General features: G+C 61.7%; 53 protein-coding genes (2 of these 53 running past the window's edge). 27 read left to right on the forward strand and 26 right to left on the reverse strand.

Annotation, left to right across the window (positions count from 1 at the left end; translation table 11 throughout):
* Positions 1–143 carry the final stretch of an oxidoreductase gene (locus tag HXW87_RS28940; protein ID WP_007968134.1) on the forward strand. The gene continues 499 nt to the left of window position 1, outside the view, so only the last 143 of its 642 coding nucleotides appear in the window; its start codon lies beyond the left edge, outside the window; its stop codon occupies positions 141–143.
* 135 nt (positions 144–278) lie between these two features.
* Here the strand turns inward: HXW87_RS28940 and HXW87_RS28945 are convergent, their stop codons facing one another.
* The 4 genes from HXW87_RS28945 to HXW87_RS28960 all read right to left on the reverse strand — a co-directional run bounded on the left by HXW87_RS28945 (position 279) and on the right by HXW87_RS28960 (position 4,640).
* On the reverse strand, positions 279–563 hold the full coding sequence (locus tag HXW87_RS28945; protein ID WP_115986843.1) for a YceK/YidQ family lipoprotein: 285 nt from the start codon (positions 561–563) through the stop codon (positions 279–281).
* On the reverse strand, positions 556–1,203 hold the full coding sequence (ubiX, locus tag HXW87_RS28950; RefSeq protein WP_047296825.1) for a flavin prenyltransferase UbiX: 648 nt from the start codon (positions 1,201–1,203) through the stop codon (positions 556–558). Before ubiX ends, HXW87_RS28945 begins: the two co-directional genes overlap by 8 nt.
* Entirely contained in the window at positions 1,200–2,549 is a 1,350-nt protein-coding gene (gene mpl / locus HXW87_RS28955) for a UDP-N-acetylmuramate:L-alanyl-gamma-D-glutamyl-meso-diaminopimelate ligase (RefSeq protein ID WP_239778244.1), read from the reverse strand. Before mpl ends, ubiX begins: the two co-directional genes overlap by 4 nt.
* Positions 2,550–2,726: 177 nt before the next feature.
* A complete protein-coding gene (locus HXW87_RS28960; protein ID WP_239778245.1) occupies positions 2,727–4,640 on the reverse strand; it encodes a sigma-54-dependent Fis family transcriptional regulator in 1,914 nt (637 codons plus the stop codon).
* A 384-nt stretch (positions 4,641–5,024) separates the two neighbouring features.
* Between HXW87_RS28960 and HXW87_RS28965 the strand changes: the two genes are divergently transcribed.
* The 12 genes from HXW87_RS28965 (at position 5,025) to HXW87_RS29020 (ending at position 16,410) form a co-directional block, all read left to right on the forward strand.
* On the forward strand, positions 5,025–6,545 hold the full coding sequence (locus HXW87_RS28965) for an aldehyde dehydrogenase family protein (protein WP_047296830.1): 1,521 nt from the start codon (positions 5,025–5,027) through the stop codon (positions 6,543–6,545).
* Between the two features lie 305 nt (positions 6,546–6,850).
* Positions 6,851–8,221 carry an ethanolamine permease gene (gene eat / locus HXW87_RS28970; protein ID WP_095668215.1) on the forward strand — a complete coding sequence of 457 codons (1,371 nt, stop codon included), beginning with the start codon at positions 6,851–6,853 and terminating at the stop codon, positions 8,219–8,221.
* A gap of 178 nt (positions 8,222–8,399) precedes the next feature.
* The gene (locus HXW87_RS28975; protein ID WP_239778246.1) at positions 8,400–9,794 is read left to right on the forward strand and encodes an ethanolamine ammonia-lyase subunit EutB; all 1,395 of its coding nucleotides are present in this window, start codon (positions 8,400–8,402) and stop codon (positions 9,792–9,794) included.
* 5 nt (positions 9,795–9,799) lie between these two features.
* Entirely contained in the window at positions 9,800–10,624 is an 825-nt protein-coding gene (gene eutC, locus HXW87_RS28980; RefSeq protein WP_047296920.1) for an ethanolamine ammonia-lyase subunit EutC, read from the forward strand.
* A gap of 114 nt (positions 10,625–10,738) precedes the next feature.
* Positions 10,739–11,200, forward strand: coding sequence for a GNAT family N-acetyltransferase (locus tag HXW87_RS28985; protein WP_007958617.1), 462 nt, complete (start codon positions 10,739–10,741; stop codon positions 11,198–11,200).
* Between the two features lie 283 nt (positions 11,201–11,483).
* Positions 11,484–12,134, forward strand: coding sequence for a DedA family protein (locus HXW87_RS28990; protein ID WP_041064947.1), 651 nt, complete (start codon positions 11,484–11,486; stop codon positions 12,132–12,134).
* Between the two features lie 4 nt (positions 12,135–12,138).
* Entirely contained in the window at positions 12,139–12,951 is an 813-nt protein-coding gene (locus HXW87_RS28995; protein WP_047296836.1) for a zinc-dependent peptidase, read from the forward strand.
* A gap of 112 nt (positions 12,952–13,063) precedes the next feature.
* Positions 13,064–13,591 (forward strand): inorganic diphosphatase, encoded by a 528-nt coding sequence (gene ppa / locus HXW87_RS29000; RefSeq protein ID WP_239778247.1) that lies wholly within the window; start codon positions 13,064–13,066, stop codon positions 13,589–13,591.
* A 223-nt stretch (positions 13,592–13,814) separates the two neighbouring features.
* Positions 13,815–14,561 (forward strand): helix-turn-helix transcriptional regulator, encoded by a 747-nt coding sequence (locus HXW87_RS29005; RefSeq protein WP_047296837.1) that lies wholly within the window; start codon positions 13,815–13,817, stop codon positions 14,559–14,561.
* Between the two features lie 441 nt (positions 14,562–15,002).
* Positions 15,003–15,242 (forward strand): type II toxin-antitoxin system RelB/DinJ family antitoxin, encoded by a 240-nt coding sequence (locus HXW87_RS29010; protein WP_239778248.1) that lies wholly within the window; start codon positions 15,003–15,005, stop codon positions 15,240–15,242.
* 157 nt (positions 15,243–15,399) lie between these two features.
* Positions 15,400–15,960, forward strand: coding sequence for a hypothetical protein (locus tag HXW87_RS29015; protein ID WP_239778249.1), 561 nt, complete (start codon positions 15,400–15,402; stop codon positions 15,958–15,960).
* Between the two features lie 15 nt (positions 15,961–15,975).
* Positions 15,976–16,410 (forward strand): hypothetical protein, encoded by a 435-nt coding sequence (locus tag HXW87_RS29020; protein ID WP_345773056.1) that lies wholly within the window; start codon positions 15,976–15,978, stop codon positions 16,408–16,410.
* 23 nt (positions 16,411–16,433) lie between these two features.
* Here the strand turns inward: HXW87_RS29020 and HXW87_RS29025 are convergent, their stop codons facing one another.
* The 6 genes from HXW87_RS29025 to HXW87_RS29050 are packed head-to-tail and all read right to left on the reverse strand — an operon-like array spanning position 16,434 to position 26,619.
* Positions 16,434–17,246, reverse strand: coding sequence for a DUF2135 domain-containing protein (locus tag HXW87_RS29025; RefSeq protein ID WP_239778251.1), 813 nt, complete (start codon positions 17,244–17,246; stop codon positions 16,434–16,436).
* Positions 17,247–17,249: 3 nt separating this feature from the next.
* Positions 17,250–18,869 carry a DUF2300 domain-containing protein gene (locus HXW87_RS29030; protein WP_239778252.1) on the reverse strand — a complete coding sequence of 540 codons (1,620 nt, stop codon included), beginning with the start codon at positions 18,867–18,869 and terminating at the stop codon, positions 17,250–17,252.
* Between the two features lies 1 nt (position 18,870).
* Complete coding sequence (locus HXW87_RS29035; protein ID WP_239778253.1) at positions 18,871–23,445, reverse strand: alpha-2-macroglobulin; 4,575 nt, start codon at positions 23,443–23,445, stop codon at positions 18,871–18,873.
* Positions 23,442–24,092 carry a DUF1175 family protein gene (locus HXW87_RS29040; RefSeq protein WP_239779195.1) on the reverse strand — a complete coding sequence of 217 codons (651 nt, stop codon included), beginning with the start codon at positions 24,090–24,092 and terminating at the stop codon, positions 23,442–23,444. Before HXW87_RS29040 ends, HXW87_RS29035 begins: the two co-directional genes overlap by 4 nt.
* Entirely contained in the window at positions 24,077–25,789 is a 1,713-nt protein-coding gene (locus HXW87_RS29045) for a DUF2138 domain-containing protein (RefSeq protein ID WP_182402632.1), read from the reverse strand. Before HXW87_RS29045 ends, HXW87_RS29040 begins: the two co-directional genes overlap by 16 nt.
* Positions 25,790–25,827: 38 nt before the next feature.
* Positions 25,828–26,619 carry a DUF2135 domain-containing protein gene (locus HXW87_RS29050; protein WP_047296857.1) on the reverse strand — a complete coding sequence of 264 codons (792 nt, stop codon included), beginning with the start codon at positions 26,617–26,619 and terminating at the stop codon, positions 25,828–25,830.
* Between the two features lie 281 nt (positions 26,620–26,900).
* On the opposite strand from HXW87_RS29050, the gene HXW87_RS29055 reads away from it, so the two are divergent.
* The 5 genes from HXW87_RS29055 to HXW87_RS29075 all read left to right on the forward strand — a co-directional run bounded on the left by HXW87_RS29055 (position 26,901) and on the right by HXW87_RS29075 (position 33,294).
* Complete coding sequence (locus tag HXW87_RS29055; protein ID WP_095668207.1) at positions 26,901–28,046, forward strand: Fic family protein; 1,146 nt, start codon at positions 26,901–26,903, stop codon at positions 28,044–28,046.
* Positions 28,047–28,151: 105 nt separating this feature from the next.
* Positions 28,152–28,394, forward strand: coding sequence for an exodeoxyribonuclease VII small subunit (locus HXW87_RS29060; RefSeq protein ID WP_007894317.1), 243 nt, complete (start codon positions 28,152–28,154; stop codon positions 28,392–28,394).
* Entirely contained in the window at positions 28,391–29,278 is an 888-nt protein-coding gene (gene ispA / locus HXW87_RS29065; protein WP_239778254.1) for a (2E,6E)-farnesyl diphosphate synthase, read from the forward strand. The genes HXW87_RS29060 and ispA overlap by 4 nt, the downstream gene beginning before the upstream one ends.
* Before the next feature lie 91 nt (positions 29,279–29,369).
* On the forward strand, positions 29,370–31,268 hold the full coding sequence (gene dxs, locus HXW87_RS29070) for a 1-deoxy-D-xylulose-5-phosphate synthase (protein ID WP_239778255.1): 1,899 nt from the start codon (positions 29,370–29,372) through the stop codon (positions 31,266–31,268).
* 139 nt (positions 31,269–31,407) lie between these two features.
* Positions 31,408–33,294 (forward strand): TonB-dependent receptor, encoded by a 1,887-nt coding sequence (locus tag HXW87_RS29075; protein WP_239778256.1) that lies wholly within the window; start codon positions 31,408–31,410, stop codon positions 33,292–33,294.
* Between the two features lie 113 nt (positions 33,295–33,407).
* Here HXW87_RS29075 and HXW87_RS29080 read toward each other — a convergent pair whose 3' ends face one another.
* From HXW87_RS29080 to nrdR, 12 genes are all read right to left on the reverse strand, one after another.
* A complete protein-coding gene (locus HXW87_RS29080) occupies positions 33,408–34,208 on the reverse strand; it encodes a cobalamin-binding protein (protein ID WP_239778257.1) in 801 nt (266 codons plus the stop codon).
* Positions 34,208–34,627, reverse strand: coding sequence for a hypothetical protein (locus HXW87_RS29085; RefSeq protein WP_047296863.1), 420 nt, complete (start codon positions 34,625–34,627; stop codon positions 34,208–34,210). The genes HXW87_RS29080 and HXW87_RS29085 overlap by 1 nt, the downstream gene beginning before the upstream one ends.
* Positions 34,624–35,241 (reverse strand): GTP cyclohydrolase II, encoded by a 618-nt coding sequence (gene ribA / locus HXW87_RS29090; protein ID WP_027612931.1) that lies wholly within the window; start codon positions 35,239–35,241, stop codon positions 34,624–34,626. The genes HXW87_RS29085 and ribA overlap by 4 nt, the downstream gene beginning before the upstream one ends.
* A gap of 237 nt (positions 35,242–35,478) precedes the next feature.
* The gene (locus HXW87_RS29095) at positions 35,479–36,216 is read right to left on the reverse strand and encodes a transporter substrate-binding domain-containing protein (protein ID WP_239778258.1); all 738 of its coding nucleotides are present in this window, start codon (positions 36,214–36,216) and stop codon (positions 35,479–35,481) included.
* A gap of 34 nt (positions 36,217–36,250) precedes the next feature.
* Entirely contained in the window at positions 36,251–36,754 is a 504-nt protein-coding gene (locus tag HXW87_RS29100; RefSeq protein WP_003228639.1) for a phosphatidylglycerophosphatase A, read from the reverse strand.
* Positions 36,751–37,716: a thiamine-phosphate kinase gene (gene thiL / locus HXW87_RS29105; RefSeq protein WP_095668201.1), complete on the reverse strand. Its 966-nt coding sequence runs from the start codon at positions 37,714–37,716 to the stop codon at positions 36,751–36,753. Before thiL ends, HXW87_RS29100 begins: the two co-directional genes overlap by 4 nt.
* A 17-nt stretch (positions 37,717–37,733) precedes the next feature.
* Positions 37,734–38,234 (reverse strand): transcription antitermination factor NusB, encoded by a 501-nt coding sequence (gene nusB / locus HXW87_RS29110; RefSeq protein WP_041074513.1) that lies wholly within the window; start codon positions 38,232–38,234, stop codon positions 37,734–37,736.
* Positions 38,231–38,707, reverse strand: a complete 477-nt coding sequence (gene ribE / locus HXW87_RS29115) for a 6,7-dimethyl-8-ribityllumazine synthase (RefSeq protein WP_003228649.1) — start codon at positions 38,705–38,707, stop codon at positions 38,231–38,233. Before ribE ends, nusB begins: the two co-directional genes overlap by 4 nt.
* A gap of 235 nt (positions 38,708–38,942) precedes the next feature.
* Positions 38,943–40,034 carry a bifunctional 3,4-dihydroxy-2-butanone-4-phosphate synthase/GTP cyclohydrolase II gene (gene ribBA / locus HXW87_RS29120; protein ID WP_007966103.1) on the reverse strand — a complete coding sequence of 364 codons (1,092 nt, stop codon included), beginning with the start codon at positions 40,032–40,034 and terminating at the stop codon, positions 38,943–38,945.
* Positions 40,035–40,050: 16 nt separating this feature from the next.
* Positions 40,051–40,713 (reverse strand): riboflavin synthase, encoded by a 663-nt coding sequence (locus HXW87_RS29125; protein WP_007955571.1) that lies wholly within the window; start codon positions 40,711–40,713, stop codon positions 40,051–40,053.
* A 47-nt stretch (positions 40,714–40,760) separates the two neighbouring features.
* Positions 40,761–41,894, reverse strand: coding sequence for a bifunctional diaminohydroxyphosphoribosylaminopyrimidine deaminase/5-amino-6-(5-phosphoribosylamino)uracil reductase RibD (gene ribD, locus HXW87_RS29130; protein WP_182402638.1), 1,134 nt, complete (start codon positions 41,892–41,894; stop codon positions 40,761–40,763).
* A complete protein-coding gene (gene nrdR, locus HXW87_RS29135) occupies positions 41,891–42,355 on the reverse strand; it encodes a transcriptional regulator NrdR (RefSeq protein ID WP_003228656.1) in 465 nt (154 codons plus the stop codon). The genes ribD and nrdR overlap by 4 nt, the downstream gene beginning before the upstream one ends.
* Before the next feature lie 127 nt (positions 42,356–42,482).
* Here nrdR and HXW87_RS29140 point away from each other — a divergent pair, with 127 nt between their 5' ends.
* The 3 genes from HXW87_RS29140 to trxA all read left to right on the forward strand — a co-directional run bounded on the left by HXW87_RS29140 (position 42,483) and on the right by trxA (position 44,643).
* A complete protein-coding gene (locus HXW87_RS29140; RefSeq protein ID WP_041074498.1) occupies positions 42,483–42,947 on the forward strand; it encodes a YbaY family lipoprotein in 465 nt (154 codons plus the stop codon).
* Positions 42,944–43,600 (forward strand): 50S ribosomal protein L11 methyltransferase, encoded by a 657-nt coding sequence (locus HXW87_RS29145; protein WP_239778259.1) that lies wholly within the window; start codon positions 42,944–42,946, stop codon positions 43,598–43,600. The genes HXW87_RS29140 and HXW87_RS29145 overlap by 4 nt, the downstream gene beginning before the upstream one ends.
* A gap of 170 nt (positions 43,601–43,770) precedes the next feature.
* Complete coding sequence (gene trxA, locus HXW87_RS29150; RefSeq protein ID WP_047602506.1) at positions 43,771–44,643, forward strand: thioredoxin; 873 nt, start codon at positions 43,771–43,773, stop codon at positions 44,641–44,643.
* A gap of 96 nt (positions 44,644–44,739) precedes the next feature.
* Here the strand turns inward: trxA and HXW87_RS29155 are convergent, their stop codons facing one another.
* On the reverse strand, positions 44,740–45,099 hold the full coding sequence (locus HXW87_RS29155) for a hypothetical protein (protein WP_239778260.1): 360 nt from the start codon (positions 45,097–45,099) through the stop codon (positions 44,740–44,742).
* Between the two features lie 135 nt (positions 45,100–45,234).
* Here HXW87_RS29155 and HXW87_RS29160 point away from each other — a divergent pair, with 135 nt between their 5' ends.
* From HXW87_RS29160 to HXW87_RS29180, 5 genes are all read left to right on the forward strand, one after another.
* Complete coding sequence (locus tag HXW87_RS29160) at positions 45,235–45,837, forward strand: DUF2796 domain-containing protein (RefSeq protein ID WP_239778261.1); 603 nt, start codon at positions 45,235–45,237, stop codon at positions 45,835–45,837.
* A gap of 132 nt (positions 45,838–45,969) precedes the next feature.
* On the forward strand, positions 45,970–46,680 hold the full coding sequence (locus HXW87_RS29165; RefSeq protein ID WP_003228669.1) for an ABC transporter ATP-binding protein: 711 nt from the start codon (positions 45,970–45,972) through the stop codon (positions 46,678–46,680).
* 1 nt (position 46,681) lies between these two features.
* Entirely contained in the window at positions 46,682–47,947 is a 1,266-nt protein-coding gene (locus tag HXW87_RS29170; protein ID WP_108183943.1) for an ABC transporter permease, read from the forward strand.
* 11 nt (positions 47,948–47,958) lie between these two features.
* Entirely contained in the window at positions 47,959–48,477 is a 519-nt protein-coding gene (locus HXW87_RS29175; RefSeq protein ID WP_047296927.1) for a DUF3299 domain-containing protein, read from the forward strand.
* A gap of 248 nt (positions 48,478–48,725) precedes the next feature.
* Positions 48,726–49,424, forward strand: a complete 699-nt coding sequence (locus tag HXW87_RS29180; protein WP_041074487.1) for an OmpW family outer membrane protein — start codon at positions 48,726–48,728, stop codon at positions 49,422–49,424.
* Between the two features lie 265 nt (positions 49,425–49,689).
* Here the strand turns inward: HXW87_RS29180 and HXW87_RS29185 are convergent, their stop codons facing one another.
* Both HXW87_RS29185 and HXW87_RS29190 read right to left on the reverse strand, forming a co-directional pair.
* Positions 49,690–50,619 carry an NAD-dependent epimerase/dehydratase family protein gene (locus HXW87_RS29185; RefSeq protein ID WP_047296876.1) on the reverse strand — a complete coding sequence of 310 codons (930 nt, stop codon included), beginning with the start codon at positions 50,617–50,619 and terminating at the stop codon, positions 49,690–49,692.
* The gene (locus tag HXW87_RS29190; protein ID WP_041074483.1) at positions 50,612–51,496 is read right to left on the reverse strand and encodes a sugar nucleotide-binding protein; all 885 of its coding nucleotides are present in this window, start codon (positions 51,494–51,496) and stop codon (positions 50,612–50,614) included. The genes HXW87_RS29185 and HXW87_RS29190 overlap by 8 nt, the downstream gene beginning before the upstream one ends.
* Positions 51,497–51,748: 252 nt before the next feature.
* Between HXW87_RS29190 and HXW87_RS29195 the strand changes: the two genes are divergently transcribed.
* Positions 51,749–56,182, forward strand: coding sequence for a DEAD/DEAH box helicase (locus HXW87_RS29195; protein ID WP_239778262.1), 4,434 nt, complete (start codon positions 51,749–51,751; stop codon positions 56,180–56,182).
* 142 nt (positions 56,183–56,324) lie between these two features.
* Here the strand turns inward: HXW87_RS29195 and HXW87_RS29200 are convergent, their stop codons facing one another.
* Positions 56,325–57,367, reverse strand: partial view of a mechanosensitive ion channel family protein gene (locus HXW87_RS29200; protein WP_239778263.1) — the 3' portion only. The gene runs 1,051 nt beyond the window's last position; 1,043 of the gene's 2,094 nt are visible here — the last part of the coding sequence; its start codon lies off the right edge, out of view; it ends in the stop codon at positions 56,325–56,327.

Below are 57,367 nucleotides of genomic sequence, written 5' to 3' on the forward strand. Positions count from 1 at the left end.
CGCCGTTTTCCAAATTGATTCCCGGCAAATACCGCGGCATCGAAGCCTGCCAACTGGCCAGGGCGATGTGGCGTCTGGCGCTGGAAGAACAGGATGGGGTGCGGATCGTCGAGTCGGATGAGCTGCGCAAGCTCGGCAAGTAGTTTTGTGGTGCCTGGGCTGGCCTCTTCGCGGGCAAGCCCGCTCCCACAGTAGTCTCCAGCGAACACAAACCTGTCGCACGACATCAATCACTGTGGGAGCGTGGCTTGCCCGCGAATGGAGTGCGCAGCACTCCCCTACAATCCACCCGTCGCCTGAAACCCAACGCCGATCACGGTCAGCAACGACAGCGGCAACAGCAGCGTATCGAGCAACGCACTCGCCGGCAGGTCCACCCCCGGATAACTCGGCGCCTCAGCGCCGAAGCGATCCATCGCACAACATCCGCCATTCATCGCATACAAATCCAGACGCGTTCCGGAATACACCACCGGCGCCCCCGGTTTGGCCGCATCCAGCGTGCGCGCGGTGGCGCAGCCGGCCAGTTGCAGCGCCAGCACAATCGTCAGCAGCTTATTCATCGCTGCTCAGATGATGCTCGCCCCAACGCGGCAGCATGTCCTGAGGAATACCCAGCAGATTGAGAATCCGCGCGACAACGAAATCAATCAGGTCGTCGATGGTCTGCGGCTGATGATAGAAGCCCGGCGACGCTGGCAGGATGGTCACGCCCATGTTCGACAGCTTGAGCATGTGTTCCAGATGAATGCTCGAATACGGCGCCTCGCGCGGCACCAGAATCAACTGGCGACGCTCCTTCAAGGTGACGTCCGCTGCGCGTTCGATCAGATTGTTGCAGGCACCGGTGGCAATCGCCGACAAGGTACCGGTGGAACACGGCACCACAACCATCGCCGCTGGCGCGCCGGAGCCCGAGGCCACCGGCGACATCCAGTCTTCCTTGCCGTACACACGGATCTGCCCGGCAGCCGCTCCGGTGTACTCGGTGAGAAAAGCCTGCATCATCTGCGGTTTTGGCGGCAGCGTGACATCGGTCTCGGTGGCCATCACCAGCTGCGCAGCCTTGGAGATCAGGAAGTGCACTTCACGATCTTCGCGCACCAGGCAATCGAGCAGACGCAACCCGTACTGCGCGCCGGACGCGCCGGTCATCGCCAGCGTGATGCGTTCCGGACCGCCGCTCTGGGCAAACGAGTTCATTGCAGGGCCTCGGCGAGCTTGCCGTGCAGGCCGCCGAAGCCGCCGTTGCTCATGATCACCACATGGGTGCCGGGCTGAGCCTGGCTCTTCACCCGTTCGATGATGCCTTCAAGCGAATCGCTGACAATCGACGGCACGCTGCACAGTGCCGCGGTGGCTGCCAGATCCCAACCGAGGTTGGCCGGGGCATACCAGATCACCTGATCGGCATCGACCACGCTGTCCGGCAGACCGTCACGGTGCGCGCCGAGCTTCATCGAGTTGGAGCGCGGTTCGATAATCGCGATCAGCGGTGCGTCGCCGATGCGTTTGCGCAAGCCATCGAGGGTGGTGGCGATGGCCGTCGGGTGGTGGGCGAAGTCGTCATAGATGGTGATGCCGCGCACTTCGGCGACCTTCTCCATCCGGCGCTTGACGTTCTTGAACGCGCTCAGCCCGGCAATGCCCATCGCAGGCACCACACCGACATGCCGCGCCGCGGCCAGAGCAGCCAAGGCGTTGGCGACGTTGTGCTGACCGGTCAATTCCCATTCAACGGTGCCTTGGGACTCACCTTCGAACAGCACTTCGAACGCCGAGCCATCGTCCTTGAGCAACTTGACCTGCCACTGACCGCCGGCACCGGTGGTTTGCACTGGAGTCCAGCAGCCCATCTCGATCACGCGCTGCAAGGCCGGTTCGGTGGTCGGGTGAATCACCAGACCTTCACTCGGAATGGTGCGCACCAAGTGGTGGAACTGCCGCTCGATGGCCGGCAGATCGGGAAAGATGTCGGCGTGATCGAACTCAAGGTTGTTGAGGATCGCAGTGCGCGGACGGTAGTGGACAAACTTCGAACGCTTGTCGAAGAACGCACTGTCGTATTCGTCAGCCTCGATGACGAAAAACGGTGTGCCGCCCAGACGTGCAGACACCGAAAAATTCTGCGGCACGCCGCCAATCAGGAACCCCGGGCTCATGCCGGCGTGTTCCAGCACCCAGGCGAGCATGCTGCTGGTGGTGGTCTTGCCGTGCGTACCGGCAACCGCCAATACCCAGCGTCCCTGCAGCACGTGATCGGCCAGCCATTGCGGGCCGGAGACGTACGGCAGGCCTTTGTTCAGCACATATTCCACCGCCGGGTTGCCGCGCGACATGGCATTGCCGATCACCACCAGATCCGGTGCCGAATCAAGTTGGGCCGGGTCGTAGCCCTGGGTCAGTTGAATGCCCTGGGCCTCAAGCTGCGTGCTCATCGGCGGATAGACGTTGGCGTCGGAGCCGGTCACGTGGTGGCCCAGCTCTTTGGCCAGAACCGCCATCGAGCCCATGAAAGTCCCGCAGATACCCAGAATATGAATGTGCATAGTCGACCTCGTAAAACATCGCCGCAGGTTAGCGCAGGGAGGGGGAAATCGCACTCTTTAGCTGATCACCATCACCCCACCTGTAGGAGCTGACGAGTGCAACGAGGCTGCGATCTTTTGATCCTGTAAAGAACAAGATCAAAAGATCGCAGCCTCCGGCAGCTCCTACAGAGGGATTTATGCGGTTCGGGCGATTCCGTGTTTTCGCAGCTTTCTGTAGAGGGTGTTGCGGCTGACCCCGAGCTGCTGCGCGGTCTGGGTCATGTGCCAGCGCGCTTGCTCCAGCGCATTGAGCAATGCCAGGCGTTCGGCGTCCTCCAGCGGATGCTCGGACTCAGCCGTCTTCAGCGCAAGCGGCGGCTGCGCCTGGCGAATCATCGCCGGCAAATCCTCCACCCCGATCCGCCCTTCATCGCACAACGCCGCCAGCGTGCGCAGGACATTGCGCAACTGCCGCACGTTGCCCGGCCAGTTGAACGCCAGCAACGCCTGACGGGCCGCCTCGTCAATCACGATTGTCTCGCCGCCGGCCTCCTCGGCCAGCAGGAAATCCAGCAACTGCGATTTATCACTGCGTTCGCGCAGCGCCGGTAGCGCAACTTCGAGGCCATTGAGCCGGTAATACAGGTCTTCACGGAAGCTGCCGTCTTCGACCCGCTCCAGCAGATGGCGATGCGTGGCGCTGATGATCCGTACGTTGACCGCCTCCGGCTCGCCGCCGATCGGCACCACCTGCCGGTCTTCCAGCACACGCAGCAAACGGGTTTGCAGCGCCAGCGGCATGTCACCGATTTCATCGAGAAACAAGGTGCCGCCATCGGCCTGCTGCAGCTTGCCGCGCATGCCGTCCTTGCGCGCGCCAGTGAAACTGCCACCGCGATAACCGAACAGCTCGCTCTCGATCAGGCTCTCGGGGATCGCCGCACAGTTGAGGGCGACGAAGGCTTTGTTGGCACGCTGGCTGGCATGATGCACAGCTTTGGCGAAGGCTTCCTTGCCGGAGCCGGTTTCGCCATTGATCAGCAGCGGCACGTCGCGCTCGAACACGCGCAGCGCCTTGCGAAAATCCGCTTGCAGCGCGGCGTCACCGAGGCAGATGCCCGCCAGTGGCTGAGCTTTGGCCACGACCGGGGCCGGCATGATCTTCGCCGGTTTGCGCGACTCGCCACGCAGCAAGGCAAACAGATGCCGCCCATCGCGGGTGCGCAGCGGCCAACTGGCGCTGGCATTGGCGCTGGCACGGCCGAGCAACTCGTCCAGCGAGCAATCGAAAAACGCTTCCACCGGCTTGCCGAGCAAACCACCGCGAATATGCCCCAACAGGTTCAGCGCACTTTGGTTGACCGCGCTGATCCGCCCTTCGCCGTCAAACGCCAGCAGCCCTTCGCTGAACAAGCCGACGGATTCGGCCTGCAGATGAAAACGCAGCAACCACTGGTTATCGAAGCAACGCAGGAAATAGCAGCTCTCGATCATCTTCGCCGACAGATTGACCAGCGCCATGGTGTGGAACTGGCTCTGGCGCGAAACGTCGTGGCGCGCCGAGGATACGTCGAGCACTGCGAGCAATTCGCCGTGCGGGTCGAACACCGGGCTCGCCGAGCAGGTCAGACCGGTGTGGCGACCGCGAAAGTGTTCGTCCTGATGGATGGTCAGCGCCTGGCGCTCGACCAGGCAGGTGCCGATACCGTTGGTGCCTTCGCAGGCTTCGCTCCAGTCGGCGCCGAGCCAGAGCCCGGCACGTTCGAATATCTTGCGCTCGGCGGGTGCGGTGACGCAGTTGAGGATCACTCCTCGCGCATCGGTCAACAGCACCGCATGACCGGCGCCGGACAGTTGTTGATGCAGGCTGCTCATTTCATTGCCGGCAATCTGTAACACCTGTTGCAGGCGCTCGCGGCTTTCGAGGACGCGCCCATGTTCGAGCACCGTAGGCGCCATGGTCAGGGCCGGATCGAGGTGGTAGTCCTCAAGACAGCGCAGCCACGAACGGGCAATCGACGGATCGGCACCCGGCCCGTGCAGGTGCGGCTTGCCCTGACTGACGGTGAGAACCTGCTGGGCATGGCGACTCAAATGGTTGTCGTGCATTTCTTATTATTCTCCCCGAAAGGTCGACGCAAACCTGGTGTAGGAGCTGCCGAAGGCTGCGATCTTTTGATCTTCAAAAACAAGGTCAAAAGATCGCAGCCTTCGGCAGCTCCTACAGGGTTTCTGTTGGCTGAGGATCCTCCAGGCAGGCCGGCATTGCAATGCTGGCAAGACCAGCCGGTCACAGGCTGTGCCAAAAGCGGTACAAACTGTCACGCGCTGTGTACCGAAATCATCACAGGCTGCGCCCGCCCGTCCGACACAAACTACGCAAGGCCTTGATTTGCCTGCCTTGCGCGGCAATGGCCCGACCTTTGCTCTACGCTTATAGCAAGCGCACTTGCGCGTTTCTCTAATAAGTACAAAGCCAAGGAGAACAACATCATGCGTTACGCTCACCCCGGTACTGAAGGCGCCAAAGTCTCGTTCAAGAGCAAGTACGGTAACTACATCGGCGGCGAGTTCGTCGCGCCTGTCAAAGGTCAGTACTTCACCAATACCTCGCCAGTGAATGGCCAGCCGATTGCCGAATTCCCCCGCTCCACTGCCGAAGACATCGACAAGGCACTGGACGCCGCCCATGCCGCTGCCGACGCGTGGGGTGCGACCTCGGTGCAGGCGCGCTCGCTGATCCTGCTGAAAATCGCCGACCGCATCGAACAGAACCTCGAAACCCTGGCGATCACCGAAACCTGGGACAACGGCAAAGCCATCCGCGAAACCCTCAACGCCGACATCCCGCTGGCGGCCGACCACTTCCGCTACTTCGCCGGGTGCCTGCGCGCCCAGGAAGGCAGCGCGGCCGAAATCGACGGCAACACCGTGGCCTATCACATCCATGAACCGCTGGGCGTGGTCGGCCAGATCATCCCGTGGAACTTCCCGCTGCTGATGGCCGCATGGAAACTCGCCCCGGCCCTGGCCGCCGGCAACTGCGTGGTGCTCAAACCTGCCGAGCAGACGCCGTTGGGCATCTGCGTGCTGATGGAGCTGATCGGTGATCTGCTGCCACCGGGCGTGCTCAACGTGGTGCAAGGCTTCGGAAAAGAAGCGGGCGAAGCACTGGCCACCAGCAAACGCATCGCCAAGATCGCCTTCACCGGCTCGACCCCGGTCGGCTCGCACATCATGAAATGCGCTGCCGAGAACATCATTCCTTCCACCGTGGAACTGGGCGGCAAATCGCCGAACATCTTCTTCGAAGACATCATGCAGGCCGAGCCGAGCTTCATCGAGAAGGCTGCCGAAGGTCTGGTGCTGGCGTTCTTCAATCAGGGCGAAGTCTGCACCTGCCCGTCCCGTGCCCTGGTGCAGGAATCGATCTATGACGAATTCATGCAAGCGGTGATGAAGAAAGTCAGCCAGATCAAACGCGGCGACCCGCTGGACACCGACACCATGGTCGGCGCTCAGGCGTCCGAGCAGCAATTCGACAAGATCCTCTCGTACCTGGAAATCGCCAAGGGCGAAGGCGCCGAGCTGCTGACCGGCGGCCAGGTGGAAAAACTCGAGGGCAATCTGGCGACCGGCTATTACATCCAGCCAACCTTGCTCAAGGGCACCAACAAAATGCGCGTGTTCCAGGAAGAAATCTTCGGCCCGGTGGTGAGCATCACCACGTTCAAGGACGAAGCCGAAGCCCTTGCGATCGCCAACGACACCGAGTTCGGCCTCGGCGCAGGTCTCTGGACCCGCGACATCAACCGCGCCTATCGCATGGGCCGCGCGATCAAGGCCGGTCGCGTATGGACCAACTGCTACCACCTGTACCCGGCGCACGCCGCGTTCGGCGGGTACAAGAAGTCCGGCGTCGGCCGTGAAACCCACAAGATGATGCTCGATCACTATCAGCAGACAAAAAACCTGCTGGTGAGCTACGACATCAATCCGTTGGGCTTCTTCTAAAACCCGGGGGCGATACAGATATTTCTGTGTCGCCTGTTCAACCGCCTTCGCGAGCAAGCTCGCTCCCACAGGGATCTGAATTCGATCTCAATAATGGGTTCACCACATAAACCTGTGGGAGCGAGCTTGCTCGCGAAGGCGTCCTCAATGACACAACCCCAAGGCCTGGCCGCTCTGGCACGGCACTTGCGTACCCGTCATTCAGGTTTTGCAAAAAAACTGCCGCTGCGTGAACAGCTTCCATCCACCTCAACCGCTGCACCCGAAAGTCCAACAGATCGAACAATAAAAAACAGAGAGGACTTATGACTTCCACCACACAGCTCAAACCCACACTCGGCACCCTGCACCTCTGGGGCATTGCTGTCGGCCTGGTGATTTCCGGCGAATACTTCGGCTGGAGTTACGGCTGGGGCACGGCCGGCACCCTCGGATTTCTGGTCACGGCGCTGATGGTCGCGACCATGTACACCTGCTTCATCTTCAGTTTCACCGAACTGACCACCGCAATTCCCCACGCAGGTGGGCCGTTTGCCTACAGTCGCCGAGCGTTCGGCGAAAAAGGCGGGTTGATCGCCGGCATCGCCACGCTGATCGAATTCGTCTTTGCCCCACCGGCGATTGCCATGGCCATCGGCGCCTACCTCAACGTGCAATATCCGGGACTCGACCCGAAAATCGCGGCGGTCGGCGCGTATTTCGTGTTCATGACCCTGAACATCCTCGGTGTCAGCATCGCCGCCACCTTTGAACTGGTGGTCACGGTGCTGGCGGTCGCTGAATTGCTGGTGTTCATGGGCGTGGTTGCGCCGGGCTTCAGCTTCAGTAACTTCGTACTCAACGGCTGGTCCGGCGCCAACGAGTTCACACTGGGTTCGATCCCGGGGATTTTCGCAGCGATTCCGTTCGCCATCTGGTTCTTCCTCGCCATCGAAGGCGCGGCCATGGCCGCCGAAGAAGCCAAGGATCCGAAACGCACGATTCCCAGGGCCTATGTCAGCGGCATTCTGACCCTGGTATTCCTCGCCATCGGCGTAATGGTGATGGCCGGCGGTGTCGGCGACTGGCGCCAGCTGTCGAACATCAACGATCCACTGCCGCAGGCGATGAAAGCGGTGGTCGGCAACAACTCCTCGTGGATGCACATGCTGGTGTGGATCGGCCTGTTTGGCCTGGTGGCGAGTTTCCACGGGATCATTCTTGGTTACTCGCGACAGTTCTTCGCCCTCGCCCGCGCCGGTTACCTGCCGAAAAGCCTGGCCAAGCTGTCGCGCTTTCAGACCCCGCACCGGGCGATTCTGGCCGGCGGCGTGATCGGCATCGCGGCGATCTACAGCGACGGCCTGGTCAACCTGCAAGGCATGACCCTGACAGCCGCGATGATCACCATGTCGGTGTTCGGCGCAATCGTGATGTACATCATCAGCATGCTCAGCCTGTTCAAACTGCGCAAAACCGAACCGCATCTGGAACGCACCTTCCGCGCCCCGGGCTATCCGGTTGTGCCGGCCATTGCGCTGTTTCTGGCGGTGGTGTGCCTGGTGGCGATGGCGTGGTTCAACACGCTGATCGGCTGCGTGTTCCTCGGCTTCATGGCCGCTGGTTACCTGTACTTCCAGCTGACCGCCAAACAACGCGCCGACGCCCCGGCAGACGCTATGCTCGAAGGTATCTGAACTGCCATATAAAAGTGCACAGCGCCCATCCAGGCACTGTGCTGGAACTCTGTAGGAGCTGCCGAAGGCTCGGGCCGCGTTCGGACGATCTTTTGATCTTGTTTTTAGAAAATCAATGTCAAAAGATCGCAGCCTGCGGCAGCTCCTACAGCGGGTTTATCGTTTACAGGAGGATATTGTGGCCGCATTTGCCCATTCCGTCGGCGCCCAGACCTATTGCTTCGACAGCCTCAAGGACGTCATGGCCAAAGCCAGCCCGGCGCGCTCGGGGGACTTCCTGGCTGGCGTTGCCGCGCTCAACGACGGCGAACGCGTGGCCGCGCAAATGGCGCTGGCCGACATCCCGCTCACGCATTTTCTGCAGGAAGCGCTGATTCCCTACGAAGCCGATGAAGTCACCCGACTGATCATCGACACCCACGACAAACAAGCCTTCGCCGTAGTCAGCCACCTCACCGTCGGTGGTTTCCGTGACTGGCTGCTCAGCGATGCGGCGGACGAGACCAGCCTGCGCAAGCTCGCCCCCGGCCTGACCCCGGAAATGGTCGCCGCCGTGTCGAAAATCATGCGCGTGCAGGATCTGGTGCTGGTGGCGCAGAAGATCCGCGTGGTCACAAAATTTCGCGGCACACTCGGCCTGCGCGGACGCCTGTCGACCCGCCTGCAACCGAACCATCCGACCGACGAACCTTCCGGCATCGCCGCCAGCATTCTCGACGGCCTGCTGTACGGCAACGGCGACGCGATGATCGGGATCAACCCGGCCACCGACAGCATCGCCTCGATCTGCGCGATGCTGGAGATGCTCGACGCGATCATCCAGCGTTACGACATTCCGACTCAGGCCTGTGTGCTGACCCACGTCACCACCTCGATCGAAGCGATCAATCGTGGTGTGCCGCTGGATCTGGTGTTCCAGTCGATCGCCGGCACCGAAGCGGCCAACGCCAGTTTCGGCATCAACCTCAATGTACTGCAGGAAGGCTATGACGCAGGGCTGAGCCTGAAGCGCGGCACCCTCGGGCAGAACCTGATGTATTTCGAGACTGGCCAGGGCAGCGCGCTGTCGGCCAACGCCCACCACGGTGTCGACCAGCAGACCTGCGAAACCCGGGCCTACGCCGTCGCGCGGCACTTCAAGCCGTTTCTGGTGAACACCGTGGTCGGCTTTATCGGCCCGGAATATCTGTACAACGGCAAGCAGATCATCCGCGCCGGCCTCGAAGATCATTTTTGCGGCAAGTTGCTCGGCGTGCCGATGGGTTGCGACATCTGCTACACCAACCACGCCGAAGCCGATCAGGACGACATGGACACCTTGCTGACGTTACTCGGCGTAGCCGGGATCAACTTCATCATGGGCATCCCCGGTTCCGACGACATCATGCTCAACTACCAGACCACCTCGTTCCACGACGCGCTCTACGCCCGTCAGACTTTGGGACTGAAACCGGCGCCGGAGTTCGAGCAATGGCTGGCGAATATGGGTATTTTCACCCAGGCGGACGGCAAGGTCCGCTTTGGCAACAACCTGCCGCCGGCCTTCCGCCAGGCGTTGGCGCAACTGGGATGAGTGTGATGGAAAAACCGCCTGTGGACCCGCAAAACCCTTGGCTGGAGTTGCGCCGCCTGACCCCGGCGCGCATCGCCCTGGGCCGTACCGGCACCAGCCTGCCAACCCGCGCCCAGCTGGATTTCCAGTTCGCCCACGCTCAGGCGCGGGATGCGGTGCATCTGCCGTTCGATCATGCCGGGCTCAGTGCGCAGCTGAGCGAACGCGGGCGCGACAGTTTATTGCTGCACAGCGCGGCGACTGATCGCAACAGCTACCTGCAACGTCCGGATCTGGGGCGCAAGCTCAGCGACACCTCGGCGCAGGCCCTGCATGAGCACGCGCAGGCCAATCCCGGCGGGGTCGACGTGGCGATTGTGGTGGCGGACGGTTTGTCGGCGCTGGCGGTGCATCGCCATACCTTGCCGTTTCTGAGCCGTCTGGAGGAGCAGATGAGCACCGACGGCTGGTCACTTGCCCCCGTGGTGCTGGTGGAACAGGGTCGAGTGGCCATCGGTGACGAGATCGGTCAGTTGCTGGGCGCAAAAATGGTCGTGATGCTGATCGGCGAGCGTCCGGGGCTCAGCTCGCCCGACAGCCTCGGTGTGTATTTCACCTACAATCCAAAAGTCGGGCTGACCGATGCCTACCGCAATTGCATCTCCAATGTGCGGCTTGAGGGCTTGAGCTATGGCATGGCGGCGCATCGCTTGTTGTATCTGATGCGCGAAGCCTGTCGGCGGCAGCTGTCGGGGGTCAATCTGAAGGACGAAGCGCAAGTGCAGACGCTGGAGTCGGATACCGGTGCGGACATGAAGGGAAACTTCCTGCTTGATCCACCCACAACCTGAACCGTTTCCGCATTGCGTTTCTGCGCTGCTTTAAGGCAGGATCGAAGCACGGCCGCAGGGTTTCCCATCGCCGTCAGAGCAGTTGAAGACAGCCACTTGAAGACGAGACCTATCATGCGGATTATTCAAGCGACCCTCGAACACCTGGATTTGCTGACCCCGTTGTTCGTCAAGTATCGCGAGTTCTACGGTTCCCTGCCTTACCCGGATTCCTCCCGCGCGTTTCTCGAAAAGCGCCTGCGACGCAAGGAATCGGTGATTTATCTGGCCCTGGCCGATGATGACGACAAGAAACTGATGGGGTTCTGCCAGCTGTATCCAAGTTTCTCCTCGCTGTCGCTCAAGCGCGTGTGGATCCTCAACGACATCTATGTCGCCGAAGATGCCCGCCGCCAGCTGGTGGCCGACAACCTGATCCGCACCGCGAAGAAAATGGCCAAGGAAACCCAGGCCGTGCGCATGCGCGTGTCCACCAGTGCTGACAATGAGGTGGCGCAGAAGACCTACGAATCCATTGGCTTCAAGGAAGACACCGAGTTCAAGAACTACGTGTTGCCGATCAGCGACGAGCTCTGAAATCAAAAGATCGCAGCCTGCGGCAGCTCCTACAGGGATAACGCATTCCAAAGGTAGGAGCTGCCGCAGGCTGCGATCTTTTGATCTTTTATCAAACCCGAAGTCTGCCTGACATTTATTCACCCCCCGACATCCCTCGCTACAAAACCAACGCGCTTTTCACCTCTCAGACCGTATAATCCCGAGCTTTCCGGCTTGTAAGAAAAACTACACCCCGCTGTAGGCTTACACCCGAATCATCCGCACAGGCCTGCCGAGTCGGGCCGTTACCACAGGTGCCCCCATGGATTTCAACCCGCTCGACCTTATCCTGCATCTCGATGTGTACCTCGATTTGCTGGTCACCAACTACGGGCCGTGGATCTACGCGATTCTGTTCGCGGTCATCTTCTGCGAAACCGGTCTGGTGGTGATGCCGTTCCTGCCGGGTGATTCGCTGCTGTTCATCGCCGGTGCCGTGGCGGCGGGCGGTGGCATGGATCCGGTGCTATTGGGCGGTCTGTTGATGCTCGCGGCGATCCTCGGCGACAGCACCAACTACGTGATTGGCCGAACGGCGGGCGAAAAACTGTTCAGCAACCCGAATTCGAAAATCTTCCGTCGCGATTACCTGCAAAAAACCCACGATTTCTACGACAGGCACGGCGGCAAAACCGTGACCCTGGCGCGCTTCCTGCCGATCATCCGCACGTTTGCACCGTTCGTCGCCGGCGTCGGGAAAATGCCTTATCCGCGTTTCTTCGCGTTCAGCGTGTTCGGCACCGTGCTGTGGGTCGGCGGTCTGGTGACCCTGGGTTATTTCTTCGGCAACGTGCCGTTCATCAAAAAGAACCTGTCGCTGCTGGTGGTCGCCATCATCCTGCTGTCGCTGGTACCGATGATCATCGGTGTGGTGCGCAGCCGTTTCGGCGGCGCCAAAGTCGAAACCCACTGATCCGATGTGGTCACTGAGCGCCTGGCGTCGCCGGCGCATTCTGGCCAGGCACCCGATTGCCGACGAGATGTGGCAACGGGTGCGTCATCACCTGAGTTTTCTCGACGGCATCAGCGCCGCCGAAGACCAGTGGTTGCGTGAAGCCTGCGTCCTGTTCCTCGAAGAAAAACACCTGACCGCCCTGCCCGGTGTCGAATTGCATCAGGAACAACGCCTGCTGCTCGCCGCCCAGGCCCAGTTGCCGCTGCTCAATCTCGGCGACTTGAACTGGTATCAGGGTTTCCACGAAATCGTCCTTTATCCCGATGACTTTCTCAGCCCGCAACGGCATCGCGATGCCAGCGGTGTCGAGCACGAGTGGGACGGTGAACACAGCGGCGAAGCCTGGCAACAGGGCCCGATCATCCTCGCCTGGCCGGGGGTGATGGCCAGTGGTGGCTGGGAAGGCTACAACCTGGTGATCCACGAACTGGCGCACAAACTCGACATGCTCAACGGCGACGCCAACGGCCTGCCGCCGCTGCACGCCGACATGCGCGTCAGCGACTGGGCCGAGGTCATGCAACACGCCTACGATGACCTCAACCGCCAGCTCGACCGCAACCCCGACGCCGAAACCGCCATCGACCCGTACGCCGCCGAAAACCCGGCGGAGTTCTTCGCGGTCACCAGCGAATACTTTTTCAGCGCCCCGGATCTGCTGCACGCGGCTTATCCACAGGTCTACTTGCAACTGCAGCTTTTCTACCGGCAGGATCCGTTGGGCAGACTGCGGCAACTTCAGGCCACAGACCCGGTCTATCAGGCGCACGCGTAAGCGCTGCACGACTTCTGGTACGTGGCGTCGACGTAGGAATATGCCTATAATCGCCGCCACTTTTTGGTCAATCCGGCCAAGTGTTTTTGGTCAACTACGGGGGCAACGCCCAATGAGCTACAGCAAGATTCCGGCTGGCAAAGACCTGCCGAACGACATCTACGTCGCGATCGAGATCCCGGCCAACCACGCGCCGATCAAATACGAAATCGACAAAGACAGCGATTGCCTGTTCGTTGACCGTTTCATGGCCACCCCAATGTTCTACCCGGCCAACTACGGTTACATCCCGAACACCCTGGCTGACGACGGTGATCCCCTCGACGTGCTGGTTGTGACCCCTTACCCGGTTGCTCCAGGCTCGGTGATCCGCGCGCGTCCAGTCGGCATCCTGAACATGACCGACGACGGCGGCGGCGATGCCAAAGTCATCGCAGTGCCACACGACAAGCTGTCCCAGCTGTACGTCGACGTGAAGGAATACACCGACCTGCCACCGCTGCTGATCCAGCAGATCGAGCACTTCTTCGCGAACTACAAAGATCTCGAAAAAGGCAAGTGGGTCAAGATCGAAGGCTGGGCTGGCGCTGACGCCGCTCGCGAAGCGATCAACAAGTCGGTTGCTGCCTACAAGGGCTAAGCACCTGCTGACTGCAAGATGCCTGAAGAAAACCCCGGTTGATCCGGGGTTTTTTGTGCCTGAGCAATGGCGTTTTAAACAGTGTGTTTATCACGGACTACAGAAAAGTTTCGATGTGAGTGATTTCCCACAAGTACGTCTTACATCCAGTCGCAAAATACAGCCTTTTTTTGAACACCCGGTTTATTCAAACCGCTCTGGCACGGCCGTAGACTCGGTGTTTATGAGAAAGAACACTAGCGGTCCAAGATTCAAGGCACTCCTGGAAGCAGCGAACATCACCACCACGGGATTCGCAAAGTTCTGGGGCACGGAAGCCCAAAACATTCATAACTGGTACACCCGGGGTGTCCCGGCGTATCGCATGGAGGAAGTCTCGCGCCTGCTCTCGGTCAACAGCGAGTGGCTGAAGACCGGCGAAGGCAGCAAGGAGTTACCGCGCCTGCAGACGCCTGCCAGCAACGGCGACACCTTTGATGCCGAGGCCATCTGCGGCGTCTACACCGTCATCGACCCCAGGGACATCGAACTGCCGTTTTTCAAGGAAACGCCGATCACCAACGGCGCCGGCAAAACCCACGTCATCCTCGACCCCGAACAAACCATCCGCCTGCCCCGCGCCCACCTCGATCAACTGGAAATCCGCCACACCGACGCCATCTGCGCACACATGATCGGCAACAGCATGGCCGAGCGCATCGAAGACGGCTCTATCGTCGGCATCGACCGCGGCCTGACCCAAGTCGTCGATGGCGAAATCTACGCCATCGAACACGACGGCATGCTGCGCATCAAATACCTGCACCGCATGCCCGGCAATGCCCTGCGCCTGCGCAGCCATAACAGCGCCGAACACCCGGACGAAATCTTTCGCGCCGCGCAGATCGAAGAGCAACGAATCCATATCCTGGGCTGGGTATTCTGGTGGTCGACCCTGGGCAAACGCCGGCCGGTGGTGCCGTTTCTCTGATCGGATACGGACCTTCGACCCTGCACCTACACCTGTGGGAGCGAGCCTGCTCGCGAAGAGGCCCCGAAAATCAGTACAAATGACGAATTTTGCCCCCCGCAGTGGCTCTATTCCGCACTTGAGACTGGGAATCCCCGACAAAACTCAGTATCCTGCGCCCCACATTTGCGCATCGCCCCGCTCCCGCGGCCCAGATGACGCCTGACGCGGCAGACCAACGTCTGACCAAGTCCCACAGCCGGACGCAGATCCGGGTGTACGTTTTGAAGGCTGACGCGGTTTACCAAAAATAAACCAAGCCAGTCCCCGAGAAGCCGGCCACAAGCCGGCTTTTTAATGCCTGAAAGAAAGCCAGGCCTACCGTCTGAAACCTGAATTCCCATTTGCCTGGTTCGGTGCCCCTGCTACCGTAACGACAAACGTCATTACAGGTATTGCATCATGGCCTCCATCAAGATCCGCATTGATGATGAGCTGAAACAACGCTCCTTCGCCGAGTTGGAAAAGCTCGACGTCACACCTTCAGAGCTTCTGCGCCAAACACTTCAATACGTTGCTGAGCGGGGAAAACTGCCGTTCAAGACCGCACTTATCAGCGAAGAAGATGAAGCGCTCATTGCCGTTGTTAGCGAACGTCTCGCTTCCCCTCAACGAGTCAAGGTAAGTCTGGATGACGTATAGTCTTGAATTCGATCGTCGTGCTTTAAAGGAGTGGAACAAACAGGCATCGCAATAAGCCATTAGCACATCCGCCCTAATTGCCCCGCGCCCAACCTCACCACTAAATTTCCATTCTGTTTTTGTGCATTACAAAAGCGCCAAGGAATGGAGCAACACCATGTCGTCGTTTTTCAAACTCAATCAATCCGTTGTTCTGCTGACCGCACTCCTGACCGCTACCACTTCAGCCTTGGCGGACAAGCCGAAGCTTGTTGGTGACTGGTGGATCATTTACGGCAACGGTATTCCCCACAAGAACATCATGTATGTCGCCGACAGCACTTCAGTCGTGCCGTCGAAGCACACCAAGGGGGCCAAGTTGGTCGCCGTGACACTGGTGTATGAAGAACCCGGCAAACCGATGATCGATGCCTACAACCTTGAAGTTCAGTGTTCGACGAATAAGGTCCGAATGCTCAATGGCCAGTCGGTTGATCGCATCGCCTACATGATGCGCAACCTGAAAGTTAATGACCAATGGCAGCAGCCGAAGGAGTTCTGGGTGCAGCGCACCAGCGAGTTTGTTTGCTCACCCAATAAAAAGGACATGATTGCGCTGGGCAAGATGGAGTACCTGCAGATGATTCAGGGTATGCAGCAGATGTTCTTCAAACTGGCGCCGATTCAGGAGAAAGGCCAGATGATGGATAACCTCGACTCGATCCTGGGCAACAAATAAGCGGCGGGAATCACGATGAACCCATGGACTAAAACATTATTGGCGCTGCTGATAGCGCCCGCGGTTTTACTGATCAATGGCTGCCACCTGATTGCGCAGTCGCGCTGGGAAGGACGCGATGTTCAGGAAGCGCTCGATCTGTTTGGCAAACCCGACTCGATGAAAAAACAGACCGGGGCCAACGGCGAGAATCTGGCTGTGCTCACCTGGTATAAATCGTCCAGTTGGACCACCACGGAAGCGGCCGGTACATCAATGAATCACACCGGTAACGGCATGGTTTACACCGAGTATTACCAGACGGTCGGCCACAGTTCCGACTGCAAACTCGAAGCCACCGTCAATAAGGCGAAAAAGATCGTGCTGTTCAGGATCGAGGATGGAAAGATCATTCACGGCAAGTGCATCAACGTGCCGTTCGTGCCCGGTTATATTCCGCCCGGTTTCTAGTGCAACCCTGAGCAGGTACCTGCTCAGGGATAACTGAACGACTTCACCAACGTCAACTCCCCCACCGCCCGCATCGGCACCACAAACGTCTCCATCTTCTCGCTCGGCGTGCCTTCCTCGGTAATCACCGACACCTGCGCCGTGGTCAGCGGCTGCACCGCCTCTTCCCCGCCTTCATCATCCCCGCGATAACCACCGCCGAAGTAGTTCACATACACCAGATACTGGCCCTTGATCGGTGCCGGCATGGCGAATATTTCCGGGCCGTAGCCGGTAGTGACGTCGACGTCGAGCGCCGCGCCATTGGGCGCGACTCGATCGCCGTACCAGATGTGCGCGCCGTCGGGGGTGATCAGGTGCAGGTCGAGGTCGGTACCGTCGCTGTCCCACGACAGCAACACGCGCAGTTTGGCCGGAGTCGCGCCGCCGCTGGCGTTGAGGAACTGCGTGCGATGGCGTTGCTGGCCGTCGGGGCTGCGCACTTCGACGCTGTTGCTGCCGTTGGGGAAGGAGAACGGACGGTCGAAGCGGCCGCTGTCGTCGATTTTCAGCGGCATGCTGACACCATTGACGATCAACCGGCCGGGCTCCTTGTTCTTGGGGGTGGCTTTGATTTCGCCGCTGATGCGCGCGGTGTTGGCCTGGCCGACCGGGGTGTTGACCGACGAGGCCGGGTAGTTGACGGTCTGGCGGAAGTTTTCGCCTTCGCCCTCGGGCGCGCCGGTGCGCCAGCCGCCGACCGGGGTGTCGAGTTTGACGCTGTCGGCGGCCATCGCCATCGGCCATGCATTGAACGCGCAGAGCAACAGCAAGACCTGTGGATAACGGAGTGTCATGGTCTATTCCAGCAAGAGGTGACGGGCGAGCCCTTCGATGTAGGTTTCATCCTGGCCGTTGGGATGTGCTTCAAAGGCCAGGTGCAGGTATTCGTGAGTCAGATCGAGGCGATCCTGCAGCGTGAGCACGCCGCGCACATAAATGCGCTGGCGTTCGCGATCGACAAACGGGCGGCCGAACGCCAGTTTGCACACCGCGAAGGTGCTGACTTCGTTGTAGCCGGTTTCGCTTTCCAGTGTGGGACGCCAGCCGCGACGCTGCTTTTGCAGCCAGTCCTGGGCGGCAGGCAGTGCTTCACAGGAGGCCACCGGATTGTCCCAACGGCTGAGGCTGGCGCGCGGATAGGCGTGTAGCAGAATCGCGTCGTAGCGCTGGCCGGCGTCGGCCTGCTCGACGGCCTGTTGCCAGGCGAGTTTGTCCGGGCCGGGTTGATCGGAGTGATAGGTGACGGTGCTGCCGGCCAGCACCAGATCCGCGGTCCACGCCGCGATGTTGCGCGACTCGGCGGAGGCCGGGCGCGGAGCGACGCGCTGACGGTTGCTGCTGTCGTCGATGTTCAGGCAATCGCCGTTGCGCGTGGCGTTTTGCAGCAGATAGGTGCGGATCGCCACGGCCAAGGCTTTAGCCGCTTCGGCGGGTTCAGGTTTGGCTTCGCGCTCAAGGACTCGGGCGACGTACTCTTCGCGATCAAGTCTGGCGACCAGTTTGTCGTTGAGCAGAAACAGTTCGCCGGAACTGTGGATATCCAGCGCATTGCCGTTGGCGAATTCGACGCGGTAGTCGCCCTGCAAAGGCCCGGAACCAGCAACGCGCTCACCCGACATGACTCGCGAAAGCGGATAGCGCGAGAACAGTCCGACCTCAACACAACGCCCCGCTTCCGCCGGCCAGGAAGCAGGCAACACCGTCGCCAACGCCTGCCCGTAATGGCGCAAAACCATCTGACTGGTGCCACGCCCACCGGCCCAGATCGGCGAGCCGTCCGCCGTCCAACCGGCGAAACCACCCTGGCGCGACTGCGGATCCTGATCGCCGAGCCAGCTCCAGGTCTTTACCCGCAGGCGACCACCCAACTCACCAACGACATTGCCGTCCGCCGCGTTCAGCACGACGTCGAGCAACACGCGGCGCATCTGCTCCTGTGCCGGCAGCAACGACAACACTTTCAGCAAATCAGCCACGGAAACCCGGGTAGCCGGTTGCACGGTTGGCAAATCCAGCAACCACGCCGGCGCCTGACGCGCCTGCCAATACGTACGCCAATCGGCAGCAGCAATGCCCAGCCGCGCCGGCTCGAAGTACAAGCCGCAGGATTTCACCAACGCCTGATCACGCTCGATCCTGCCGCCCGCCGAACAGCAATAAACCTCGTCCTTCGACTGTCCGCGACACTCATACGCCGGCTCGCGGGCACCGGTATCCACCAGCCACGCGTAGACGAACAATTTCCACAGGCTGCCCAGCGGCGTCTCCAGCGTCGGCGGCAACGGCTCGCGAGCGATCAGTTGCGTGTGATTCAACGACAGCAACTCACCCTTGTACGCCAGCCGCAGCGGCTCATCCTGCGCCGTCGCCAGCGCAGGCATCACACACATCAGCAGCCACAGCAGCGGCCGGTTCATGTCAGTTGACCGTGACCTGACCGAGGGCGGCTTTCGCTTCCCGGGCCTGATGCTGCGGCGCGTAGACCTGAGTGAAACGCACCGGCGGCAAGTTGAACTGGCCCTTCTGCGAGAAGCGCACCAGATGGCGCAAACGCAATTCGCCGCTCAGCGCATCCACCGGCACCGCGTAGGCCAGTTGCCCCGGCTCGAAGCGCGCCTTCTCCAGCGCGGTCGGCTCGGTGCCGTCCTTGCCCTGCAACTTGATGCCCCAGGTGGTGCGTTCGACATCGGCGCCCGGTGGCAGCGGCACTTCAAGCATGCCGTAGCGCAGCGGTTTCGGCGCCTTGCTGGTGAGGATCACTTCGTCCAGGTACAGGCTGTCGCTGGACAGCGGTTTAGCGCCGACCGGCTCCAGTTTGAAGGTGAACGCTTCGTCGCCCGGCACCAGTCGCGACAGACGCCGGGTGATCGTCACGGCCATTGGATCGACCGCCGGTTGCTGGGTCTGGAAGCTCAACGCCGCGCGCAGCGGACGCTCCTGAGTGCCGGACACCGACAACACGCTCGGCACCGGCGTCGCACCCTGCCAGGTCCAGTACATCTCGCCGGTGGTGCCGTAGTTTTTCTTCCAGCCTTCACCCGGCATCAGCGCGATGGTCGGCGACGCCTGAGCGATGCTGCGTTGCAACCAGCTCAGCGCCAGGGCGCGTTCGAGGGTCGATTGCTGTGGCAACAGACGTTGCAGCAACGCCGTCGCGCGGGCCTGATCGAACGCTTGCAGCGACAAATTCAGCGCTTCGGCAAACGGCTGCGAACTCACCGCCAGACGCTGTTGCGCCGCACCGACCTGTCGATTGAACGCCTCCGGCAACGCGACTTTCGACTGGGTCGCCAGCGCCGCAGTCAATACCCGCGCCGCCGCCAGCCCTAGCGCCGAATCCGGATCGCTCATCACCAGGCTGTCTTCACCGTCGTCCATCAGGGTTTCGGCGTTGCCCTCACCGGCCTTGGCCAGATCGTCCATCAAACCGCTGAGCAAGGTGTTCACTGGCAGATGCATCTGCCTGGCGAACGACAGAATCAGCGCCCGCTGCAGCAATGGCGTGTTCGGCGCTTGCTTGGCGTAGACCTCCAGCACCCGCTGCCAATGCTCCGGCGGCAAAGTCAGTTCCAGCACCTGACTGGCGTTCCAGTCGGCGTAGTAAGCGTAAGCAGTGAGGAAGGCGTCCGGCTCACCGTCAAAGCCCCACCATGTAAAGCTCGCCGACGGTCCGGCCATCTGCACCAGACGCAGGCGGCTGTTCTGCATGATCAGGCGCAGTCGATCGCGGATCTGCGGGTTCGACGCCAGCGACGGATAAGCAATGCTCAGCGGCAGCAAGCGGCTGGCGGTCTGCTCGACGCCACCGTACGGGTAGCTCAGCAGATCATCGAGCGCGGAACGGAACAGCGCTTGCGGACTGTCATCCAGACGCAGGCGAATATCGGTGGCATCTGCTGGCAAACTCAACGGTGTGTCGCCGCTGGCCACGTCGAGGCTCTGGGTTTGCGTGACTTGCCAGCCGTCACCCGTCGCACTCAGGCGCACGGCGAGGGCGTCAGCGGTTTTGCCGTCCTGTACCAGTTCGGCAGTCCACTCACCCGAGGCCAGGGCGAACGCTGGCAGCGGCACATAGTTGATGCCGTTGTTCAGCGTCACCGGCAGGCGTTGTTCGGCGCCGGCGTAATGGCTGACCAGCTCAGCCTTGACCGGTTTCTCGGCCTGGCTGAAAGCGAATACACCGAGTTGTGGCTGATCGCCCTTGCGGAATTTGCTCGGCCCGCTCCACTTCAGGTACAGCGGTTTTTCCGAACGAACAAACTGCTTCTTCTGTCCGACCTGACCGTCATCGGCGATGGCCCGCGCGGTGATGCGCCAGCGGGTCAGCGAGTCCGGCATCTTGAAGGTGAAGCGGGTTTTGCCGTCAGCACCGGTCAACAACTCTGGCTGCCATGCGGCGGTGTCGACGTCTTCACGACGCGGACGCTCCAGCACTTTCACCCCGCGTTCGCTGCGGTTGGCCTTGCCCGGCGCGCCGGGGCTGCCCGGCAACGCCACGTCGTAACTGATGAACGACAGGCTGGCGCTGGTGCGCACGTTGTTGCGCCGTGGGTGGTAGAAGAACTGGTCGATGGTCGGCGCGACTTCCGGTTGCAGCGCGTAGACCATTTCATCGACCACGCTGACGGTCAGGTGCGCCGGTACCGCTTTGCCGGCGAACTGCGTGGTCAGGTCGACGGTGACGGTGTCGCCCGGCTGATACACCGCTTTGTCGGTGCTGATCGCCACGTCGATTTGCGGTGCGACCACCTTGATCCCGGCGTTCTGGAAGCTGTACTGCCCGCCCTTGGTGTACAGCACCGAGAAGGTCAGGTTCGGCGCGAAATTGTCTTTCACCGGAATCCGCGCGCGGTATTGGGTGTCGCTGAGTTTTTCCAGCTTCAGCCAGTCGCCGCCCTTGGCCAGCAGCGCGGTGGCTTCGACTTTGTCGCGTTCCAGCGACAGCAGGGCATCGTTGACCGGCTCCGGGAAGGTGATCAGCGCCAGCGCTTCATCGCCAGCCTTGTACTCAGGCTTGTCGAGGACGATTTCCACAGTGCCCGGCACCGCTTTGACACCCTCCCCCGTAACCGAATGACCGGTGGCGCCGATGACCCGACCGTGTTGATCTTTCAGCGTCAGGTTGTAAGTACCCGGACGCTCGAAGGCAATGTTGAAGCCCTTGTCGGTCGCCGCCAGTTTGCCTTCGCCGGTACTCTGGTCTTCCAGACGCACCCAGCTGTAGCTGCTCGGGGTCATGGCTCTGCTCTGCTCGCTGCCGCCCTCGTTGACGTAGCGGAACGCAACTTTGTCGTTGACCGCGCTGAAGCGTTGCGGCGCGCTCAGGCGGAAGCTCGCGGCGCCACGGTCGATGAGGATTTCCTTGGTGGTCTTGACCCGATACGCCGCGCCATCACTGGCAAACACGGTGAGCATGTAGCGGCTCGGTTTGTCTGCGGCCGGCAGGTCGAGGGTCGCGTTGCCCTTGCTGTCGGTGGTCAGTTCGGTGCTGGTCAGCTCCACCGGGAATTGCCCGAGGTATTGCAACTCGTTGTCGACCATCGACAGTTGTTGGGCACGCAGGCTCAGGCTCAGTTTGGCGTTGGCCACTGGTTTGCCGTCCGGGTACAGCAGCACCAGACTGCCCTTCACCGGCTCACCAGTGCGGTAATCCTGCTTGGCCAGATTCAGCGAAATTTCGAAGTGCGGCTTGATGTATTCGGCCACACGGAAAGCGCTGCTGTAGGCCTGATCCTTGTAGTTGAAGCGGATCTCGTAACCACCGGCCACGGCGTTGTCCGGCAACTGGAACCGGCCTTGTGTACCGGCCTTGGAATCGAGTTTCAGGTCGAGGTGCTGCAGCTCGGTGCCGGTGGCATCCAGTACGCTGACCGTTACGTCAGCCGCACCCGGCAATACCGAATCCCGCGCATTCTTGAATTCGCGACCGACGATTTTCAGCGACACCCAATCACCCGGGCGATACAGCGGTCGGTCGGTGAACGCATAGAGTTTGGTGTCGTAGATTTCGCTGTCGTAATAGAAGTTTTCCGAGACGAACACCCCGCCCTCTTCGTCCTCGCCAATGACGAACGAACGCTCGGGGCTGACGTGTTTCAGGCGCAGCAAACCATCGGCATCAGTGGCACCGCTGCTCATCACGCCGAGGCCGTCAGTCCACAGCACATTGACCTTCGGCACCGAACTGCCTTCGTGTTTGCGCGCGGCCCAGACCAGCAATTCATCGCCGGCAATCTTGCTCACCGCCACGGTGTTGGAAACGAAGACCATGGTGGTCGCGCGGTACTTGCCGATCAGCGCTTCGACCAGGTACAGACCCGGCTTCAGGTTGCCCAACGGGATGTACACGTTACCCGGCGCAACGCTGACGAACTCGCTGGACGACCCGGCCAGATTGACCCCGGCCGGCGGCTGGATCGGCTTGGCCTGCCACAGCGGATAACGGAACTGGCTGACCACCGGCAGGCCCGGAATCAAGGCGAATTGCGGCTGCGCGTCGTACGGCGTCGGCGCAGCGATGGCGGTGCCCATCTTCAGCTCCGGCACTTCCTCGGTGACCTGCTTGCGCGACTCGTAGGAGAACGCGCGCTGCATCACCCGCCGCGATTTGCGGTACCAGTTGTCCCACAGGTACGCGAGGGTGTTGGACAGGCCTTCGCCCTTGAATTGGCCGTCGCTGACCACCCGGTGCAGGTTCTTCTGGCGCTTGAGGAAATCCAGCGGTTTGTCGATGCGGTACACGCGAATGTCGGCGCCGCCATACGGCTCCATGCGGAAACGGCGGTAGTCGCGACCGGGGGCTTCGAGACGCACCATCGCCTGCTCGTCGGCGGCGAAACTGCTGTCGGCCAGCAGGAAGAAGCTTTCACCGGCGACTGGCGTGTAGCCACTCGGCTCCACCGAATCTTCAGCGTTGACGGTCGCCAATGGCAGCAACAGCGCCAGCAGCAGAGGAATTCGAGCGCAGAGTCGCAGCATGCGGGCACCGGTCATTGGGAGAGAAAGTTCAGTCGATAGACGCCGATGAAGTTGGGGTTGGCTGCGTCGGGTATCCATCGGGTGTCCTTCCATGTCATGAGTTGCTGCAGGCTTGCCGAACGCATGCCGTTGTCAGTGGGGGTGGTCGTGCCGGTGTGATAGGCGATGTAGCGGCCCATCCAGATCATCAGGTGCTGGTCGTCGCCCTGATCGAAAAACATCAGGTCGCCGGGGCGTGCCTGGGACACGTCGCGGCTGACCAGATGGCTATTGAACTGAATCAGTTTGATCGCGTTGACGTACGGCCCGACCTTGCCGCCGCCCTGCTGCCATTGCTGGGCGAGCTTGCGCTGCTCATCGCTGAGCGACAGTTCCGGCGGCAGGTAGCGATTGGACAGGCCATTGCTGCGCAGCCATTTGTCGTCGTGGACCTTCAGCGCTTCGTTGGCGGCAAAACGCACGAGGCCTGCGCAGTCCTGCTGATACCAGCGCGGGCTCGGGCCCTGGCTCAGTTGCTCCTGAGCGATGCGCACGAACCAGGCGCGGAATACCTGGGACTGCGCCGGATCCAGCGCAGGCGTTTCGATGGCTCGGGCACTGGCGCAGAGCAACAGCGCGAGCAGGCCGAGGCTGCGGATCAATGCCGTCACAGCGCTTTCCATTCCAGCGGCAGCCATTGCCAGTGGCCGTCTGGCTCGCTGCCTTCGGGCAAGGTCAGGGCGTATTTGCCCATACCGCCGAGGGTGCGCAGTTTCGGGATCAGGTAGGTTTGCGCGGCGTTGTAGAACACCGGCTCCATGTCCTGCGGCAGGCTGTCGAGGGTTTCCTGCTGCATCAGTTGCGCCATCGAATCCGGGCCGAAGTAGATCGGCATCAACACATCTTTCGGCAGCACGTCAGCCATCGGCGGGAAGCGCTTGTCGAGGGTGCCAAGGGCCTTGTCGACCAGTTTGTCGTCGAGGGAGAACAGCAGCGTCGAACCGTGACGCGCGAGGCTGACTTTCATGAAAGCGCGGCCGCTGATCGCGTCCGGGTTCTCGGCAGTCTTGGCGGCGTACGGACCGAAGTTGGAGCTGACCTGACGCTGCCAGACATGGTTCTGGCCTTCCTGCTTTTCGACCACCGGGAACGCGTGTTCATCGACATTCGACTCGTAGGCGCCCACCATCGAACCGAACAACGTGCCCAGGTCGCCATCGAGCTTGCTGCTGTCCTCATCCTTCAGACTGGCGACCAGCAACGGCGTGTACAACCGCGAATCGGCGTACCAGCACAGGCCTGCCGCACCGGCGACGTGCTCGGTGAGTTTCTGCGCCACGGCTTCGTCGGCGCCGAGTTTCACCAGCAGCGGTTTCTGCGGTTCCGCCGCCACCGGCAAGGTCACGCAGGCACTGGCGCCCAGCGGCATGGCTTGCCACACCGGTTTGAAATCGAAGTCCGGCTGGTTATCCAGCTCATCCATGGCGAGATAGCTGTGCCAGCCTTTGTCGTCCATGTCGAAACGCAGCCCGGCGAAGTTCGGGATGAAGCGCTGATAGCCCATCGCAAGGACGCTGGAATTGACCGACAGACGCTGTTTGATCTCCGGCGCCCTGGCCGGCAGACCGAAGGCCTCGGGGAACAGTTTGTCGCCGTTGAGCAGCGCGGCCAGCGCCTGCGGCGAGACGTGCCCGGACTCTTCCGATTCGCCATTGGCCGGGTCGTAATATTTGTTCGGGTTGGACAGCACCACCAGTTTGTCGCCACGCGACGCGAACAGCAGTGATTTGCTGGCGTTGTAGCTGAGCTGGTACAGCGGCACTTCGTCACCGCCGACCTTGAGGCTGGCGAACACGCTGAGCTGCGCATCGTCCAGCGCGACTTTCGCCAACGGTTCAAGCAGCTTCGCCAACCCGCCGCGATCCATCACCAGCAGGAAATCCTTGAGCCGGCCGTCGGCACCGCGCCACAACGCTACATCGGCCGGTTGGTCGAAAAGCTGTTCGATCAGGCTGTCCTGCAGCTTCAGGTCGTGCTCGTAAATGATCCGCCGCAGGCTGCCGATCAGGCCGAGACGGTCGGCGTGGGTTTCGTAATAGAAGACGAAATCTTCGGTGAGCGTGGCCTTCAGGAACGGCACCGTCAGCAGGTCCTTGGGCAACTGGCTCAGGGAGCGGGTTTCCAGCAGCGCATCCGGACGGCTCAGACCGAGCTTGTCGCTGGCCAATGCCGCCGCCGGCACCTTGGGCTTGTGCAGCAGCCAGCCAAGACCACCGGCTGCTCCAGCCACCAGGGCCAGGCCGATCAGCAGCGCCGGCCAGCGCCGGGAAGGTTGGCCGGCGGGAGTCGGGACGGCCGGAGAAGCAGCGTTATCACTCATGTTCACAAAACCCGAAGTTCATCCGTGGAGCGGGATGCTTAATAGTTGAAAGTCTTGACCAGCAGCAGATCACCGATCGCCCGCAGGGGCACGATGAATGTTTCGCGTTTTTCGTCGACCGTGTTTTCGTTGAGCACCAGCGTGATTTGCGAGGTAATGACCTCGTTCTGATTGCTGGCCTCCTCGAAGTTATAGCCGCCGTCGCCGAAGTTGCCCCAATAGTTGACGTAAACCAGATAGGTGCCATGCAGCGGCGCGGTCATGGTGAACATTTCCGGGCCGGGGCCATCGACGCCATCCGGATCCAGACCGCCGCCGTTGGTCAACGCCGTGTGGGCGAAAAACGCATGCTGGCCGTCCGGGGTAATGATGTGCAGGTCGAGCTCGGCCTTGGGATCATCCCAGCCGAGCACCACGCGGATTTTCGCCGGGGTGCGCAAGTTGTTCGCTTCATAGAACTGCACACGCTTGAGCGACTGCCCCTCGGCACTGCGCACTTCGACACTGTTGGAGCCGGCGCCAAACGCATAAGGCCGGGCGAAACGCCCGTCATCGTCGGTGTACAGATTCAATGGATTGCCGTTGACCGCCAGCGTATGCGGCCCGCGCTGATGACCGATAGCCTTGAGCTGGCCCTGGATCATCGTGCGATTGCGCTGGATGCCACGATCGATTGGCGGGGTGGGATAGGCGACTTGCGGGTTTTCACTGCGATCAAGCAGGCCGTGATAACGCCAGCCACCGGACGGCTCTGACAGCTCGGCAGTCGGCGCCGCCAGCAGCGCAGGCGCGCAAGCCCAACCGATCAGCAGCCAAAGAAATGAACGCATGTAATGCCTCCTGCCATGCCTGAACGAAACCTTGCACCCGATCCTCGGTACTTCACAGCGGTGGAAACTGCGTTTCGTCTGAAAGACCCCGTGACTAGCGGGTCGTAGAAGGCGCGAAGATTAGCGATTCGGCAGTTTTTTAACAATCGGATACATGTGGATTTGCGGCGAGAATCACGCCGTAAAGTGGACGGTGAGCCGAATAGCCGTCATATTCGGCTCACCAAATGAGCCGAATAGCGATTCTATTCGGCTCACAGCCCTATTACAGGCAATAACCGATGACGACTCAATGGATCTGGCAACAACCTGACTGGCCTGATTTCAACTGGCAGGCCGAACGTCTGGCACCCCTGTTGCGCGAGTGCGTGCAGGCACAAGGCCAATTGATGGGCATGGCCGGATCTGTTGGCAACTCCCTGAGCGCTCAGACCGAACTCGACGCACTGCTGCAAAACATCGTGACCTCCTCGGCGATTGAAGGCGAGCAGTTGAATGTCGGCTCAGTGCGTTCGTCATTGGCTCGACGCCTGGGGCTGGAATTGCCCGACGGCGATAAAGTCAGCCAACGCAGCGAAGGCCTGGCGCAACTGATGCTCGACGCCACCCGGCGCTTCGCTGAACCACTGACGCTGGAGCGATTACTGGAATGGCATCGATGGCTGTTTCCGGATCAGGAAAGCGACTTTACCGCAAGGTCGATGCATGTCGGTGCGCTTCGCGGTGACGAACCGATGCAGGTAGTTTCCGGTCGTCTCGACCGCCCTACTGTGCATTTCGAGGCGCCACCGCGCCAAGGTCTCGAGCGGCAGCTCGACAGGTTTCTTGCCTGGTTCGAGGCCAGCCAGCATCAAACAGCGCTGGATCCGTTGCTGCGGGCCGGCATCGCGCATTTCTGGTTTGTCACGCTGCATCCGTTTGATGACGGCAACGGACGCCTGACGCGGACCATCACCGATCTGGCGCTGGCGCAAGGCGAAGCACAGGCCATCCGGTTTTACGCGATGTCGGCCAGCATCCTCGATGACCGAAGCGGCTATTACCGAGTGCTTGAGGCCAGTCAAAAAGCCACACTGGATGTCACCCAGTGGCTCACGTGGTTTCTGCAGACGCTTTTACGCAGTCTGCAGCAAGCCATCGCGCGGATCGAAAGTGTGCTGGGTAAAACCCGGTTTTGGCAGGCGCACCGTGAATCCGAGCTTTTGGTGGAGCAGATCAAAGTACTCAATCGTTTGCTCGACGGTGGAGAGCGCGGGTTCGAACACGGTATCAGCGCGGCGCAGTATCAGGCGGTTGCCAAGGTCTCCAAAGCCACGGCGACGCGACATCTGGCGGAACTGCTGGAAAAGGGTTGTCTGCAGCGAATGCCCGGAGGCGGACGGAGCACGCGATACAAAATCACCTACCCGGACAATTCCTCCAATTGAACCGCTGCCCCATTGGCGAGGGCTTACGAAAGCCCCGCTCATTTGCCCATAAACCCCCTATCTGCTAGTGTCGCGCCGGTTTAACGTCAACCGGAAATCGCCGCCATGGCCCGCAAAAAAGCTGCACTGGATTTCGAACAGTCCCTCGCCGACCTGCAAACACTGGTCGAGCGTCTGGAGAACGGTGAATTGTCGCTGGAAGACTCGCTGACCGCTTTCGAGCAGGGCATCGGTCTGACCCGTGACTGCCAGGCAGCGCTGGCCCAGGCCGAGCAGAAAGTGCAAGTGCTGCTGGAGCGCGATGGCGAACTCGCCGAGGAACCCTTCGACGCGGACCAGCCAGAATGATTGCGGCGTATTCGGCGACCAGCCAGGCACGAGTCAATGCGGCACTGGAAATGCTCTTCAAGGCACCGCTGCCGGAACTGTCGCGCCTGTATGAGGCGATGCACTACAGCGTGATGATCGGCGGCAAGCGCGTGCGTCCGCTGCTGGCCTACGCCGCGTGCGAAGCGCTGGGCGGCAAGGCTGAGCAAGCCAACGGCGCGGCCTGCGCGGTTGAGCTGATCCACGCTTATTCGCTGGTGCACGACGATTTGCCGGCGATGGACGACGACGATCTGCGTCGCGGCCAGCCCACCACCCACAAGAGATTCGACGAAGCCTGCGCGATCCTCGCCGGTGACGGCCTGCAGAGTCTGGCCTTCAGCGCCCTGCTCGATCCGCGCCTGAGCAATCTGGATGCCGACATCCGCCTGCAACAGGTCACGGCGCTGGCGCACGCCGCAGGCCCGGCGGGCATGGTCGGCGGTCAGGCCATCGACCTCGGTTCGGTCGGTCTGAAGCTCGATCAACAAGCGCTGGAGCAGATGCACCGGCACAAGACCGGCGCGCTGATCGAGGTCAGCGTCAAACTCGGCGCTCTGGCCAGCGGCCGTGCCGAGCAGGATGAACTCAAGGCCCTGCAGACTTATGCACAGGCCATCGGTCTAGCCTTTCAGGTGCAGGACGACATTCTCGACGTCGAAAGCGATACCGAGACCCTCGGCAAGCGCCAGGGCGCCGACATCGCCCGCGACAAGCCGACCTACCCGGCCCTGCTAGGGCTGGAGGCGGCCAAAGCCTATGCCCTTGAGCTGCGCGATCAAGCCCTGCAAGCGCTGCGACCGTTTGACGCGGCCGCCGAGCCTTTGCGCGACCTGGCCCGGTATATTGTCGAGCGGCGCAACTGACGGCTAATCCGCCAAAAAAGACCAACGCGTGGGCAGGGGGCGATGCATCAGGTAAACTGCCGCATCTTTTATACCTATAACGATTCGCCTGATGCCCACGACGTTTCATGAGATTCCCCGCAAGCGCCCGACCACGCCCCTGCTCGACCGCGCGAACACGCCGGACGGCCTGCGCCGGTTAGGCGAAGCCGAGCTGGAAACCCTGGCCGATGAGTTGCGCCTGGAATTGCTCTACACGGTCGGCCAGACCGGTGGGCATTTCGGTGCCGGCCTGGGCGTCATCGAGCTGACCATCGCGCTGCATTACGTGTTCGACACCCCGGATGACCGGCTGGTGTGGGACGTCGGGCATCAGGCGTATCCGCACAAGATCCTCACCGGTCGTCGCCAGCGCATGGAAACCTTGCGCCAGAAGGACGGCATCGCGGCCTTCCCGCGTCGCGCCGAGAGCGAGTACGACACCTTTGGCGTCGGCCACTCCAGCACCTCGATCAGCGCAGCGCTGGGCATGGCGATTGCCGCCCGCCTGCAAAACAGCGAGCGCAAGGCGATTGCGGTGATCGGTGACGGCGCGCTGACCGCCGGCATGGCCTTCGAAGCGCTGAACCACGCGCCGGAAGTCAACGCCAACATGCTGGTGATCCTCAACGACAACGACATGTCGATCTCGCGCAACGTCGGTGGCCTGTCGAATTATCTGGCGAAGATCCTTTCCAGCCGCACCTACGCAAGCATGCGTGAGGGCAGCAAGAAAGTCCTGTCGCGCCTGCCCGGCGCCTGGGAAATCGCCCGTCGCACCGAAGAATACGCCAAGGGCATGCTGGTTCCCGGCACCCTGTTCGAAGAGCTGGGCTGGAACTACATTGGCCCGATCGACGGCCACGACCTGCCGACCCTGATCGCCACCCTGCGCAACATGCGCGATCTGAAAGGCCCGCAGTTCCTGCACATCGTCACCAAGAAAGGCAAAGGCTTCGCTCCGGCGGAAGTCGACCCGATCGGTTACCACGCGATCACCAAGCTCGAACCGGTCGACGCTCCGGCCGCCGCGCCGAAAAAGGCCGGTGGGCCGAAGTATTCGACGGTGTTCGGCGAGTGGCTGTGCGACATGGCGGCGGCTGACCCGCGTCTGGTCGGGATCACCCCGGCGATGAAGGAAGGCTCGGACCTGGTGGCGTTCAGCGAACGTTTCCCGCTGCGCTATTTCGACGTGGCAATTGCCGAACAGCACGCCGTGACGTTCGCCGCCGGCATGGCCTGCGAAGGTGCCAAACCGGTGGTGGCGATCTACTCGACATTCCTGCAACGCGGCTACGACCAGTTGGTGCACGACGTCGCGGTGCAGAACCTCGACGTGCTGTTCGCCATCGACCGCGCCGGCCTGGTGGGCGAAGACGGCCCGACCCACGCCGGCAGCTTCGACCTGTCGTACCTGCGCTGCATCCCGGGCATGGTCATCATGACCCCGAGCGATGAAAACGAACTGCGCAAGATGCTCACCACCGGCCACCTGTACAACGGCCCGGCGGCGGTGCGTTACCCACGCGGCACCGGCCCGAATGCGACCATCGACAAAGACCTCGAGCCGATCGAGATCGGCAAGGGCATTGTTCGTCGTCAGGGCAGCAAAGTCGCTCTGCTGGTGTTCGGCGTGCAACTGACCGAAGCGCTGAAAGTCGCCGAGAAGCTGGATGCGACCGTTGTCGACATGCGCTTCGTCAAGCCGCTGGATGAAGCGCTGGTACGCGAGGTCGCCGGCAGCCACGAGCTGCTGGTGACCATTGAAGAGAACGCGATCATGGGCGGCGCCGGTGGTGCGGTCAGCGAATTCCTGGCGCGCGAGAACATCCTCAGGTCGATGCTGCACCTGGGCTTGCCGGACATTTACGTCGAGCACGCCAAACCGGCGCAAATGCTGGCCGAGTGCGGGCTGGATGAAGTGGGAATCGAAGCGTCGATACGCGAGCGTCTGGCTTTACTCGACAAATAAACGCAATACCCTTGTGGGAGCGAGCCTGCTCGCGAATGCGGATTGTCAGTCAAAGTAATACTGACTGATCCACCGCATTCGCGAGCAGGCTCGCTCCCACATTTGATTTGTGTACACCTGAAACACCAGTGGAACGTCCATGAACCTCTCGCGCCTCGCCCTGCCCTTCTTCCTGTTACCGACCGCCAGCACTCTCGCCGACACCTTCGAACGCGATCAGGCCCTGAAACTGCCGGACACGCTGATCAGTGCAAACCGCCAGGTCGAAGCGCGCAACGACAGCAGCGCCGCCAACACGGTGTTCACCCGCGAAGACATCGACCGCCTGCAACCGGGCAGCGTCACCGACTTGCTGCAACGGGTGCCGGGCGTGCAAGTGGCGCAGGCAGGCGGGCGCGGCAGCCTGCCGGGGATCTACATTCGTGGCACCCAGTCGGCGCAGAGTCTGGTGCTGGTCGATGGCCAGCGCATCGGCAGTTCGACCTCCGGCGACAGCAACCTGCAGCACCTGAACATCGATCAGATCGAACGTGTGGAAGTGCTGCGCGGTTCGCGTTCGGTGATTTACGGCAGCGATGCGATTGGCGGGGTGATTCAGATCTTCACCCGGCGCGGCAACGAGCAAGGCCTGCAGCCGCGCTTGCACGTCGGCTTCGGCAGCAACCAGACCTGGGAACGCAGCCTCGGCCTGTCCGGTGGCGACGAGAAGACCCGCTTCAACCTTGGCGCCAGCCTCGATGACACCGCCGGTCTCGACCGCACTCACGAGTCCTATCCCAGCGACGGCGATCATGATGCCTATCGCAATAAATCCGTCAGCCTGAGCCTCAGCCATGCGCTGGCCGATGACATTGAAGTCGGCGCCAACCTGCTGGATAACCGTGGCAAGAGCGAGTTTGACAATCCGTTTGGCCGCTTCGATACGTCCACCTTCGAATCGGTGCAACAGCAGCCCTACAGCGACTTCAACGTCAGCAGTGTCAGCAGCTACGTCGATGCACGGTTCAACGAAACCTGGAAAACCCGCGTCGAATTCGGTCACAGCGAGAACCGCGAGAAAACCTTCGACAAGCTCAGCGACGAGCGCACGGTGTTCAATACCTATCGCGACTCGGTGAACTGGCAGAACGACCTGACTCTGGATGCGCGCAACAGCCTGATCCTCGGCGGCGACTGGTACGAGGACCGGGTCAACAGCAGCACCGCATTCAACGAAGACAGCCGCTGGAACCGCGCCGCGTTCATCCAGCATCGCTATCAGGCCGACAGCTTCTCCACCGAACTGGGTCTGCGTCACGACGACAATCAGCAGTTTGGCAGCCAGAACACCTGGAGCGGCACCTTTACCCTGCCGCTGAACCCGGACAACGATCTGCTGCTGAGCTACAGCGAAGGCTTCCGCGCGCCGACCTTCAACGACCTGTACTACCCGGACTTCAGCAACCCGGATCTGAAACCGGAAACCTCGAAAAGCTACGAACTGCAATGGCGCAGTCAGTTGGACGATAGCAGTCGGCTGGAAGCGTCGATCTACCGCACGGATCTGCAAGACGCGATCATCTTCGGCAGCAACTCGCGCCCTGAGAACGTGGCCTCGGCGCGGATCAATGGTTTCGAAGCCGCGCTGAAACAGGAACTGTTCGGCTGGCAGAGCAATCTCGGTGTGGCGATTATCGACCCGCGCGATCGTGATACCGGGCACACTCTGGCGCGTCGTGCGCGGCGCACATTGAGCTGGGATATGGATCGCCAGTTTGACCAGATCGGCGTCGGTGCGAGTTGGCAGACTGTCAGCAACAGTTATGACGACCTGAAAAATGAAAACCCGCTGGGTGGCTACGCCTTGTTCGGCTTGCGCAGCAGTTGGGCGCTGAACCGCGAGATCACGCTGGATCTGAAGGTCGATAACGTTTTCGACAAAGGCTACAGCCGGGCGAATTACAGCTATGACGGCAGCCAGTATGGCTATCGCGAGGAGGGTCGAGTCTGGATGTTTGGGGTCACCTGGACTCCAGGACTTAACTGAACTCCCTGTAGGAGCTGCCGAAGGCTGCGATCTTTTGATCTTGATCCTCAGCGACTCCAAGTCAGCCACAAGCAAGATCAAAAGATCGCAGCCTTCGGCAGCTCCTACAGAGGTCAGCGGCGGGGCTGGATGAGTTGGCAGAGTCTGGCGGTCGCTTCGATCATCTGGCCGCTTGGGCGCTCCAGGCCTTTATCCGTGACCAATAGCAATTGTCCTCTCCTCACCGCCGCCACTTGCGGCCAGGCTTTCCACGCGTCCAGCTGCGCCTGATCACCGGCCAGAATCACCTGCGGATCGCGCTGTAACACTGCCTCGATACTCACCTGCGGCGCGGGCACACTCAGGTCGGCAAACACATTGCGTGCGCCACACACCTCAAGCGCATCGCTGATGATCTGCCCGCCACCGACGGTGTACAGCGGTTTGTCCCAGACTTGATAAAACACGTTCAGCGGCGTGTCGCGACGATAGCGCTGGCGCAGGTCATCGAGTTTCTGGCGCAGGTCTGCCGCCAGTTTCCTCCCACGCTCAGGTCGCCCGAGTTGCGCGGCAATCGTCTCGATCTGCGCTGACAACTGTTGGAGATTGTGCGGTTCGGCGACGTAGGTCGGGATGTTCAGGCGTTTGAGCTGGTCGCGCTGCGCCGCGCCGACACTGCCGGGCCACAACAGCAGCACATCAGGCTTGAGGCTGAGCAGGCGCTCCATGTCGAGTTGCCCATAGCGCCCCACCGAGGGAACACCGGCAATGGCGGCAGGACGCTCGCCAGCATCGAGTACGCCCACCAGCAGGTCCGCCGAATCCAGCTCAACGACGATTTCCGACAGCGAAGGCGCGAGGCTGACCACCCGCAGACTCGCCAGCACCGGGCCGGCGCAGGCCAGCAGCAGAACCGCCAGCCACAGACGGCGCATCAGCCGAGTTGACGCGGGATACGGTAGAGGTAGAACAGCACGGCCGTGGACAGCGCCAGCAACATCAGCGGTACGGCTTCAAGACCGACGAACACCGCCAGCGCACCGATCCATGCCGGCAACGATGCCGCGAGCAATGCAATACGGCGCTGGGTGGCCAAAGCAATCCAGGCCGCCGGTTCATCAGGGGTGTCGAGGGCTTTCTGCGTGGTGATCAGCGCGTGTTTGTAGCGCCCGAAGAACTTCAGGCTGACAAACATCGACGCAACGCCGGCGATGAACAATGGCATGGTCAGCACCGGCACAATGCCCTCGCCCTGACCGAACAGCAGGTTCAGGACAAACAGCGGCAGCAGCGCCAACGCCAGATATTTCCACCAGTCGACCGCCAGGCGGCGTCGCACCTGACCGCGGGTCACGCGCGGTCTACCTCGCCCTGATGCTCGTTGCCCATCATGTGGTCGAGCTTGCTGGCCTTGGTTGCCAGGTACAGTTTGTTGTGCGGGTTGTGCCCGGTGTGCAGCGGCACACGCTCGGCAACGACGATGCCCATGTCGGTCAGGGCTTTGACCTTGCGCGGGTTGTTGGTCATCAGACGCAGCGACTTCACGCCCAGATGCTCGAGCATCGGCAGGCACATGGCGTAGTCACGCTGATCGGCGGCAAACCCCAGACGTTCGTTGGCTTCAACGGTGTCGGCGCCGCCGTCTTGCAACTCGTAGGCGCGGATCTTGTTCAGCAGACCGATGCCGCGACCTTCCTGACGCAGGTACAGCAGCACGCCACGGCCTTCACGGGCGATGGCCTTGAGTGCCGCTTCGAGTTGCGAGCCGCAGTCGCAGCGCTGGCTGAACAGCGCGTCACCGGTCAGGCACTCAGAGTGCAACCGGCCGAGCACCGGGGCACCGTCGGCGAAATCACCCAGGCTCAGCACAACGTGCTCGCGGCCGGTGGCCTCATCGAGAAAACCGTGCATGGTGAATTGTGCAAAAGGCGTTGGCAGCTTGGAAGCGGCGACAAAAACGACAGGCACCGGTGTGCTCCTGATCTAAAAGTCTGAAGATTCGCAGGCCGGCATTGTAACAGCAGGTTCCTGCAGACGCTTAGGCTGAATTATCGGGCATAACGATCAAAATGTTTGATGACTCCTCGGACAACCGGGATCCCTGCAGGAGCTGTCGAGTGAAACGAGGCTGCGATCTTTTTGACGGGTTGTATTGGTTCAAGATCAAAAGATCGCAGCGTGCCGCAGCTCCTACAGGGGTTCGCATCAGGGCGTCTCAAACGGATACGGCTGCTTCCACTGCTCGAAAACCGGCCTCAGCTCCCCGCTCTTGACCAGTTGCTCCATGCGCCTGTCGAACAGCGCCATCAGTGTGCGCGCTTGCGGCGTGTCGGCGAAGCACAGGTACAGCGGCAATTCGGCGATTGGCGTCTTGCGAAACTGCGTCGGATCCTTGGCCCGGCCAAGCACGTAATCGATTTCGGTCAAGGCATCGATGTAATAGTCAGCGCGGTTGTGGGTGAGCATCGACAGGATCCCGGTACGCCGCACGACCTCATTGTAGTTGCGCACATTGGGCAAATAATCCTGATAGTCGTAACCGCGTACCCACGCCAGGCGATAGTTGCCGAGGGTCTCCGGGGTCGGTGACGGATTGCTCGCCAGGCCCAGGGCGTAGATGTGATCGGTGTCGAAGTTCCAGCGCGGGTATAGCAGGTCGCTGGCCTCGTTTTTATACGAACCGACGCAGGCATCGACTTCGCCGCGCTCGGCCAGACCTACGGAGCGCGTATAGGGTTCAGTGCGGATGTCGAGCTTCACCCCGGCCGGTTCGAACACCTTGCGCAGCACGTCCCAGCCCAGGCCGTGGCCGTCGGCGGCGGTGTAGTCTTCCCAGTCTTCGCTGGCCAGATGGATGACCGCGGGCGTCGGCGCAGCTTCCTGCGCACTGGCAACAGTGCCCAGCAAGGTCAAAAACACAAGCGCCAGCCAGCGTCGAGCCATCCCTCGTTTCCTCACTTAACCCTGACGATACGGATCAGGCGAAAATCCACACCAGTCCCTGCATCGCCAGCCACGCGAACACGCCGGCCAGCACGTCGTCGAGCATGATGCCGACGCCGCCGTGGACATGCCGGTCGATCCAGCGGATCGGCCATGGCTTGAGAATGTCGAAGAAGCGGAACATCAGGAACCCCGCGAGCAACCAGTACCAGCCTTCCGGCACCAGCCACAGGGTGATCCACATCCCGACCATTTCATCCCAGACGATGCCTTCGTGGTCGTGCACCCGCAGATCGTCGGCAACCTTGCCGCACAGCCAGAAGCCGAACAGCATAGTGATCCCGAGCATCAGCCAGTAACCCCAGTCGGGCAGCATCTGCCACAACGGGATAAAGGGTAGCGCAACTAACGAACCCCACGTGCCCGGTGCTTTCGGCAAGGTGCCGGAGCCAAAGCCGAACGCGAGGAAATGCCAGGGATTGCGCCAGACCGACGGCGGAACGAATTCGGCCGGAACCTGTTTCGGGTGATCTGTCACGGTGTCTCCTGAAAATGTTGATAACCGCGGATTTGCGGGGTGATATCGTGGCCTTCGCGATCCAGCAGCACCACACCCTGGCCCTGCGCCACACGCCCGATCACATGGATCGGCCAACCATCGGCCAGCAGCGCCGGCAACTCGACGGACGGTAGCGTGAAGGCCAGCACATAGTCATCGCCGCCGCTCAACGCTGCCCGTTCGGCACCACGCTGACCGAGAAACGCCACTAAAGCATCGGACAACGGTACGCGCTCGCGTTCAACTTCGAGTCGAACCCCCGAAGCCAGAGCGATATGCCCGCAGTCGGCGAGCAGGCCGTCAGAGATATCGAGGGCCGATGTGGCCTTGCCACGCAAGGCCTGACCGAGCGCCAGTTGCGGTTGCGGCGACCAGTAATGATCGAGCAACGGCTGGGCGATATCTGCTTCGGCCTCGCGCTGGCCAAGCACCAGCGGCAACGCACCGGCGGCATTGCCCAGCTCACCGCCAACACAGAGCAGATCGCCCGGTTGTGCGCCGCTGCGGGTCAAGGCCTGCCCGACCGGAACGCGACCGAATACGGTCACCGTCAGGCTCAACGGCCCGCGCGTGGTGTCACCGCCGACCAGCGCGATGCCGCAGCTCTGCGCCATGCGGTTCAAACCGCGGGCGTAGGCTTGCAGCCAATCGGCGGTCACCGTCGGCACAGTCAGGGCAAGGGTAAAGGCAACGGGCGTGGCGCCCATGGCGGCCAGGTCGCTGACCGCGACGGCCAGCGAGCGCTGACCGAGCAGAAACGGATCGCAGGGATCGGCGAAATGCACGCCGGCCACCAGCGTATCGGTGGAAATCGCCAGCTGTTCCCCGGGGGGAACCGCCAGCAAGGCGCAGTCATCGCCGATCCCCAGAGCAACGCCCTCGCCGCCCTGCGCACAAGGCGCGGCGGCGAAGAAATTGCGGATCAGCTCAAACTCGCCCATGAGGTCTCAAGCGCGTATCAGCGCTTGAATGCCTTCACTTCAGCTTCACGCAGGCGCGGAGCCAGCTTGTCGAGCACGCCGTTGACGAACTTGTGGCCATCGGTCGAACCGAAGACTTTCGCCAACTCGATACCTTCGTTGATCACCACGCGGTACGGCACGTCGACGCGCTTGAGCAGTTCCCAGGTGGACAGGCGCAGAACCGCCAGTTCAACCGGGTCCAGCTCTTCGATTTCGATGTCCAGGCACGGCTTGAGCGCGGTGTCGATTTCGCTCTTGAACTGCGGAACCCCGTGCAGAATCTCGCGGAAGTAGGCGCCATCGACATCGGTGAAATCGTTATCAACGCGAAACTGCGCTTCGATCTCGTTCAGCGATTGCCGGGCCATGTGCCACTGATACAGGGCCTGAGTCGCGAGCTGACGAGCTTCGCGGCGCTTGGCGCTCTTCGATGGCTTGCCGGCATCCGCAGGTTTCGGATCGCGCGGGTTGAAACGATCGCTATCGTCGCTAATCACTTGGCCTCCAACTGCGCCAGCAGGCTGACCATTTCCAGAGCGGACAGGGCAGCTTCAGCACCTTTGTTGCCGGCCTTGGTGCCGGAACGTTCGATGGCTTGCTCGATGGAATCAACGGTCAGGACGCCGAACGCGACCGGTACGCCGAACTCCATGGACACCTGGGCCAGACCCTTGGTGCACTCGCCTGCCACGTATTCGAAGTGCGGAGTGCCGCCACGAATGACCGCGCCGAGGGCGATGATGGCTGCGAATTCGCCTTTCTGGGCGACTTTCTGCGCAACCAGCGGGATTTCGAAGGCGCCAGGTGCGCGGATGATGGTGATGTCGCTTTCGCTCACGCCGTGGCGAACCAGGGCATCAACTGCACCGCTGACCAGGCTTTCAACCACGAAGCTGTTGAAACGGCCCACTACCAGAGCGTAGCGGCCTTTAGGGGCGATGAAGGTACCTTCGATGGTCTTCAGGGTCATTCGTCAGATCTCTTAAAGAGCCGGGACGCGTCTCGTACGCATCCCTCAGTGATATTAGCCACAAATTCATGACCGGAAACACCGCATTGCTGTTCGACTACACCCTGTGGCGAGGGGATTCATCCCCGATGGACTGCGCAGCAGTCCCAACCAAATAGGGCCGCTACGCAGCCCGTCGGGGATGAATCCCCTCACCACAAGGATCTACATCAACAATGCCGAATTCACCGGGTCATTATTCGGAGGGCACGTATTCTACAACTTCCAGATCGAAACCGGATATCGCATTAAATTTCATTGGCGCCGACATCAGGCGCATTTTGCGCACACCGAGGTCACGCAGGATCTGCGAACCGGCACCGACGATGCTGTAGGTGGTCGGTTTTTTCACCGCCGCCTGATCAGCAGTTTCGCGGATGTGCGCCAGCAACACGTCGCCATCAAGCGGGTGCCCGAGCAACAGCACCACACCGCTGCCGGCCTCGGCCACCGCAGCCATCGCGGCACGCAGGCTCCAGCGGCCAGGTTGCTTGACCATCAGCAGGTCGCGCAGCGGGTCCATGTTGTGCACGCGAACCAGGGTCGGTTCCTCGGCGCAAACGGTGCCCAGCGTGAGCGCCATGTGCACGTCGCCTTCTACCGAATCACGATAGGTCACCAGGTTGAATTGGCCCAGTTCGCTGTCCAGCGGCTGCTCGGCAATCCGCTGAACGGTACGTTCGTGGATCATCCGGTAGTGAATCAGGTCGGCGATGGTGCCGATCTTGATGTTGTGTTCGGCGGCAAACGCTTCCAGCTCGGCGCGACGGGACATGGTGCCGTCGTCGTTCATCACTTCGCAGATCACCCCGCTTGGCTCGAAACCGGCCATGCGCGCCAGGTCGCAGGCGGCTTCGGTGTGGCCGGCACGGGCCAGCGTACCGCCGGCCTGGGCCATCAGCGGGAAGATGTGGCCCGGGCTGACGATGTCTTCAGCCTTGGCATCTTTGGCCGCAGCCGCTTGCACGGTGCGCGCACGGTCGGCGGCGGAGATACCGGTGGTGACGCCTTCGGCGGCTTCGATCGACACAGTGAACTTGGTGCCGAAACCGGAACCGTTGCGCGGCGCCATCAGCGGCAGCTTCAACAGCTCGCAGCGCTCGCGGCTCATCGGCATGCAGATCAGGCCACGGGCGTGCTTGGCCATGAAGTTGATGTGCTCGGCCTTGCAGCATTCGGCGGCCATGATCAGGTCGCCTTCGTTCTCGCGGTCTTCGTCATCCATGAGGATGACCATCTTGCCTTGGCGGATGTCTTCAACCAGTTCTTCGATGCTATTGAGCGCCACAAGGCACCCCCTTCAGTCAGGATTTGAGGTAGCCGTTGGCGGCCAGAAAGCTTTCAGTGATACCACCGGACGTCGGCTCTGCAGCCTTGTCGCCCAACAGCAAACGCTCCAGATAACGCGCCAGCAAATCGACTTCCAGGTTCACCCGGCGGCCTGGCTTGTAGGAGGCCATGATGGTTTCGCTCAGGGTGTGCGGAATGATCGTCAGCAGGAATTCGGCGCCATCCACCGCGTTCACGGTCAGGCTGGTGCCGTCGACGGTGATCGAGCCTTTATGGGCGATGTACTTGGCCAGCTCTTTCGGCGCACGAATGCGAAATTCCACGGCGCGGGCATTGTCGCTGCGCGACACCACTTCGCCGACACCGTCGACGTGACCGCTGACCAGATGCCCGCCGAGACGGGTGGTCGGGGTCAGGGCTTTTTCCAGATTGACCGGGCTGCCGCTTTTCAGGTCATTCATCGCAGTGCAATCGAGGGTTTCGCGGCTGACGTCAGCAGCAAAACCGTTGCCCGGCAATTCAACCGCGGTCAGGCACACGCCGTTGACGGCGATGCTGTCGCCGAGTTTGACGTCGCTCAGGTCGAGCTTGCCGGTTTCGACATGCACCCGCACATCACCGCCCTTGGGGGTCAGTGCACGGATACTGCCGATGGATTCGATGATGCCGGTAAACATGGGGTTCTCCTTGAGAACGAAGCCAGCGCTAAGGCGATGGCCGGGAATTATACGCTCGCCGAAACGACTGGCGTCGCAGTGACTCGCCAGTCATCGCCAACCGCGCGGATTTCAGTGATTTTCAGCTCCGGAGCGTCCTTCATATAGGCCAGCGGCCAGTCCAGCAGCGGCCGCGCCGTGGAACCGAGAAACTTGCCGGCGATGAAGATCACGAACTCGTCGACCAGACCACGCTGCGCGAACGCGCCGGCCAGACGCGGGCCGGCCTCGACCAGCACTTCGTTGACGCCGCGGTTGGCCAGTTCGATGAGCAGTTGATGCAGATCGACCTGACCGTCATCACCCGGCACAATCAGGCATTCCGGGCCATTGGCGTATTGCTCTTCGACCGCCATGCAGGTGGCGACCAGCGCCGGGCCGGCCTTGAAGAATGGCGCATCCAGCGGCACCCGCAGACGCCCATCGATCAGCACCCGCAGCGGCGGACGGCTCATGGCCTGTGCGGTTTGTTCCGCATCCAGACCCAGTTCGTCGGCGCGCACGGTCAGGCGCGCACCGTCGGCCAGCACGGTGTCGGCCCCGGTCAGCACCACAGCAGCCTGCGCGCGCAGACGCTGCACGGCGGAACGCGCAGCCGGGCCGGTGATCCATTGGCTTTCGCCACTGTCCATCGCCGTACGACCGTCGAGACTCATGGCCAGCTTGACCCGCACGAACGGCAAGCCGTGTTCCATGCGCTTCAGAAAACCTTGATTGAGTTGACGTGCTTCGGCTTCCAGCACGCCGCTTTCGGTGGCGATGCCGGCATCGGCCAGGCGCTGCAAGCCACGTCCGGCGACCTGCGGATTCGGATCGCGCATCGCGGCGACCACCCGGGCAACTCCGGCATTTACCAGCGCATCGGCGCACGGCGGCGTGCGGCCATGGTGGCTGCACGGCTCAAGGGTCACGTAAGCCGTGGCGCCCCGGGCCAGCTCACCGGCTGCGCGCAAGGCGTGGACTTCAGCGTGGGGTTCGCCGGCACGCTCGTGAAAGCCTTCGCCGACAATCTGCCCGTCCTTGACGATCACGCAGCCAACCCGGGGATTGGGATGGGTGGTGTAGTGGCCCTTGCGCGCCAGTTCCAGCGCGCGGGCCATGAAACGGGCGTCAAGGATCGCCTGCTCGGCGGCGCTGGTCATTCTTTCACCGGTTCGCGGGCGAGGCGGTCGATCTCTTCGCGGAATTCGTTGAGGTCCTGAAAGCGTCGGTAAACCGAAGCGAAACGGATATAGGCGACTTCATCAAGCTTTTGCAGCTCGGCCATCACCAGTTCGCCGACCACGAGGGATTTGACCTCGCGCTCGCCGGTGGCGCGCAGCTTGTGCTTGATGTGGACCAGGGAGGATTCGAGACGCTCGACGCTCACCGGACGTTTCTCCAGGGCGCGTTGCATGCCGGCGCGGAGTTTTTCTTCGTCGAACGGTTGGCGGCTGCCGTCGGTTTTGATCAGGCGCGGCAACACCAGTTCGGCCGTCTCGAATGTCGTGAAACGTTCGCCGCAGGCCAGGCATTCACGCCGGCGGCGCACCTGTTCGCCCTCGGCGACCAGACGCGAGTCGATGACCTTGGTGTCGTTGGCACCGCAGAAGGGACAGTGCATGGTGGCTGGCAACAAAAAAAGGGAGGGCCATGGTAGCGCATCCCGGTGGCAAGACAAGCCATAGGGTTTGCGGTATACAGACTGCCATGATCGTTTGATCCACGGATTTCATTTTCTGGAGCTGCCAATGTCGCTACGACCGCTCGTTTTGCTCAGTCTTTTCGCCCTGCTGGTGGCCTGCGGTAGCGATAAACCCAAACCGCAACCGCCAACACCAGGCCCGGCGCCGCAACAGGCGCAGAAAAAAGCCAAAGAAGCCGCCGACCTGGGTCCGCTGCCTGCCTATCAACGGGAACTCAGCGGTACCCTGCAAGGCGTGCCGGCCGGGGCCGAAGTCGAACTGGCGCTGCTGGTGATCGATGAAAAATCGCGTCCGCAACAATTGCTCGCCAGTTCCAGCCTGATTGGCAACAACCAGATCCTGCCGTTCCGCCTGCGCTTCAATCCGGAAGCCTTTCCGGCTGGCGCACGGGTTGAACTGCGCGGTCGTGCCACGCAATCGGGCCAGTTGATCCTGCACCTGCCATCGCAAACCATTACTCAGCCGACTACTCAGGCGCTGGGCCAGCTGCAATTTGTCAAAGCACCATGACCGTACCGCTCGAGCTGCAACAGGCGCTGGGTGAATTGCTCGGTGATGCGCGGCTCAAGGCCTGCGGATTGCCGGGCACCGATTTGCAGTTGTGGCTGATCGACGGCGACAACATGGACCGTGAATTCAGCCCGGATGAAACCCGGCGCATCCTCCACGAACCGCCCTACTGGAGCTTCTGCTGGGCCAGCGGCCTGGCGGTGGCGCGTTATCTGGCGGAGTTTCCCGAGTGGGTGCGTGGCAAGCGGGTGCTGGATTTCGGCGCCGGCTCCGGGATCGCCGCGATTGCGGCAGTCAAGGCCGGGGCGTTGGAAGTGGTGGCCTGTGATCTGGATCCGCTGGCGATTGCTGCGTGTCGGGCCAACGCTGAACTCAATGATGTGCAGATGAGTTATTCGACGGACTTCTTTGCCGAGGCTGATCGCTTCGACCTGATTCTGGTGGCGGACGTGCTCTACGACCGCGAGAACCTGCCGCTACTCGATGCATTTCTCAGCCGTGGCCGTGAGGCGCTGGTGGCGGATTCGCGGGTTCGGGACTTTCGTCATCCGCTGTATGAGCGGATCGAAATGCTTGAGGCGATGACCTTGCCGGATCTGGCGGAGCCGGAAGAGTTCAGACATGTCAGTCTTTACCATGCGCGGCGTGACTAAAAGCTTCGCGAGCAGGCTCGCTCCCACAGGGGTAACGCATTCCAAATGTGGGAGCGAGCCTGCTCGCGAAAGCATTCTGGCAGGCAACACACCTCTCAAAGACTGACCGCTTCCGGCCACACCCCGCCAAGCCGTATAGTTGCCCCATCCACGCTTTTACGAGATCCCCCATGAGTCAGCAAACGCCGTACATCTTCGACGCCACGACTGCCGATTTCGACCAGTCGGTGATCGAAGCTTCCTTCAACAAACCGGTGCTGGTGGATTTCTGGGCCGAATGGTGTGCGCCGTGCAAGGCGTTGATGCCGATGCTGCAAGGGATTGCCGAGAGCTATCAGGGCGAACTGCTGCTGGCCAAGGTCAACTGCGACATCGAACAGGACATCGTCGCCCGCTTCGGCATTCGCAGCCTGCCGACCGTGGTGCTGTTCAAGGACGGCCAACCGGTCGACGGTTTTGCCGGTGCGCAGCCGGAGTCGGCCGTGCGTGCCCTGCTCGAACCGCATGTGCAGATGCCGCCGCCGGCCGCCGCCGATCCGTTCGAACAGGCTCAGGCACTGTTCGATGAAGGTCGTTACGCGGAAGCAGAAGCCGCGCTGGTAGTGATGCTCACCGAAGACAACAGCAACGCCAAAGCGCTGATCCTCTACGCCCGCTGCCTGACCGAACGCGGCGAACTGGGTGAGGCGCAAACCGTGCTCGACGCAGTCAAGAGCGATGAGCACAAGGCTGCACTGGCCGGCGCCAAAGCGCAGATCAAATTCCTTGGCCTGGCCCGCGACCTGCCGGATGCTGCCGACCTCAAGGCGCGTCTGGCCAAAGATCCGCAGGACGACGAAGCGGTGTATCAACTGGCGATCCAGCAACTGGCGCGTCAGCAATACGAAGCGGCGCTGGAGGCCTTGCTCAAGCTGTTCATCCGTAACCGCAGCTACGGTGAAGGCCTGCCGCACAAGACCTTGCTACAGGTGTTCGAACTGTTGGGCAATGATCATCCGCTGGTGACTGCATACCGCCGTAAGGTGTTTGCTGCGCTTTATTAAGATCAAAAGATCGCAGCCTGCGGCAGCTCTTACAGGTTCATCCGCAAAACATGGATGAAACTGTGGGAGCTGCCGCAGGCTGCGATCTTTTTCGTTTCACTCGATCCAACTGTAAAGCGGTGTATCGCCGCCGCTCGCCACTTTCACCTGTGAACTGTGGCGCAAGCGCACCAGCAAGCGCTTGCCCGCCGAGGCGCTGCCAGTCAATCCCTCAAGCTGCTCCAGCAGATCCGGCCCGCTGAGCTGCCCGGCCTTGCGCAACAGACCCTGCGCGACCTGCCACAACGCATCGTCCTGGTTCAGTGGTTTCGCTGCCGGCGTGCTCAATGCCGCTTCAGGCTGATCACCCTGCGGCTGCGCGCCAAGGGCTGCGCCGAGCTTCGCCCAATCACTGTCATCCAGTTCCACCGTCAAATCCACCGGCGTCGCGCCAACGGTTCCGCGTATCCGCAACATCTGCTTCGCTCCTGCACATTTCTGACCTGCATGCTCCCACGGGACTTGTGCAACGCCAAGCGCACGGGCAAACTCTGCGCACTTTCGTTATAAGATTACATAACAAACTCTTCACTTTACTTCCCGGAGACCGCCATGCGTCGTCTGCTCCTCGCTTTGCCGTTTGCCCTGTTGCCGCTGGCCATCGCCCATGCCGCCGATGAGCACGATCACGACCACGAGCACGGCAGCCTCGGTGCCCACGAACATGGCGTCGGCCGCCTGAATGCTGCACTCGACGGCCAGACCCTGGAGCTGGAACTGGAAAGCCCGGCGATGAACCTGGTGGGCTTCGAACATGCCGCCACCAGCGACACCGACAAGGCCAAGGTCGCCGCCGCACGCACGAAACTGGAAAACCCGCTGGCGCTGTTCAGCCTGCCAACCGCCGCCGGGTGCAAAGTCACCAGCCAAGAACTGGAAAGCCCGCTGTTCGGCGACAAGCCGGCTGCCGACGAGCATGACGATGATGACCACGACGAAGATGCCAAGGGCGGTGAAGCGCATCACCACGATCACAGCGAAATCCACGCCCACTACCAATTCACTTGCGCCACCCCGGGCGCCTTGAAGACCCTGGATCTGGCGAACCTCTTCAATACCTTCCCGGCGACCCAGAAAATTCAGGTACAACTGATCGGCCCGAGCGGCCAGCAAGGCACCGAAGTGACCGCCAAGGCTGCCGCCCTGAAATTCTGATTGCCTGAAATATCCCCTGTAGGAGCTGCCGAAGGCCGCGATCTTTTGATCTTGCCTTTAAAAACAGGATCAAAAGATCGCGGCCTTCGGCAGCTCCTACACGGGCCCGTGATCAAACATGAAACTGGTGCCATGACCCAAGCACTCATCGAACTGTCCGACCTGGGCTTCAACTGGCCCGGCCACCCGCCGCTGCTGGACATCCCGGCGTTTCGCCTGGAGCCCGGCGAAACCCTGTTCCTCAAAGGCCCCAGCGGCAGTGGCAAAACCACCCTGCTCGGCCTGCTCGGTGGCGTGCAGAAGCCCGGGCGCGGCAGCATTCGCCTGCTCGGCCAGGAACTGACCGAACTCGGTGCCGGCGCCCGCGACCGCTTTCGTGTCGATCACACCGGCTACATCTTCCAGCAATTCAACCTGCTGCCGTTTCTTTCGGTACGCGAGAACGTCGAGTTGCCCTGCCACTTCTCCAGGCTGCGTGCCGAGCGGGCGAAACAGCGCCACGGCAGCGTCGACCAGGCTGCCGCCACCCTGCTCGCCCACCTGGGTCTGAAGGATGAAAGCATCCTCGGCCGTCGCGCCGATTCGCTGTCGATCGGTCAGCAGCAACGGGTCGCCGCCGCTCGTGCGTTGATCGGCCAGCCGGAACTGGTGATCGCCGACGAACCGACCTCGGCGCTGGATTACGACGCCCGGGAAAACTTCATTCGTCTGTTGTTCGCCGAATGCCGCGAGGCCGGCTCCAGCCTGTTGTTCGTCAGCCACGACCAGAGCCTGGCGCCGCTGTTCGACCGTCACCTGTCCCTGGCCGAGCTCAATCGCGCCGCCACGTCTGCCGAGGTCTGAGATGTATCTGTTTCGTCTGGCCATGGCCAGCCTGGCCAACCGCCGCTTCACCGCCCTGCTCACCGCGTTCGCCATTGCCCTGTCGGTGTGCCTGTTGCTTGCGGTCGAGCGCGTGCGCACCGAGGCCAAAGCCAGTTTCGCCAGCACCATCAGCGGCACCGACCTGATCGTCGGCGCCCGCTCCGGTTCGGTGAACCTGCTGCTGTACTCGGTGTTCCGCATCGGCAACGCGACCAACAACATTCGCTGGGACAGCTTCGAACATTTCGCCAGCAACCCGAAGGTAAAGTGGGCGATCCCGATGTCCCTCGGCGACTCCCATCGCGGCTACCGGGTGATGGGCACCACCGAAGCCTATTTCGAGCATTACCAATACGGTCGTCAGCAGCACCTGGAACTGGCTGATGGCCGGGCGTTTGCCACCGATCCGTTCGAAGTGGTGCTCGGCGCCGAAGTCGCCGAAGCGCTGCATTACAAGCTCGGCGACCAACTGGTGCTGGCCCACGGCGTAGCGGCGATCAGTCTGGTCAAGCACGATGACAAACCGTTCACCGTGGTCGGCATTCTCAAGCGCACCGGCACGCCAGTAGATCGCACGCTGCACATCAGCCTCGGCGGCATGGAGGCGATTCACATCGACTGGCACAACGGCGTGCCGGCACGCGGCAACGGTCGGATCACGGCGGATCAGGCACGCAACATGGACCTGACGCCACAGGCGATCACCGCGTTCATGCTCGGCCTCAACAGCAAGATTTCCACCTTCGCCCTGCAACGCGAGATCAATGAATACCGGGGCGAGCCAATGCTGGCGATCCTCCCGGGCGTGGCTTTGCAGGAGCTGTGGAGCCTGATGAGCACCGCTGAAAAGGCCCTGTTTGTGGTCTCGCTGTTCGTGGTGCTGACCGGGTTGATCGGCATGCTCACGGCGATTCTCACCAGCCTTAACGAGCGCCGCCGGGAGATGGCGATTTTGCGTTCGGTCGGTGCGCGACCGTGGCACATCGCAAGTCTGCTGGTGCTGGAAGCTTTCGCGCTGGCACTGACCGGCGTAATCGCCGGACTGGCGTTGCTGTACCTCGGCATCGCCGCCGCGCAGGGTTACGTGCAGGCCAATTACGGGCTGTATCTGCCGCTGGCGTGGCCGAGCGAGTATGAATGGACGCTGCTCGGTGGCATTCTGGCGGCCGCGCTGCTGATGGGCAGCGTGCCGGCCTGGCGCGCGTATCGCCAATCCCTGGCCGATGGCCTGTCGATCCGTTTATGAGGATGTTCACCATGCCCCGCGCTGTGCTTGCGCTGCTGTTGCTGGTCGCCCTGCCCGTGTGGGCAGCGGCACCGAAAGACCTGACCTGGTCGGAGATGATCCCGCCGGACGCCGCGCCGGAGGTGCCGAACATGACGCCGTTGCACGACCTGTCGAAGATGGGCGACGCGCTCTCCGCCGAGTCGGCGCCAGCGGCAAAACAGGACATGCCCAACGCGCCGGTCGTGCAAAGTCTCGACGGGCAGAACATCCGCCTGCCGGGCTACATCGTGCCGCTGGAAGTCAATGAAGAAGGACGCACCACCGACTTCCTGCTGGTGCCGTACTTCGGCGCCTGCATCCACGTGCCGCCACCGCCGTCGAACCAGATCGTGCATGTGAAAAGCGAGCTGGGCGTGAAGCTCGACGAGCTGTATCAGCCGTACTGGGTCGAGGGACCGCTGCAGGTCAAGGCGTCCACCAGCGAACTGGCGGATGCCGGGTATCAGATGGCGGCGGACAAGATTTATGTGTATGAGCTGCCGGAGTAGTTCCGGCACTTCTGTGATGTTTTTAATGGCCCCTTCGCTGGCAAGCCAGCTCCCACAGTGATCGAGTCGTTCACCGATTTTTTGAACACCAACGAAACCTGTGGGAGCTGGCTTGCCAGCGAAGGGGCCGGCCAAGGTTCCACAAAAAACCGGGGCATCACTGTTTCATTGAGCTGAGTCAAAAGACCGTATCAGTTGGCTTCATACCATAGGACATCAGACATTTTTAACGTCCTTTTGGAGCTCCCATGAACAAGTCCTTGCTCAGCGCCTCGCTGTTTGCAGTCGCGCTCGCAGCCCCGCTCGCCCACGCCCACGAAGCCGGTGACATCATCGTTCGCGCCGGTGCGATCACCGTCAACCCGAAGGCCGACAGCTCCAGCGTCAAAGTCGATCAGGGTCCGTTGAGCGGCACCAACCTGGGCGGCAAGGCGACCATGAGCAGCGACACCCAACTGGGTCTGAACTTCGCTTACATGCTGACCAACAACATCGGTATCGAGTTGCTGGCCGCCTCGCCGTTCGAGCATGACGTAAAAATCAAAGGCACCGCACTGCCAGCGGCCAACGGCAAACTCGGCACCCTGAAACACCTGCCGCCCACCCTCAGCGTCGTGTACTACCCGCTGGATGCGAAATCGCCGTTCCAGCCTTACATCGGCGGCGGCATCAACTACACCTGGATCTACGACGAGCACGTCGGCAGCGAAGCCCAGTCCAACGGCTTCAGCAACTTCAAAGCGAAAAACTCCTGGGGCCTGGCCTGGCAGGTCGGCGCCGACTACATGCTGACCGACAACATCATGCTCAACGCCCAGGTGCGCTACATCGACATCGATACTCGCGCCACCGTCGAGAACAACGCCGTGGCACCGGGCACCCGTGCCAAGGTGAATGTTGATGTCGATCCGTTTGTGTACATGGTGGGTCTGGGCTACAAGTTCTAAGCAACATTCGAACATTCGCGTGGTGGTGAATGCGGGCTAATGTGGCGAGGGAGCTTGCTCCCGCTGGGCTGCGAAGCAGCCCTGAACAAGGCAAAAGCGGTGCTTCAGAAAAACCGCGTTGACTGAATTTGCGACTGCTGCGCAGTCGAGCGGGACGGTGCGACGATTCGACGAGCTCCCTCGCCACAGGGATTGCACAAGCGTCAAAGCGATACCCCGCCCACAAAAAAGGCGCCTGCAAAGGCGCCTTTTTTGTTTTTTCGATTTAGCGTCCCAGCAACCGCGCCAGCCCCACACGCATCGGCGTCGGCTCTGGCAGCTTGAAACGTTGCAGCAAACGCGCGTTGTTCGCCCGCGAATGACGGATGTCGCCGGCGCGCGCCGGGCCATAGCTGACCGGTGGCAGTTCGCCGACCACTTCCTGCAGCGTTTGCAACATCTGCTTGAGGTTCATCGCCTGATTCCAGCCGACGTTCATCGCGCCCACTTCCACTTCAGGCTTGTCGATTGCCTGCACCAGCACGTCGACCAGATCCTCGACATAGAGGAAGTCGCGGGTCTGCTCGCCATCGCCGAACACGGTGATCGGCAGACCTTTCTGTGCCCGCTCGCTGAAAATGCTGATGACCCCGGAATACGGCGAGGACGGATCCTGGCGTGGGCCGAAGATGTTGAAGAAGCGGAAGATCACCGGCTCCAGACCATGCTGGCGACGATAGAAATCGAAGTAGTGTTCGCCGGCCAGTTTGTCCGAGGCATACGGAGTCAGCGGGGCTTTTGGCGTGTCTTCGTCAATCGACTCGCCTTCGCCATTGTTGCCGTATACCGCTGCGCTCGACGCGTAGAGCACACGCTTGACCCCGGCCTGGCGCATGGCTTCGCAGACATTCAGGGTGCCGATGAAGTTGCTCTGATGCGTCTTCACCGGATCGTCCACCGACGCCTGCACCGAAGCGACTGCCGCCAAATGCGCAACGGCGCTGCAGCCTTGCATGGCCTGCGCGACCAGCGCGGCATCGGCGACGTCACCGACGATCAGTTCGACCTTCGGGTTGTCCAGCGGCAGGTTGGCGCGTTTGCCGGTCGACAGATCATCGAGAATCCGCACCGAATGGCCGGTGGCGAGCAATGCATCCGTCAGGTGCGAGCCGATGAAACCGGCGCCGCCGGTGATTAAAACAGGGCCTTCAGCCATGACGATAAAACCTATCCAGTAAAGCCGGGAGTGCGGCGCGCCAGGCGCGAGGCTTGATCCCGAAAGTGTGCAGAATTTTCTTGCAGGCGAGGACCGCGTGCTGCGGTTCCTCGGCGGCATCCGGCCGCGCGGCATGGGCCTGAGCGGTCGGTGCTTCGATCGCCAGCGGATGCAGGCTGCGTGCTTCGGTCAGAATCGCCTGGCCGAGCGCCAGCGGTGTGGTCGCCTCGTGGCCGGCGTAATGGTAAGTGCCCCACAGCGGCGCCGCGCAATCGAGTTGCTTGAGCACCGAAATGATCACTCGCGCCGCATCGTCCACCGGGGTCGGATTGCCCCGGCGATCATCGGCCATCAGCAATTCATCCGGCTGTTCGGCGCGGGCGAGGAAGCGTCCGAGGGTGCCTTCAGGGCTGTCATCGAGCAGCCAGCCGAAGCGCAGCAACACGTGTTGCGGGCAGGTCGCGCGGACACTTTGCTCGATGCGCCACAGCGCCTGGCCGCGCAGGCCCAGCGGCACCGGCTCGTCTTTTTCGCTGTAGGCAGTCGCCCGCGAACCGTCAAACACCCGGTAACTGGACGGTTGCACAAGAATGATGTTGTGGTGCTGGCACAGTTCGGCCAGCCGCTCGATGGCGCGTTCCTGGCCGGCCAGACGGCTTTCGCTGACCGTCTCGGCCTGGAACCAGTCGAAATAGTAGGCGAGGTTGATCAACGCATCCGGACGGGTATCGTCGAGCAGTTGCGTCAGGCTCGCGGCATCCCAGCCGTCTTCTGGCGGGCGGGGGGCGAGGAAACCGATGTCTTCTTCCGCACCGAGGCGAATCAGCGCCTGCCCAAGGGCATTTCCGCCGCCCAGTAACATAAGGCGCATTCGCATAGAGTCAGCAGGCCCAGTCTGATTGGAACGATGGCTTTAGCGACGGTGCGGGTGACACCGTCATCGATAATTGCCGGAATCGTTGCATTTTGCGGGTTTAGTGCGCAACCGTCACCCGTAAAGTGTAGATCGCCGGGAATTGTGCTGAATCAACTGGCTCCATCGCTGGCAAGCCAGCGATGAGGCCCTGATGAACAGCGCAGCTCCCCAGCGGTACTTGCATCTTGTCGCGCCCACCCGCATAACTTGAGCATGAATCTGCCCATCCCCAAGGACGCCGCCCTGGCAGGCTTTCACCCCGCCGTCAGCGCCTGGTTCAGCAGCACCTTCCCGTCGGTCACCGCCGCCCAGGCCCGTGCATGGCCATTGATCCGCCAGCGCCGCTCGACGCTGATCGCCGCGCCCACCGGCTCCGGTAAAACCCTCACCGCGTTTCTCGCGGTGCTCGACGACCTCGTCCACCGTGGCCTGGAAAACCCCGAGGGCCTGCCCGACGAAACCCTGGTGGTCTACGTTTCACCGCTCAAGGCGCTGTCCAACGACATCCGCATCAACCTGCAAAATCCGCTGGCCGGAATCAGCGAGCAGTTGCGCCAGATGGGCCTGGCCGAATTGCAGATCACCACGGCAGTGCGCACCGGCGACACGCCACAGAAAGACCGCGCCGCCATGCGCAAAAGTGCGCCGCACATTCTGGTAACCACGCCGGAATCGCTGTACGTGCTGCTCGGCTCCGAATCCGGACGCAAAATGCTCGGCAACACACGCACGGTGATCATCGACGAGATCCACGCCATCGCGGCCGGCAAACGCGGCAGTCATCTGGCGCTAAGCCTCGAGCGCCTGCAGGCGCTGTGCGCCGAACCCTTGACCCGCATCGGCTTGTCCGCCACACAAAAGCCGATCGAGGCCGTGGCGCGGTTTCTGGTCGGGACTGATCGCCCCTGCGAGATCATCGACATCGGCCACGCTCGCCCCCGAGACCTCGGCATCGAAGTGCCGCCGGTGCCGTTGTCGGCAGTGATGGCCAACGATGTTTGGGAACTGGTTTATGACCGGCTCGCCGAACTGGCCCGCGAACATCGCACCACGCTGATTTTCGTCAATACCCGGCGCCTGGCCGAACGCCTGAGCCGACACCTCAGCGAACGCCTTGGCAAACACGCCGTCGCCGCGCACCACGGCAGCCTGGCCAAGGAATCCCGTCTCGACGCCGAACAGCGGCTCAAGCGCGGCGAGCTGCAAGTGCTGATCGCCACCGCTTCGCTGGAATTGGGCATCGATATCGGTGAAGTCGACCTGGTCTGCCAAATATCCTCGCCACGTTCGATTGCCGGGTTTCTGCAAAGAGTCGGTCGCTCGGGGCACCAGGTCGGCGGCACGCCCAAGGGCCGCTTGTTCGCCACCACCCGCGACGACCTGATCGAGTGCGCCGCGCTGCTCGACTGCGTGCGCCGTGGCGAACTCGACACCCTGCACATACCCGAAGCGCCGCTGGATGTACTGGCGCAGCAGATCATCGCCGAAGTCAGTTGCCGGGAATGGGCGGAAGATGCGCTGCTGGCGCTGTTTCGCCAAGCCTCGCCGTACCGCGATCTCGACGAAAAACACTATCAGGCGCTGCTGACGATGCTCGCCGAAGGCTACAACGGTCGTCAGGGCATCCGCAGCGCCTACCTGCACCGCGACGCCGTCAGCCGCACGCTGCGCGGCCGCCGTGGCGCGCAACTGACCGCCGTGACCAGTGGCGGCACCATTCCCGACAATGCCGACTACAGCGTGTTGCTCGAACCGCAGGGTCTGAACATCGGCAGCGTCAATGAAGACTTCGCCGTGGAAAGCATCGCCGGTGATGTGTTCCAGCTCGGCAACACCTCCTACCGCATCCTGCGGGTGGAAACCGGCAAGGTGCGGGTCGAGGATGCCCAGGGCCAGCCGCCGACCATTCCGTTCTGGCTCGGCGAAGCCCCGGGGCGCAGCGATGAATTGTCGGCGGCGGTGGCGCGCCTGCAAGCGACCCTCGACGAGCTGCTTGGCGTCCGCCCCGGCGATCTGCAACCGGCGCTCGACTGGCTGACCGCAACCCTCGGCCTGAACCGTGCCAGCGCCGAACAACTGGTGGAGTATCTCGCCCGCGCTCGCCTGACCCTCGGCGCCCTGCCCTCGCAGGACACGCTGCTGATGGAGCGGTTTTTCGATGAGTCCGGCGGTACTCAGTTGATCATCCATTCACCGTTCGGCAGCCGCATCAACCGCGCCTGGGGCCTGGCCTTGCGCAAGCGTTTCTGCCGCACGTTCAACTTCGAGTTGCAGGCAGCCGCCAGCGAAGACGCGATTGTCCTGTCGCTGTCCACCAGCCACAGTTTCGAACTGGATGATGTCTGGCGGTACCTGCACAGCAACAGCGCCGAGCACATCCTGATTCAGGCAATTCTCGACGCGCCGTTGTTCGGCGTGCGCTGGCGCTGGAATGCCGGGGTCGCGCTGGCGTTGCCGCGTTTTACCGGCGGGCGCAAAGTTGCGCCGCAATTGCAGCGGATGAAAAGCGAAGACCTGATCGCCAGCGTGTTCCCCGATCAGATCGCCTGCCTGGAAAACCTAGCCGGCGAGCGGGAGGTTCCCGAGCATCCGCTGGTGGAACAGACCCTCGACGATTGCCTGCACGAGGCCATGGACAGCGACGGCTGGCTCACGCTGCTGCGGCGCATGGAGCGTGGCGAGGTGCGGTTGATCAGCCGCGATCTGCCGGCACCATCGCCGCTGGCGGCGGAAATTCTCAGCGCGCGGCCGTACAGTTTTCTCGACGATGCGCCGCTGGAAGAACGCCGCACCCAAGCGGTGATCAACCGACGCTGGAGCGATCCGCAATCCACCGATGATCTCGGGGCACTGGACGCCGACGCCATCAACGCGGTGCGCGAGGAAGCGTGGCCGACGCCGGCCAACGTCGATGAAATGCACGAGGCGCTGATGAGCCTGGCGTGCGTCAGCGACCTTGAAGTTCAGGCTGGCGAACACTGGCGCGAATGGCTTGACGCGCTGACTGCGAGCGGTCGCGCCTGCCGCTTGGCCGTTCCGCCAGTAACGGCAAAAGAAACGCTTCGCGAGCAGGCTCGCTCCCACATTCAACCGCGTTCCGCCCGTTGGAACACCGTCAACTGTGGGAGCGAGCCTGCTCGCGAAGACGGCCTCACAGTCACTACACATCCACAGCCTGGCTCGTTGTGGCTGGCACGCGAACGCCTGACCTGCCTGCAGGCGCTTTATCCACACGCCACGCTACACCCGCCGCAGGAGGCTCTGCCCGGCTTCAACGAGCCGTGGACCTTCGAGGACGCGCTGGTCGAAGTGGTCCGCGCACGGCTCGGTGCGTTCGGCCCGCTGCCGCTCCCGGCAATTGCCGAGCCGCTGGCGCTGCCCACTGCACAAGTCGCACAAGCGCTCGCCCGGCTGGAGCGCGAAGGCTATGTGCTGCGTGGTCATTTCACTCCGGGCGAAGCAGTTGAAGAATGGTGCGAACGGCATCTGCTGGCGCGCATTCATCGCTACACGGTCAAGCGTCTGCGCCGGGAAATCGAGCCGGTGGCGTTGCAGGATTTCATGCGCTTTCTGTTCGACTGGCAGCACCTGTCCGCTGCTACGCGCGGTCAGGGGCACGCGGTGCTGCCGGCGATTGTCGGCCAGTTCGAAGGTTACCCGGCAGCGGCTTCGGCGTGGGACAGCGACCTTCTCCCGGCGCGTCTGAAAGATTATTCGCCGAGCTGGCTTGATGAGCTGTGTCGCAACGGCAAACTGGTGTGGACGCGCCTCAGCGCCCGACAGAAAGTCAGCGGCACGGCGTTGCGCAGTACGCCGATTGTGCTGCTGCCGCGCAGTCAGGTCGGCTTGTGGGGTGCGCTGGCCGAGCAGACGCCGGTCAGTGAACTGTCGCCCAAAACGCAAAAGGTTTATGAGGCGCTGAGTCAGCACGGCGCGCTGTTTTTCGATGAGCTGATTCACGAGGCGCATCTGCTGCGCACCGAGCTGGAAATCGCCTTGCAGGAACTGGTCGGCGCCGGCCTGGTAAACGCCGACAGCTTCGCCGGCTTGCGCGCCTTGATCACCCCGGCGAGCAAGCGCCAGCAACGCAGCAGTCGTCGTGGGCGCGGTGCGTTTGTCGGTGGCATGGACGATGCCGGGCGCTGGGCATTGTTGCGCCGCGGGCCACGGCAGGAAAGCGCTGAGATAGCGTCACCGGAAACCCTCGAACATGTCGCCATGACGTTGCTGCGCCGCTATGGCGTGGTGTTCTGGCGCCTGCTGGAGCGCGAAGCGGATTGGCTGCCGAGCTGGCGCGAATTGCTGCGCACGTTTCATCGGCTGGAGGCCCGTGGCGAGATACGCGGCGGGCGCTTTGTCAGTGGTCTGGCGGGGGAGCAGTTTGCCTTGACCGAGGCGATTCCGTTGCTGCGCGAGGTACGGCGGCGGGCGCATGACGGCAGTCTGGTTGCGGTGTGCGGGGTTGATCCGCTGAACCTGGCAGGGACGTTGTTGCCAGGGGCGAAAGTGCCGGCGTTGGTGAGTAATCGGCTGGTGTATCAAGATGGTTTGCCGGTTGCTGCCGAGATTGCCGGCAAGCAGGTGTTCTGGACTGAGCTGGATCAGGTAATCATGGAGCAGGTGCGTAGCAAGCTGATCCGGCATTGATGTCGACAGTTCCGGCCCTTTCGCGAGCAAGCTCGCTCCCACAATGATTTTTGGTGTGCCTACTATTTCAACATCACCCAGAACCCTGTGGGAGCGGGCTTGCCCGCGAAGAGGCCGGAAACCCCACTACACAATCCGCCCATCAAGTACTCGACTTTTGTGGCACCTCGCTCGCTACCCATTCCCCCTCACCCTGCCGCCTGGGCAACAAAACCTGCTGTGGATAAGTCTGCGCGAAATGCACCTCGGCGCTGTTATCCACAAGCTTTTTCAAACGCTGATTGAACGCCCGGCTCACCGCATACTGCCCGCCCGACACGGTACGGAATTGCGCGGTCAGCACTACGCCGTTCAAGTCCATCCTGTCCACGCCAAATACATCCAGCGGCCCCTGCAGGTTGTACTTGAGGAACGGGTCTTCACGGATCGAATCGCCGGTCTGGCGGATCAGTTCGATGGCCTTGTCGACATCGGTGTCGTAGGTGAACTGCACCGAGAAAAACGCGAAGGCAAACTGGCGTGACTGGTTGGTGACTGCCTTGATCTGACCGAACGGCACCGAGTGCACAAACCCCTTGCCGTCACGCAGGCGCAAGGTGCGAATGGTCAGGCCTTCGACGGTGCCGGCATGCCCGGAATCGAGCACCACCCAGTCGCCGATCGACAGCGTGTCTTCAATGATAATGAACAGCCCGGTGATCACATCCTGCACCAGTTGTTGCGAGCCAAAACCGATGGCCAGACCGACCACCCCGGCACCGGCCAGCAGTGGCGCGACGTTGATCCCCAGGTTAGCCATGGTGGTGATCGCGCAGATCACCACCAGGATGATTTTGATTGCGTTGCGCAGCAGCGGCAGGATGGTTTTCACCCGGGTGCTGGGCTGGCGCGACGAGCGTTTGCTGACCGGTGGTTTCAGCGCTTCCTGAATCGCCGTGTCGAGCACCACCCACAACAGCCAGGTGACGAGGAAGATCAGGCCGATGCTGCTCAACGCGTTGCTGATCGCCCGGCCGATCGTACTGCTCTGAGCGAACTCGAGCAGTGAAACGCCCCAGATCCGCCCGAGAATATCGATGAAAGCAACCGCAATGACGATCCGCAGCAAGGCGTGCAACAGGCTGAGAAAGCGTTCCTTGTAAGCGCTGCTGCGCTGGATCGCTTCGGCTTTGCGCGACTTGAACA

The organism is Pseudomonas sp. Y5-11, from assembly GCF_022368695.1.
In the GTDB taxonomy this organism is placed as follows: domain Bacteria; phylum Pseudomonadota; class Gammaproteobacteria; order Pseudomonadales; family Pseudomonadaceae; genus Aquipseudomonas; species Aquipseudomonas parakoreensis.

Excerpts from the sequence above, each read along its gene's own strand:
- HXW87_RS28945 (WP_115986843.1), bottom strand. The coding sequence starts at position 563 with ATGAATAAGCTGCTGACGATTGTGCTGGCGCTGCAACTGGCCGGCTGC.
- ubiX (WP_047296825.1), bottom strand. The coding sequence starts at position 1,203 with ATGAACTCGTTTGCCCAGAGCGGCGGTCCGGAACGCATCACGCTGGCG.
- mpl (WP_239778244.1), bottom strand. The coding sequence starts at position 2,549 with ATGCACATTCATATTCTGGGTATCTGCGGGACTTTCATGGGCTCGATG.
- HXW87_RS28960 (WP_239778245.1), bottom strand. The coding sequence starts at position 4,640 with ATGCACGACAACCATTTGAGTCGCCATGCCCAGCAGGTTCTCACCGTC.
- HXW87_RS28965 (WP_047296830.1), top strand. The coding sequence starts at position 5,025 with ATGCGTTACGCTCACCCCGGTACTGAAGGCGCCAAAGTCTCGTTCAAG.
- eat (WP_095668215.1), top strand. The coding sequence starts at position 6,851 with ATGACTTCCACCACACAGCTCAAACCCACACTCGGCACCCTGCACCTC.
- eutC (WP_047296920.1), top strand. The coding sequence starts at position 9,800 with ATGGAAAAACCGCCTGTGGACCCGCAAAACCCTTGGCTGGAGTTGCGC.
- HXW87_RS28985 (WP_007958617.1), top strand. The coding sequence starts at position 10,739 with ATGCGGATTATTCAAGCGACCCTCGAACACCTGGATTTGCTGACCCCG.
- HXW87_RS28990 (WP_041064947.1), top strand. The coding sequence starts at position 11,484 with ATGGATTTCAACCCGCTCGACCTTATCCTGCATCTCGATGTGTACCTC.
- HXW87_RS28995 (WP_047296836.1), top strand. The coding sequence starts at position 12,139 with ATGTGGTCACTGAGCGCCTGGCGTCGCCGGCGCATTCTGGCCAGGCAC.
- ppa (WP_239778247.1), top strand. The coding sequence starts at position 13,064 with ATGAGCTACAGCAAGATTCCGGCTGGCAAAGACCTGCCGAACGACATC.
- HXW87_RS29005 (WP_047296837.1), top strand. The coding sequence starts at position 13,815 with ATGAGAAAGAACACTAGCGGTCCAAGATTCAAGGCACTCCTGGAAGCA.
- HXW87_RS29010 (WP_239778248.1), top strand. The coding sequence starts at position 15,003 with ATGGCCTCCATCAAGATCCGCATTGATGATGAGCTGAAACAACGCTCC.
- HXW87_RS29015 (WP_239778249.1), top strand. The coding sequence starts at position 15,400 with ATGTCGTCGTTTTTCAAACTCAATCAATCCGTTGTTCTGCTGACCGCA.
- HXW87_RS29020 (WP_345773056.1), top strand. The coding sequence starts at position 15,976 with ATGAACCCATGGACTAAAACATTATTGGCGCTGCTGATAGCGCCCGCG.
- HXW87_RS29025 (WP_239778251.1), bottom strand. The coding sequence starts at position 17,246 with ATGACACTCCGTTATCCACAGGTCTTGCTGTTGCTCTGCGCGTTCAAT.
- HXW87_RS29030 (WP_239778252.1), bottom strand. The coding sequence starts at position 18,869 with ATGAACCGGCCGCTGCTGTGGCTGCTGATGTGTGTGATGCCTGCGCTG.
- HXW87_RS29035 (WP_239778253.1), bottom strand. The coding sequence starts at position 23,445 with ATGACCGGTGCCCGCATGCTGCGACTCTGCGCTCGAATTCCTCTGCTG.
- HXW87_RS29040 (WP_239779195.1), bottom strand. The coding sequence starts at position 24,092 with ATGGAAAGCGCTGTGACGGCATTGATCCGCAGCCTCGGCCTGCTCGCG.
- HXW87_RS29045 (WP_182402632.1), bottom strand. The coding sequence starts at position 25,789 with ATGAGTGATAACGCTGCTTCTCCGGCCGTCCCGACTCCCGCCGGCCAA.
- HXW87_RS29050 (WP_047296857.1), bottom strand. The coding sequence starts at position 26,619 with ATGCGTTCATTTCTTTGGCTGCTGATCGGTTGGGCTTGCGCGCCTGCG.
- HXW87_RS29055 (WP_095668207.1), top strand. The coding sequence starts at position 26,901 with ATGACGACTCAATGGATCTGGCAACAACCTGACTGGCCTGATTTCAAC.
- HXW87_RS29060 (WP_007894317.1), top strand. The coding sequence starts at position 28,152 with ATGGCCCGCAAAAAAGCTGCACTGGATTTCGAACAGTCCCTCGCCGAC.
- ispA (WP_239778254.1), top strand. The coding sequence starts at position 28,391 with ATGATTGCGGCGTATTCGGCGACCAGCCAGGCACGAGTCAATGCGGCA.
- dxs (WP_239778255.1), top strand. The coding sequence starts at position 29,370 with ATGCCCACGACGTTTCATGAGATTCCCCGCAAGCGCCCGACCACGCCC.
- HXW87_RS29075 (WP_239778256.1), top strand. The coding sequence starts at position 31,408 with ATGAACCTCTCGCGCCTCGCCCTGCCCTTCTTCCTGTTACCGACCGCC.
- HXW87_RS29080 (WP_239778257.1), bottom strand. The coding sequence starts at position 34,208 with ATGCGCCGTCTGTGGCTGGCGGTTCTGCTGCTGGCCTGCGCCGGCCCG.
- HXW87_RS29095 (WP_239778258.1), bottom strand. The coding sequence starts at position 36,216 with ATGGCTCGACGCTGGCTGGCGCTTGTGTTTTTGACCTTGCTGGGCACT.
- thiL (WP_095668201.1), bottom strand. The coding sequence starts at position 37,716 with ATGGGCGAGTTTGAGCTGATCCGCAATTTCTTCGCCGCCGCGCCTTGT.
- ribE (WP_003228649.1), bottom strand. The coding sequence starts at position 38,707 with ATGACCCTGAAGACCATCGAAGGTACCTTCATCGCCCCTAAAGGCCGC.
- HXW87_RS29125 (WP_007955571.1), bottom strand. The coding sequence starts at position 40,713 with ATGTTTACCGGCATCATCGAATCCATCGGCAGTATCCGTGCACTGACC.
- ribD (WP_182402638.1), bottom strand. The coding sequence starts at position 41,894 with ATGACCAGCGCCGCCGAGCAGGCGATCCTTGACGCCCGTTTCATGGCC.
- nrdR (WP_003228656.1), bottom strand. The coding sequence starts at position 42,355 with ATGCACTGTCCCTTCTGCGGTGCCAACGACACCAAGGTCATCGACTCG.
- HXW87_RS29140 (WP_041074498.1), top strand. The coding sequence starts at position 42,483 with ATGTCGCTACGACCGCTCGTTTTGCTCAGTCTTTTCGCCCTGCTGGTG.
- HXW87_RS29145 (WP_239778259.1), top strand. The coding sequence starts at position 42,944 with ATGACCGTACCGCTCGAGCTGCAACAGGCGCTGGGTGAATTGCTCGGT.
- trxA (WP_047602506.1), top strand. The coding sequence starts at position 43,771 with ATGAGTCAGCAAACGCCGTACATCTTCGACGCCACGACTGCCGATTTC.
- HXW87_RS29155 (WP_239778260.1), bottom strand. The coding sequence starts at position 45,099 with ATGTTGCGGATACGCGGAACCGTTGGCGCGACGCCGGTGGATTTGACG.
- HXW87_RS29160 (WP_239778261.1), top strand. The coding sequence starts at position 45,235 with ATGCGTCGTCTGCTCCTCGCTTTGCCGTTTGCCCTGTTGCCGCTGGCC.
- HXW87_RS29165 (WP_003228669.1), top strand. The coding sequence starts at position 45,970 with ATGACCCAAGCACTCATCGAACTGTCCGACCTGGGCTTCAACTGGCCC.
- HXW87_RS29170 (WP_108183943.1), top strand. The coding sequence starts at position 46,682 with ATGTATCTGTTTCGTCTGGCCATGGCCAGCCTGGCCAACCGCCGCTTC.
- HXW87_RS29175 (WP_047296927.1), top strand. The coding sequence starts at position 47,959 with ATGCCCCGCGCTGTGCTTGCGCTGCTGTTGCTGGTCGCCCTGCCCGTG.
- HXW87_RS29180 (WP_041074487.1), top strand. The coding sequence starts at position 48,726 with ATGAACAAGTCCTTGCTCAGCGCCTCGCTGTTTGCAGTCGCGCTCGCA.
- HXW87_RS29185 (WP_047296876.1), bottom strand. The coding sequence starts at position 50,619 with ATGGCTGAAGGCCCTGTTTTAATCACCGGCGGCGCCGGTTTCATCGGC.
- HXW87_RS29190 (WP_041074483.1), bottom strand. The coding sequence starts at position 51,496 with ATGCGAATGCGCCTTATGTTACTGGGCGGCGGAAATGCCCTTGGGCAG.
- HXW87_RS29195 (WP_239778262.1), top strand. The coding sequence starts at position 51,749 with ATGAATCTGCCCATCCCCAAGGACGCCGCCCTGGCAGGCTTTCACCCC.